43 protein-coding genes are annotated in these 52,364 nt (G+C 43.4%); 18 read left to right on the top strand and 25 right to left on the bottom strand.

Annotated features, from left to right (window positions below):
* Window positions 1-2,260: fibronectin type III domain-containing protein (locus AB4Z45_RS29880; protein WP_441912966.1), on the bottom strand; the 2,260-nt coding region annotated here is incomplete at its 3' end.
* Between the two features lie 182 nt (window positions 2,261-2,442).
* On the opposite strand from AB4Z45_RS29880, the gene AB4Z45_RS29875 reads away from it, so the two are divergent.
* Entirely contained in the window at window positions 2,443-2,874 is a 432-nt protein-coding gene (locus AB4Z45_RS29875) for an NUDIX hydrolase (RefSeq protein ID WP_441912965.1), read from the top strand.
* A gap of 68 nt (window positions 2,875-2,942) precedes the next feature.
* On the opposite strand, the gene AB4Z45_RS29870 is transcribed toward AB4Z45_RS29875, so the two are convergent.
* Window positions 2,943-3,803 (bottom strand): LysR family transcriptional regulator, encoded by an 861-nt coding sequence (locus AB4Z45_RS29870; protein WP_441912964.1) that lies wholly within the window; start codon window positions 3,801-3,803, stop codon window positions 2,943-2,945.
* Window positions 3,804-3,968: 165 nt separating this feature from the next.
* On the opposite strand from AB4Z45_RS29870, the gene AB4Z45_RS29865 reads away from it, so the two are divergent.
* On the top strand, window positions 3,969-4,958 hold the full coding sequence (locus AB4Z45_RS29865) for a DMT family transporter (RefSeq protein ID WP_441912962.1): 990 nt from the start codon (window positions 3,969-3,971) through the stop codon (window positions 4,956-4,958).
* Window positions 4,959-5,061: 103 nt separating this feature from the next.
* Here AB4Z45_RS29865 and AB4Z45_RS29860 read toward each other — a convergent pair whose 3' ends face one another.
* Both AB4Z45_RS29860 and AB4Z45_RS29855 read right to left on the bottom strand, forming a co-directional pair.
* Window positions 5,062-6,147: a DUF418 domain-containing protein gene (locus AB4Z45_RS29860; protein WP_441912960.1), complete on the bottom strand. Its 1,086-nt coding sequence runs from the start codon at window positions 6,145-6,147 to the stop codon at window positions 5,062-5,064.
* Complete coding sequence (locus AB4Z45_RS29855) at window positions 6,134-6,733, bottom strand: TetR/AcrR family transcriptional regulator (protein WP_441912958.1); 600 nt, start codon at window positions 6,731-6,733, stop codon at window positions 6,134-6,136. Before AB4Z45_RS29855 ends, AB4Z45_RS29860 begins: the two co-directional genes overlap by 14 nt.
* Window positions 6,734-6,985: 252 nt before the next feature.
* Between AB4Z45_RS29855 and AB4Z45_RS29850 the strand changes: the two genes are divergently transcribed.
* Together AB4Z45_RS29850 and AB4Z45_RS29845 are read left to right on the top strand one after the other, a co-directional pair.
* Entirely contained in the window at window positions 6,986-7,522 is a 537-nt protein-coding gene (locus AB4Z45_RS29850; protein ID WP_441912956.1) for a PadR family transcriptional regulator, read from the top strand.
* 1 nt (window position 7,523) lies between these two features.
* The gene (locus AB4Z45_RS29845) at window positions 7,524-9,047 is read left to right on the top strand and encodes a DHA2 family efflux MFS transporter permease subunit (RefSeq protein ID WP_441912954.1); all 1,524 of its coding nucleotides are present in this window, start codon (window positions 7,524-7,526) and stop codon (window positions 9,045-9,047) included.
* A 62-nt stretch (window positions 9,048-9,109) separates the two neighbouring features.
* Here the strand turns inward: AB4Z45_RS29845 and AB4Z45_RS29840 are convergent, their stop codons facing one another.
* Window positions 9,110-9,817: a DUF421 domain-containing protein gene (locus AB4Z45_RS29840; protein ID WP_441912952.1), complete on the bottom strand. Its 708-nt coding sequence runs from the start codon at window positions 9,815-9,817 to the stop codon at window positions 9,110-9,112.
* A 171-nt stretch (window positions 9,818-9,988) separates the two neighbouring features.
* Between AB4Z45_RS29840 and pepT the strand changes: the two genes are divergently transcribed.
* Complete coding sequence (gene pepT / locus AB4Z45_RS29835) at window positions 9,989-11,221, top strand: peptidase T (RefSeq protein ID WP_441912972.1); 1,233 nt, start codon at window positions 9,989-9,991, stop codon at window positions 11,219-11,221.
* A gap of 61 nt (window positions 11,222-11,282) precedes the next feature.
* Here the strand turns inward: pepT and AB4Z45_RS29830 are convergent, their stop codons facing one another.
* The gene (locus tag AB4Z45_RS29830; protein ID WP_339205642.1) at window positions 11,283-11,687 is read right to left on the bottom strand and encodes a winged helix-turn-helix transcriptional regulator; all 405 of its coding nucleotides are present in this window, start codon (window positions 11,685-11,687) and stop codon (window positions 11,283-11,285) included.
* A 155-nt stretch (window positions 11,688-11,842) separates the two neighbouring features.
* Between AB4Z45_RS29830 and AB4Z45_RS29825 the strand changes: the two genes are divergently transcribed.
* The 3 genes from AB4Z45_RS29825 to AB4Z45_RS29815 all read left to right on the top strand — a co-directional run bounded on the left by AB4Z45_RS29825 (window position 11,843) and on the right by AB4Z45_RS29815 (window position 15,011).
* Complete coding sequence (locus tag AB4Z45_RS29825) at window positions 11,843-13,048, top strand: MFS transporter (RefSeq protein ID WP_441912950.1); 1,206 nt, start codon at window positions 11,843-11,845, stop codon at window positions 13,046-13,048.
* Complete coding sequence (locus AB4Z45_RS29820) at window positions 13,048-13,890, top strand: aldo/keto reductase (RefSeq protein ID WP_441912970.1); 843 nt, start codon at window positions 13,048-13,050, stop codon at window positions 13,888-13,890. The genes AB4Z45_RS29825 and AB4Z45_RS29820 overlap by 1 nt, the downstream gene beginning before the upstream one ends.
* Before the next feature lie 191 nt (window positions 13,891-14,081).
* Window positions 14,082-15,011: a metallophosphoesterase family protein gene (locus AB4Z45_RS29815; RefSeq protein ID WP_441912948.1), complete on the top strand. Its 930-nt coding sequence runs from the start codon at window positions 14,082-14,084 to the stop codon at window positions 15,009-15,011.
* A 165-nt stretch (window positions 15,012-15,176) separates the two neighbouring features.
* Here the strand turns inward: AB4Z45_RS29815 and AB4Z45_RS29810 are convergent, their stop codons facing one another.
* The 3 genes from AB4Z45_RS29810 to AB4Z45_RS29800 all read right to left on the bottom strand — a co-directional run bounded on the left by AB4Z45_RS29810 (window position 15,177) and on the right by AB4Z45_RS29800 (window position 16,911).
* Complete coding sequence (locus tag AB4Z45_RS29810; RefSeq protein WP_441912946.1) at window positions 15,177-15,707, bottom strand: hypothetical protein; 531 nt, start codon at window positions 15,705-15,707, stop codon at window positions 15,177-15,179.
* A 74-nt stretch (window positions 15,708-15,781) separates the two neighbouring features.
* Window positions 15,782-16,375, bottom strand: a complete 594-nt coding sequence (locus AB4Z45_RS29805) for a DUF1349 domain-containing protein (RefSeq protein WP_441912944.1) — start codon at window positions 16,373-16,375, stop codon at window positions 15,782-15,784.
* Window positions 16,376-16,557: 182 nt separating this feature from the next.
* Window positions 16,558-16,911 carry a VOC family protein gene (locus AB4Z45_RS29800; protein WP_441912942.1) on the bottom strand — a complete coding sequence of 118 codons (354 nt, stop codon included), beginning with the start codon at window positions 16,909-16,911 and terminating at the stop codon, window positions 16,558-16,560.
* 214 nt (window positions 16,912-17,125) lie between these two features.
* On the opposite strand from AB4Z45_RS29800, the gene AB4Z45_RS29795 reads away from it, so the two are divergent.
* Together AB4Z45_RS29795 and AB4Z45_RS29790 are read left to right on the top strand one after the other, a co-directional pair.
* Complete coding sequence (locus AB4Z45_RS29795) at window positions 17,126-18,268, top strand: acyltransferase (protein WP_441912940.1); 1,143 nt, start codon at window positions 17,126-17,128, stop codon at window positions 18,266-18,268.
* Window positions 18,269-18,457: 189 nt separating this feature from the next.
* A complete protein-coding gene (locus tag AB4Z45_RS29790; RefSeq protein WP_441912938.1) occupies window positions 18,458-19,081 on the top strand; it encodes an acetate uptake transporter in 624 nt (207 codons plus the stop codon).
* Between the two features lie 141 nt (window positions 19,082-19,222).
* Here AB4Z45_RS29790 and AB4Z45_RS29785 read toward each other — a convergent pair whose 3' ends face one another.
* The 6 genes from AB4Z45_RS29785 to AB4Z45_RS29760 all read right to left on the bottom strand — a co-directional run bounded on the left by AB4Z45_RS29785 (window position 19,223) and on the right by AB4Z45_RS29760 (window position 23,887).
* Complete coding sequence (locus AB4Z45_RS29785; RefSeq protein WP_441912936.1) at window positions 19,223-20,077, bottom strand: MurR/RpiR family transcriptional regulator; 855 nt, start codon at window positions 20,075-20,077, stop codon at window positions 19,223-19,225.
* 12 nt (window positions 20,078-20,089) lie between these two features.
* Window positions 20,090-20,989: an ROK family protein gene (locus AB4Z45_RS29780; protein ID WP_441912934.1), complete on the bottom strand. Its 900-nt coding sequence runs from the start codon at window positions 20,987-20,989 to the stop codon at window positions 20,090-20,092.
* Between the two features lie 3 nt (window positions 20,990-20,992).
* Window positions 20,993-21,682, bottom strand: a complete 690-nt coding sequence (locus AB4Z45_RS29775) for an N-acetylmannosamine-6-phosphate 2-epimerase (protein WP_441912932.1) — start codon at window positions 21,680-21,682, stop codon at window positions 20,993-20,995.
* Window positions 21,683-21,891: 209 nt separating this feature from the next.
* Window positions 21,892-22,233, bottom strand: a complete 342-nt coding sequence (locus AB4Z45_RS29770; protein WP_054025674.1) for a zinc ribbon domain-containing protein YjdM — start codon at window positions 22,231-22,233, stop codon at window positions 21,892-21,894.
* Between the two features lie 111 nt (window positions 22,234-22,344).
* Window positions 22,345-23,322, bottom strand: coding sequence for a ring-cleaving dioxygenase (locus tag AB4Z45_RS29765; RefSeq protein ID WP_441912931.1), 978 nt, complete (start codon window positions 23,320-23,322; stop codon window positions 22,345-22,347).
* A 208-nt stretch (window positions 23,323-23,530) separates the two neighbouring features.
* A complete protein-coding gene (locus AB4Z45_RS29760) occupies window positions 23,531-23,887 on the bottom strand; it encodes a nucleotide excision repair endonuclease (protein ID WP_076266468.1) in 357 nt (118 codons plus the stop codon).
* A 228-nt stretch (window positions 23,888-24,115) separates the two neighbouring features.
* On the opposite strand from AB4Z45_RS29760, the gene AB4Z45_RS29755 reads away from it, so the two are divergent.
* Together AB4Z45_RS29755 and AB4Z45_RS29750 are read left to right on the top strand one after the other, a co-directional pair.
* Window positions 24,116-24,799, top strand: coding sequence for a response regulator transcription factor (locus AB4Z45_RS29755; protein WP_441912930.1), 684 nt, complete (start codon window positions 24,116-24,118; stop codon window positions 24,797-24,799).
* Between the two features lie 7 nt (window positions 24,800-24,806).
* On the top strand, window positions 24,807-26,471 hold the full coding sequence (locus tag AB4Z45_RS29750; RefSeq protein WP_441912929.1) for a sensor histidine kinase: 1,665 nt from the start codon (window positions 24,807-24,809) through the stop codon (window positions 26,469-26,471).
* 127 nt (window positions 26,472-26,598) lie between these two features.
* Here AB4Z45_RS29750 and AB4Z45_RS29745 read toward each other — a convergent pair whose 3' ends face one another.
* From AB4Z45_RS29745 to AB4Z45_RS29730, 4 genes are all read right to left on the bottom strand, one after another.
* Entirely contained in the window at window positions 26,599-28,413 is a 1,815-nt protein-coding gene (locus tag AB4Z45_RS29745) for an ABC transporter ATP-binding protein/permease (RefSeq protein WP_441912928.1), read from the bottom strand.
* The gene (locus AB4Z45_RS29740) at window positions 28,410-30,362 is read right to left on the bottom strand and encodes an ABC transporter ATP-binding protein/permease (protein ID WP_441912927.1); all 1,953 of its coding nucleotides are present in this window, start codon (window positions 30,360-30,362) and stop codon (window positions 28,410-28,412) included. The genes AB4Z45_RS29745 and AB4Z45_RS29740 overlap by 4 nt, the downstream gene beginning before the upstream one ends.
* Before the next feature lie 429 nt (window positions 30,363-30,791).
* On the bottom strand, window positions 30,792-31,547 hold the full coding sequence (locus tag AB4Z45_RS29735; protein ID WP_441912926.1) for an SDR family NAD(P)-dependent oxidoreductase: 756 nt from the start codon (window positions 31,545-31,547) through the stop codon (window positions 30,792-30,794).
* 59 nt (window positions 31,548-31,606) lie between these two features.
* A complete protein-coding gene (locus tag AB4Z45_RS29730) occupies window positions 31,607-32,350 on the bottom strand; it encodes an SDR family NAD(P)-dependent oxidoreductase (protein WP_441878295.1) in 744 nt (247 codons plus the stop codon).
* 198 nt (window positions 32,351-32,548) lie between these two features.
* On the opposite strand from AB4Z45_RS29730, the gene AB4Z45_RS29725 reads away from it, so the two are divergent.
* The gene (locus AB4Z45_RS29725) at window positions 32,549-33,469 is read left to right on the top strand and encodes a LysR family transcriptional regulator (protein WP_441912925.1); all 921 of its coding nucleotides are present in this window, start codon (window positions 32,549-32,551) and stop codon (window positions 33,467-33,469) included.
* On the opposite strand, the gene AB4Z45_RS29720 is transcribed toward AB4Z45_RS29725, so the two are convergent.
* From AB4Z45_RS29720 to AB4Z45_RS29710, 3 genes are all read right to left on the bottom strand, one after another.
* Entirely contained in the window at window positions 33,453-34,775 is a 1,323-nt protein-coding gene (locus AB4Z45_RS29720; RefSeq protein WP_441912924.1) for a D-arabinono-1,4-lactone oxidase, read from the bottom strand. The two genes, AB4Z45_RS29725 and AB4Z45_RS29720, sit on opposite strands and share 17 nt — an antisense overlap.
* Window positions 34,763-35,983, bottom strand: a complete 1,221-nt coding sequence (locus tag AB4Z45_RS29715; protein WP_441912923.1) for an amino acid deaminase/aldolase — start codon at window positions 35,981-35,983, stop codon at window positions 34,763-34,765. The genes AB4Z45_RS29720 and AB4Z45_RS29715 overlap by 13 nt, the downstream gene beginning before the upstream one ends.
* 181 nt (window positions 35,984-36,164) lie before the next feature.
* Window positions 36,165-37,022, bottom strand: coding sequence for a class II fructose-bisphosphate aldolase (locus AB4Z45_RS29710; protein ID WP_054025684.1), 858 nt, complete (start codon window positions 37,020-37,022; stop codon window positions 36,165-36,167).
* Window positions 37,023-37,430: 408 nt separating this feature from the next.
* Between AB4Z45_RS29710 and AB4Z45_RS29705 the strand changes: the two genes are divergently transcribed.
* Window positions 37,431-42,287, top strand: coding sequence for an S-layer homology domain-containing protein (locus tag AB4Z45_RS29705; protein ID WP_441912922.1), 4,857 nt, complete (start codon window positions 37,431-37,433; stop codon window positions 42,285-42,287).
* 196 nt (window positions 42,288-42,483) lie between these two features.
* On the opposite strand, the gene AB4Z45_RS29700 is transcribed toward AB4Z45_RS29705, so the two are convergent.
* Window positions 42,484-42,783: a hypothetical protein gene (locus tag AB4Z45_RS29700; protein WP_441912921.1), complete on the bottom strand. Its 300-nt coding sequence runs from the start codon at window positions 42,781-42,783 to the stop codon at window positions 42,484-42,486.
* 104 nt (window positions 42,784-42,887) lie between these two features.
* Entirely contained in the window at window positions 42,888-43,760 is an 873-nt protein-coding gene (locus tag AB4Z45_RS29695) for an AraC family transcriptional regulator (protein WP_441912920.1), read from the bottom strand.
* A 245-nt stretch (window positions 43,761-44,005) separates the two neighbouring features.
* Between AB4Z45_RS29695 and AB4Z45_RS29690 the strand changes: the two genes are divergently transcribed.
* The 4 genes from AB4Z45_RS29690 (at window position 44,006) to AB4Z45_RS29675 (ending at window position 50,381) form a co-directional block, all read left to right on the top strand.
* Window positions 44,006-46,159 (top strand): fibronectin type III domain-containing protein, encoded by a 2,154-nt coding sequence (locus AB4Z45_RS29690; RefSeq protein ID WP_441912919.1) that lies wholly within the window; start codon window positions 44,006-44,008, stop codon window positions 46,157-46,159.
* Window positions 46,150-46,614, top strand: coding sequence for a CBM96 family carbohydrate-binding protein (locus AB4Z45_RS29685; RefSeq protein ID WP_441912968.1), 465 nt, complete (start codon window positions 46,150-46,152; stop codon window positions 46,612-46,614). Before AB4Z45_RS29690 ends, AB4Z45_RS29685 begins: the two co-directional genes overlap by 10 nt.
* 45 nt (window positions 46,615-46,659) lie before the next feature.
* Entirely contained in the window at window positions 46,660-48,462 is a 1,803-nt protein-coding gene (locus AB4Z45_RS29680) for a CBM96 family carbohydrate-binding protein (RefSeq protein ID WP_441912918.1), read from the top strand.
* A 272-nt stretch (window positions 48,463-48,734) separates the two neighbouring features.
* Window positions 48,735-50,381, top strand: coding sequence for a glycoside hydrolase family 19 protein (locus AB4Z45_RS29675; RefSeq protein ID WP_441912917.1), 1,647 nt, complete (start codon window positions 48,735-48,737; stop codon window positions 50,379-50,381).
* Between the two features lie 282 nt (window positions 50,382-50,663).
* Here the strand turns inward: AB4Z45_RS29675 and AB4Z45_RS29670 are convergent.
* Window positions 50,664-52,364: cadherin-like beta sandwich domain-containing protein (locus tag AB4Z45_RS29670; RefSeq protein ID WP_441912916.1), on the bottom strand; the 1,701-nt coding region annotated here is incomplete at its 5' end.

Here is a 52,364-nt window from a genome sequence, read left to right as displayed (position 1 = left end):
TGTTCAGTGCCGCGTCGCCCACACGGAAATTGTATGACGTATTTGCCTTCAAGCCCGTTGCTTCTGCCTTATGAACAAGCTCAGAAGGTGAGTTGGATGAAACGGTAGAACGACCTGCAAAATTAATTGCTTTTGTGAAATCTGGCGCTTCGTTCGTCTTCTCTACTACTTGAAGGTCATTGCCTTTAAGAAGCAGTGAAGTGTACCATGCAAAACCTTTGGAGCTTACTGGATCGCCGTTAAAAGTTACCGTAACCTTGCTTACTTTTTCTTTGCTGTAGTCCGGCTTTTCTTCTTTTAGAATACCGAATTGATCTACGATGAACGGTTTTCCGCCATCAATATTACCGTCAATTTCGTAAACAACAGCGGTTAACTTGCCGCCATCAATGTTAACGCCAACGAAGTTCTGTACCTTTCCACGTGCTGCACTTGTCGTGTCGCCATACTTGCGAGCATGATTTTCATCCGCTTTATCGAAGAGATTGTAATACGCATCGCCAAGCCGTGCATCTTGGTTCTTGAAATAAACTTTCGCACCAGCTGTAGCTGGAATCATATAAATCGTGCCGTCAGGCTTTACTGCGTATTCAATTGTTTGTCCATTTAGAGATTCTGTAATTTTTTCAACCGATTCTGCAGTGCCATCCTTTTTAATTGGTTTGGTACGAGCAAAGATATGGTCATGTCCTTGAAGCACAAAATCAATGCCTAGTTCATTCATGAGTGGAGCGATTTTGTTTCTTACGCCGTTAGCGCCCATAATATCGCTGTCCGTCGCATGGTTTGAAGTTGTATATGGACCTTTATGAATATTAACGATGATCCACTCTGCGCCTGCTGCTTTCGCTGCTGCTGCATCTTTCTTCAACCATTCTACCTGGTCTACTGAGAAATTCGCATACTCAGTTGAGTTCTCGTTCGAATTCAGCACGATAAAATGAGCATTGCTGTAATCGTACGAATAATAAGCACCTGTTACTGTTGCTGAATTTTCAGCTTGCTTCACATTAAAATGATCATAAAATGCGTAGTTTTTATCCTCATGGTTACCAGCTGAAGGTACAATCGTTGTATTCAGCAAACTTGGTTGTGAATGTCCAAGCAGCCAATTCCACTCCTGCTCGGATGTCCCATTCTCAACTACATCGCCATTATGAACGACGAATTTTGCATCTGGCACAGTTTCTAGCGCCTTAGCTATGGTTGAGCCCGAGATTTGCGCCTCGTCCTCTTCCTTCGCTTGTGTATCCGTTAAATCAATAAAGGAGAACGCTCCGCCTGTTGGTGCGGTTTGGAATGTGCCTGTCTCACTCCACAAATTCAACGACTGATCGCCTACACGGAAGTAATACGTTGTGTTTGCTTTCAAGCCCGTCGCTTCAGCTTTATGAACAAGCTCTGCTAAGGAGTTCTTGGCAACGGTTGAACGACCCTTAAATGCCGTTGCGTTCGTAAAATCTGCTGCAGCACCTGTTTTTTCTACCACTTGCAAATCGCTTTGACTTGCGTCAAACGGCGTGTACCATGTAAATCCTTTTGAACTGACGGGATCACCATTGAAAGTGACCGTCACTTTACTTACTTCTACCTTAGGTGCCTCTTGCAGAGCAATCAGCTTCATATCAAAGAAGAGGTCGGAGCTGCCGGCGCTTTGCTGATGAACCTCAACAGCAAGCTCATTGTTACCGTCTTTTAAGGCAGCCTTTAATGGTATTGTTAGGTCTACATCTGGATAAACGACTGGAAGATCCTTATTCGAAGCCGCAAGCGTTTCATAAGAAACTTCGCCTGTCGGCATGCCCAGACGGACAACCTCTACTCCATTTACATAAACCACTGCACCATCATCAATGGCAAATGTAGCTAGCAGCTGTCCATAATGGTCAACGCTGTTCTTATCTACATTCAGATTCGTCCGAAAATATGTCGTCGGAGGTTTTTTACTTTTATTCGTTCCATAATCTACAATTGTTTTCAATGCGCCAAAACCAGTTGCACTGATTATTGCGCCGGAATCCTTATAACCAAGCGGGGCACTGCCCGAGCTCCACGCCGAATCGTCATAAGTAGACCTCCATACTGTGCCTTGATTTATACCTTTATCGTAATATTTCCAAACCGAATTTCCCGGCAGTAACGTCACCGGCTCAGTCGCAGAAGCAGCAGCGACCGGGGATGGTGCGGCTGCTCCGAGCAAACCAAGCAATAATGCCAAGGATAACAGAATAGATAATACCTTTTTGTTGACGTAGTTCATAATAATCTCCTTTGTAAACAATTTTGACAATCCGCATAAACATGACTGCCTCATCATAACAAGAAGATATCATTGCTCTATTATCTCAGGGTGAAGGTATTGTAAATATCGCTGCAACTTTTTTCCATATGGTTCCGTATAGAGAATGCCATTATTCATACAGATAAATAGGAGGACTTTAATTGTCAAACAAACCGGTTGGTGCGGCTGCTATTATCGTTGATTCTGAAAATCGTGTTCTGCTGGTGAAACATAACTATGGAAAATACAATTGGGAAATACCCGGCGGGTTATCCGAACAAAACGAGTCTGCGCAGGAAACGGCGAGAAGAGAAGTATTAGAAGAAACAGGTCTCGAGGTAACCGTAGATCGCTTAACGGGTGTATACTACGAGCCGCATTATGATATGCACCACTTTGTTTTCATTTGCAAAACCGTAAACAATCAAGCCCCTCAGCCTTGTTATAAAGAAATTACAGCCTGCCAGTACTGCCATATTGATGATCTGCCTAGACCATTGAGTGACTTTACTTATAAACGAATCCAAGATGCTTTGAATCCAGATCAGACGGAGAGCTTCCACACGATAGGGCCGAGACAGTGGTTCGAATAAGGAAAGGCTATGAAAAAAGTCGGTGCAGGCGTAATCCCTGCACCGATTTTTTTTCATATCACATTCGACTACACTCCGCTCGTCCGAGCAATAATTTCATCAATAAAGCATTGTAATGTACTCGTTAAATAGGAATCCTTGCGCCGAATAAAAATTGTCGTAATATCACGATATGGCTCAGGTACACTATGACAGTAAACGGTGCCGTTAGCAGCCAAATCAATAATCGAGGATTCGGGAATAATCGTTATGCCTACCCCCGCTGCGACACTGCCAATAATCGTCCCAAAAGTGCCAAACTCCATAATTTGTTTTGGAATTATGCCCTCTACCTTCATCCAGCTTTCCAGTCTCCCGCGGTAACCGCAGCCTTTGTTGTAGAGCAAGAGCGGTTTTGTCGTAATGTCGTCCATCGAGAACGCATCACCCTTTGTCACCAGCACTAGCTTTTCTTGAATAACCTCTACCTGCTCGATTAAGGGATGCCTAATAGGTCCGGTAACAAAAGCGCCATCCAGCTTCATATCCAGAACTTCTTGCAGCAGCTGATCCGTCACTCCGGCTTTCAGCGATAATTCTACATTCGGATACTTGCTGTAATACGACGATAAAATATGAGGAAGCGCGATAACGGTTTCCACAATTCCGATTTCCAGGACACCGGAAGGATTTGTTTTATTGTGAAAGGTACGCTTCATTTCTTCCATTTTGGACAAGATCTCTTTCGAATGCTCGAGCAGACGTTTGCCTTCCGTATTTAAAATCATTCCGCGCTTATGGCGATAAAATAACGGCGTATCCAGTTCTTTTTCCAGCAGCTTAATTCTTGCTGTTACATTGGATTGCACGTAATTCAGCTCGAGCGCTGCTTTGCTGATACTGCCGTGTGCAGCAACGGTTTGAAAAATTTTCAAATCCTTAAATTCCAAGCGCACCCCTCCACTGCCATTCGATTCAGATGATCTTATATGTTAGATATCATTATAAATGATGATAAACTTTATTTTCAATCGTTTTACTATCGTCTTGCTACCCCCTATCATTGGAAATAGACAATAACTCGGCATAATTTCTATTAGGGAGAGAGACCACTCGTGCTTAAAAAACAAGTCATTATCGGCTCTATACTTTGCCTCGTTGCAAGTATGTCGTGGGGAGCCATGTTTCCTGTAGCCCACGTTGCTTTACAGCAAATTGATCCATTTTATTTCTCGTTTATTCGCTATTTTGTCGTTGCAATCATTCTGAGCGTGCTCTTGCTAGTGAAAGAGGGTAAATCTGCATTCCGCTTAGAGGGCAGAGGTAAATCTTTATTGTTCTATGGGACAATGGCCTTTACAGTCTACAATATGGCCGTATTCCTTGGACAGCATATGATGGGGGAATCCGGCACCGTCGCTGCTTCCATAATGGAAGTGCTTATGCCGATGATATCTATTATGGTATTGTGGGTCACTAAAAAAACCGCGCCCAAAAAATATATGCTGACGAGTGTAGCCATCGCCCTTGTAGGCGCCTTACTCGTCATTACAAACGGAAAATTAGCTTTTTTCATAATGGCTGGTCAACATATGTTCCCGCTCCTGCTCATCTTTACAGGAGTTGTTGGATGGGTGATCTACTCCATGGGCGGTACGCAGTTTAAACAATGGTCCATACTCCGCTATTCCACGTTAACCTGTTTGCTCGGCAGCGCCGTATCTTTTGTTATCGTTACACTTGCATCCACCTTTGGCGTGCTGCCTGTACCCACTTGGGAAACGATACTTTCAATCAAATATGAAATGTCCTTTATGATTCTATTGCCTGGATTAGCTGCTTTGTTATGCTGGAATGCAGGCATCAAATTATTATCGCCGCTAAATGGCATATTGTTCATTAATTTCGTTCCGATTACTACTTTCGTCATTATGGCTTTTCAAGGCTACCACATTAGCGCTTATGAGTTTTTCGGCACCTTGCTCGTCATCTTCGCGCTTGTTCGAAACAATGTGCAGCAGAGAAAAGCAATGAGCAAAGCTAATCCGAGCACTTATGCTGCTCCTCGTCATCCCAATGGTCAGGCTGTCAAAGCTACCCCTTAACCAAACTATAAGATAAATATAAAACAACAACACCACTCCTGATGGAGTGGTGTTGTTTTTAACTTCGTTATTGTAAAGAGAGCGGATGGATAAGCTTGCCGCTTTATCCCGTAATTTTCCTCATCAGCAGTTCAATCGGCCCTCTTGAAAATCTCTTACGCCAAAGCACACTACATAGAATGCTAAATAAGAAAAAACAAAATGAGTATATAGAGGCGAATATCAACGATTGGTTTTCCAATCGATTTAGTGCAATGAGAACACCGATACCAATTACCACATGGCTCACATAATGAGTCAACGTTAACTGGCCTGTTTGTACGATAACGTTTATAAACCAGCTTTTATCGTATTTTTCAGTCAAGAACAGACTTAGAATTAAGAAGGCAATAGCCGAACCCGATGCAGATAATATGTACAAAACATTCGGCAGAATCGGACCCGTGCTGAACAAAAACTTAACACTTTCGCTACCCATGCTCGGGATGAACAAAACAGTTAGCATTTTTGACAGCAGCTCCATGGTAATCGTGACACTTGCTCCAATGATCAGCAGCTTCATTCGAAGCGCCTTGTTATGAAAATCTATTCTTCCTATTAAGAGTCCGATGATGAAGAAACAAAACCATGGAAATATAGGATGATAGCCATTAAAAAATAAATTGCGAACAAAACCTTCCAACGTCCAAAAATCCACATAATGCATAAACGGTACAGGACCGCCCCATCCTTTAAAGGTATCGAATACAAGCTGAAGGCATTGTGCTGTTATTAATATAGCTGCGCCCAGTCCATACAATATCCTGTCTCTTACCGTAATTAGCACTGCAGCCATGAACAGATAAACACCATAATAATGTAAAATATCACCTGTCCATTCCATAACATATAGCAGTAATCCGATTACAAACAAGAACAGCGATCTTTTCCAAATCATTTGGCGAACAACCCTAATCTTTGTTTTATCGTGACTAGCAACAGCTTTCCGAGACATGAGCGAAATGCCTATGCCAGCAAGTAAGACGAATAAAGCCGAGGCTCGTCCTTGAAATAACGAAGTAACAGTAATCAACCACGCAGGGCCATTATGCTCAGCATTTGTAATTACAATAAAGTTTACGATGAGCATGCCGAACAGTGCCCATGCACGGGCAAAATCCAGCCCAATCAATCGTTTACTTACTTCCACTAGCATCACTTCCTTTGAAAACGCCGCTTACAGCCTCTACCCAGATCTGTTTATAATCAATATGTTCAACCAGCATCATAAAGTTGCCAATGTTATCAAGCACTAAGGCAAGCATATGTGCTTTGGCAGCACTCGCCTGATCTGAAACAAGTCCAAAATGTTTAGCTTTCTCCATCAGCATCTCAAAGCCGTGCAAATACCCTTTTTGGATCATAAGCAGCTTCTCGTGATAAAAGGGATACCTTGTTGCCATTAACATATATTCCTGCAATACGCGATTATAATAAGGGTCCTTAGCCTGCTCATCAATCATATGGAGTCCGAGCTTAACTAGCTTCTCCTCAAAATTGTCTTTTGTAAAAGTATCCATTTCAAAAAATGTCGAGAACTGAATCGCGCTGCACAAGTCCTCAAAAATTGCCGCTATGAGATCTTCTTTCGATTTAAAGTAATAATAAATGGACGGCTTAGCTATTCCAACGGCTTTAGCAATCATCGAATAAGTCGTTTTCGTAATGCCCACCTCTGCAAATAGTTGATAGCTCACTTCTTTGATGGATGCCAATGTTTCCTCGCTTTTACTCATTGCAACTCCTCCTATACCTTGAATTTGTTTTAGAATATCACTCTTATTATTATTTTTCAACCTATCGTTAGGTAGAATTTTATGAAAAGTGAGTGATTTACTCATTCTTTTTTATTTACCAATTGTTTTATTTCTAAATATTGACACCACCTATATCGGAGTGATATATTATGGATCGTAATATAAATATGGATATTTATTACACTTACACCCATTCTATCCTAAGTAAAATGACAAGGAGGCACATTTGCTTTGAACAGTCAGGACGTTATTTTAGGCATGCTTATGAAACGATCATTGTCCGGTTATGAAATCAAGCAATTGTTTGAGGATATTTTCTCTTATTTCTATAGCTCAAGCTATGGAACGATTTATCCGATGCTGCATCGGATGGAAAAAGAGGCTTTGATCACGAAGGAAAATGTGCAGCAAGAGGGCAAGCCGAATAAAAATGTGTTCACTATCACAGAGGCTGGGAAAAGCAGATTTTACGAATATCTGCACAGCCCGATGGAAACGGATACGGTCAAATCAGATTTCCTGATGCGGCTTTATTTTGGCCAGCTGGTAGGCAATGACATGGTAGTTATGTGGTTGAAGCAGGCACAAGAGTATACACAGACACAGCTCGATCAGCTGCGCGATAAATACGCCCTATATAAAAGCACCATGCAGCCTGGACATATCATATGCATTGAAATCGGAATTAAGGAATATAGTGCTAAGCTGGAAGCGATCCAAGAGGGGCTGGATCGTATGGATAAATTAGAACAGGAAAAGAGGGTTTAGGATGGAAAAATCACGTTCAAACAATAACCTCATCATTCTTGCCATGGCACTAGGGTTATTAATGGCATCTTTGGACAATACGATTGTCGCCTCCTGCATTAACAAGCTCAGTCAGGACTTTAACATTTTCGATAAAGTCAGCTGGGTATTTACCGCCTACATGCTGGCAGCAACAAGCACGATGCTCGTGTTCGGCAAGATGTCCGACCTATTCGGCAGAAAAATGTTTTATATGATTGGTATTGGCTTGTTCTTGATCGGCTCCGCCTTATGCGGTATCGCTCAGAGTGCTGATCAGCTCATCTGGTTCCGCGTCATTCAAGGAATTGGCTCCGGCGCCTTGTTCCCAATCAGCTTTACGATTATTTATACGATATTTAAAGACCCGAAGGATGCAGCAAAAATGTCTGGCGTATTCGGCGCGATTTTCGGCCTCTCCTCCGTTGCAGGCCCGCAGCTCGGCAGCTTCATTGCTGAACACTTTGGTTGGAGATGGAACTTCTATATCAACATTCCCATCGGTTTGGCATCCATGATTGTTCTGATGATTGCGCTCAAAGAAACACGTTCCGAGCAAAAACCAAAAATCGATTATTTGGGAACATTGTTTTTGATCGTTACTACGGTCTCCTTAATGCTGGCGCTCGAATGGGGCGGCAAAAACTACGCATGGAGCTCCTGGCAGGAAATTAGCTTATTCACGATCTCAGCTGTAATCGGCGCTTTATTTATTTTCGTCGAGCTGCGAGCTCCTGAACCCGTCCTTCCACTAAGTATCTTTAAAAATAAGATGGTCTTGGGCACAAGTATTCTTTGCTTCTGCCAGGGCGTCATTATGTTCTCCGCCATTACGTATCTACCTAGCTTTACGGTAGGGGTGTTAGGACATAGCAACTCAAACGGCGTATTGACGCCTATGATGGCCTCGTTAATCGGGGGTGCTATTCTATTTGGTTTCCTGCAGTCCAAATTCGCCTTCCGTACACTCATGCTGTTCACTATGCTAATGACTATTATTGTAGCTACGCTGCTTTCTACAGTTAGCGCTCATGCTTCCAGCGGCTATATGATTGTACTTATGATTCTGCTTGGCTTTGGTGCCGTTGGCCCTCTAATGAGTGTCGCACAGAGCTCGATTGCTGCAAACGTTGATCCTAAATATATGGGCGTCAGCTCATCTATCGTCGGCTTCTGGCGCAACATTGGCGGCATATTGGGTGCATCCATTATGGCGACGATTGTGAACAACAACTTGCATCGGTTAATTACGGCAGGTGCAGATAAAGCTGGCATTCCTTCTGACAAAATCAATACACTTGCCAATCCGGAACTGCTCATGCGAGCAGGTGGTCAGCTAGATCCGCAAATACGCAAGTTTCTGCAAGAGGCGCTGGCAACAGCGATCAATCACGGCTTTATACTCAGCATTTGTGTGGGCAGCATTGGCTTAATCACCGCTATGTTTGTTGGTGCAAGCAGACTCGGAGCCACAAAAAAAACAACCACCAGCGCTACACATATATAGAGGTAAACGGACATGTAACGGTAATCTGTGATCTGCGATGCAAATTACCGTTGCGTGCATCCTTATTCTTTATCCGTAGGTTTATGTATACCGTCTTCATAAAAGTCAAAGATGAGCTGCTTCTTTGTCCCTCTTACCGCGTAGAAAACGTCAGATATTTTCTTCCCTTTCTTTCTCAGTTCGTTTTCCAGCCATTCCTTCGTCAGCCCATTCTCTTTCATTTCTTTTTCCAAAAGTAAACCATCCATAATCAATTCAATTGGAAACTCCAGCTTGTTTAATTGAAGTTTCATGTCCTTTTTCGTGACAAGCTGATACTCGTCTTTTTTTAATACAGACACCATTCCATTATCCTCAAGAACTGCATATTCAACCTCATCCATATTAAAAATCCCATTTTCTCTTAAAGCTTGATCCAAAGAATCCAAAGTATATCTAACCTTCTTCATATTATTCTCAAGGATTTTTCCGCCTTCAATGAGTACCGTGGGGGAGCCTGAAATCCAGCTTCTTAATTTACGGCTCTTTAAGGCAACGACAGATAACAGATAAGACGTAACCGTCATAACCGCGAGTGACAAAGTAATATGCGACCATTTCAATGTTTCATTGAATGCCAAATTGGCTGCAAGTGCCCCTATCGTAATGCCGGTCACAAAATCATGAAATGTCATGTTGGAAATCGTCTGTTTCCCCAATATTCTAGCTACTAGTAGAAGCAGTAAAATAGCAACAATCGTACGTATTAAAATATCCATATAGGTATGCATGCTGTGATTCCACCTCTACTCTTATTGTTACCCAAGCGATTTGAAAAAAATCATGGAACAGCGTATCATCTTTAAAGTGAACAGATTAGAGACCACTTCTAGTGACGATGAAGATACGTCGCTTTTGTATTGTATTTTGCTATATGACTATTTGTATTGGAGCTGAGAATGATGAAAACCGAGATTATAAACAGATTTATCACTTACGCGCAGGTGGACACACAGTCCGATGAAAGCAGCGAAACCTGCCCTTCCACGCCCGGACAACTGACGTTAGCTAATATGCTAGTAGAGGAATTGAAAGCCATCGGCATGCAAGAGGTTACGATGGATGTTAACGGCTATGTCATGGCTACCCTTCCAGCCAATACGGATAAAGAGATCCCAACCATCGGTTTCCTTGCGCATATCGATACAGCAACTGACTTTACTGGCACTAACGTCAAGCCGCAAATTATTGAACAATATGACGGGAACGACATTATCTTAAATGAAGCACAGCGCATCATTATGTCACCGAACGACTTCCCAGAGCTGCACGGCTATAAAGGTCATACGTTGATTACAACAGACGGCACGACACTGCTTGGTGCAGACGATAAAGCAGGCATAACTGAGATCATGACAGCGATGGCTCATCTCATTAATCATCCTGAGTTGAAGCACGGTAAAATAAGAGTAGCCTTCACACCTGATGAAGAAATCGGCCGAGGTCCGCATAAGTTTGATGTACAAGCCTTTGATGCGGTCTATGCCTATACAATGGATGGAGGTCCGCTGGGCGAGCTTCAATACGAAAGCTTTAATGCCGCTGGCGCTGTCATTATATGCAAAGGCAAAAACGTGCATCCCGGAACGGCCAAAGGCAAAATGATCAATGCCGCCAAAATGGCGATGGAGCTCCACGCAAAACTGCCGGCTAACGAAACACCTGAGCAGACAGAAGGCCATGAAGGCTTCTACCACCTGTCATCCATTCAAGGCGACGTCGAGCAAACGGAGCTTCATTATTTGATACGTGATCATGACCGCATCCGATTTAATGAAAGAAAGCTGGAGCTAACTCGTATCGTAGAGGAACTGAAAGCGAAGCACGGAGAAGAACGTATTGTGCTTGAAATAAAAGATCAATACTACAATATGAAGGAGAAAATCGAGCCGGTGATCCAAGTCGTAGACATCGCAGAGCAAGCGATGATCAACCTTGGCATTACCCCGCTAATCGAGCCGATTCGCGGCGGCACAGACGGCTCGCAGCTTTCCTACATGGGATTGCCGACTCCGAATATTTTTACCGGCGGAGAAAATTATCATGGCCGATTTGAATATGTATCGGTTAACAATATGGTACAAGCCGTCAATACGATTATTGAAATCGTTAAGCTGTACGAACAAAAAGCTTAATAATCGTCATAAACAAACAGGCTGTCGTCCACATGACGACAGCTGTTTGTTATTTGATGGTTTAGCAAAGCACATCTTCTTCCTGTTCGACGATATCCATCTCAAGATTATTTAGGCCATTGTCTTCCAATACGGCAGCCTTATTGCCGTATTCTTTAATAATATGAATCTCGCCCCATGAGCAGAGGGAGTCCAATATCGATTTTAAGCTCCATCCGTATTCACTGAGCTCATATTCAACCCGCGGCGGGACCTCATTGTAGCTTATTCGATTCACGATGCCATCCTGCTCAAGCTCTCTCAGCTGCTGCGTTAACATCTTTTGTGTTATGGAGGGCATAATACGTTTGAGATCACTCGTTCTTTTTTTGCCATGCGTTAAGTGACAAAGGATTACGCATTTCCATTTTCCTCCAATAACCTCCAAGGTCGCTTCCACTGAAATATTGTATTTTTTCTTAATCATGAATTGTCCTCCCCAATCGAGCTAAAGCCTGCTGCTTATGCATTTATTACTTTTTAGTACCTATAGCACTTCAAAGTACGTACTGTTCATTACTGCCTAAACCCATCATAATAGCACTTACCGGCCGGCAATACCATACAAAAGGGGTTATACAAATGGCTTTAGATAAAAAAAGAAGTACCCTTGCGCTTCTAGCGTTAGCCATAAGCGCCTTTGCGATTGGGACAACAGAGTTCATCAGTGTAGGGCTGCTCCCGCTTATATCTGAAGACTTGAATATATCGGTTACAACATCGGCATTAACCGTTACGTTGTATGCTCTTGGGGTTACTTTTGGAGCTCCAATATTAACATCTATAACATCTACGATTCCGAGAAAAACTTTATTGTTTTGGATCATGATTGTTTTTATTGCTGGGAACAGCCTTGCAGCATCGGCAAGCGGCGTTGGTATTTTACTTACCGCACGCGTCATCTCAGCACTGGCTCATGGCGTATTTATGTCAATTGGCGCTACCATTGCAGCCGATCTCGTTCCCGAGAACCGCAGAGCTAGCGCAATCGCAATTATGTTCTCAGGACTCACTGTAGCTACCGTTACAGGCGTACCGTTAGGCACTTGGATTGGACAGCATATGGGCTGGCGTGCTGCTTTTGTTGGCATAGTTCTTATTGGCGTTATCGCTTTTATTGCCAATATGGTGTTGATTCCTTCCGATCTGCGCAAAGGAAATCGAGTACCGCTGCGCGAGCAGATAAAACTAGTTACGAATGGACGATTGCTGCTTGCATTCGCGATTACTGCTATTGGGTACGGGGGTACGTTTGTTGTCTTTACTTATTTATCCCCGTTGCTTCACGATATAACCGGATTTAAGGAAAGTACGGTAGCGGCCATTCTTTTGGTATACGGCATCGCCATCGCCATCGGCAATGTCATTGGTGGGAAAGCTGCCAACAAAAAGCCGATTACCGCCTTGTTTTACATGTTTATTTTACAGGCTATCATACTCTTTGTTCTTACCTTCACCGCGCCGTTTAAAGTGGTTGGTTTAATTACGATTATCTTGATGGGACTATTTGCATTCATGAACGTACCTGGCTTGCAAGTGCATGTCGTGATGCTCGCTGAACGTTATGCGCCGAAGGCCGTAGATGTCGCTTCGGCTGTCAACATCGCTGCGTTTAACGCAGGTATCGCCATTGGCGCGTATTTGGGCGGTGTCGTTACGGACTCGATGGGACTTATTCATACGGCATGGGTTGGCGGATTGATGGTTCTCGGAGCAGTTATTTTGACTGGCTGGGCAAAAGCATTAGAAAAAAAAGATGAAACAAAACAAAAGAGGGTCTCACTATGATCGCAAAACATTTACAGGATACAACTACACTTCACAACGGTGTTCAAATGCCTTGGTTTGGTCTTGGCGTCTTTAAAGTTGAGGATGGCGCGGAGCTGGTCGAGTCCGTCAAAGCAGCGATTAAAAACGGTTACCGCAGTATTGATACTGCAGCTATTTATGGCAATGAAACAGGTGTCGGTCAAGGCATTCGTGAAGCTTTGGCTGAGTATAACGTGACTAGAGGAGAGCTTTTTGTCACATCAAAGGTTTGGAATGCTGATCTCGGATATGAATCTACACTGGCGGCTTACGAAGCTACGCTAAATAAACTCGGTTTAGACTATCTTGACCTGTACCTGATTCATTGGCCTGTAGAAGGCAAATTCCAAGAGGCGTGGAGAGCTTTGGAGACCCTTTACAAGGATGGCCGAGTCAAAGCGATCGGCGTGAGCAATTTCCAGATTCATCATTTGGAGACGTTAATGAAAGATGCTGCCGTTAAACCGATGATCAATCAAGTGGAGCTCCATCCGCAGCTAACGCAGAAAGAGTTAATCGACTATTGCAAGAAACAAGGCATTCAAATCGAAGCATGGTCTCCGCTTATGCAAGGTCAGCTGTTAGATCATCCCGTTCTTAAAGAGATTGCTGAAAAGCATAACAAATCCATTGCTCAAGTCATTCTGCGCTGGGATTTACAGCATGGCATTGTAACGATTCCGAAGTCAACGAAAGAGCATCGCATTATCGAGAACTGTAATGTATTTGATTTTGAACTATCTGAGAGTGAGCTGTCCCGGATAGACGCTCTGAACCAAAATCTTCGGGTGGGTCCAGATCCCGATAACTTTGATTTTTAATATCATAGCGGAACAACAATAGGGCTGTCCCAAACGCAGATATATCTACGTTTGGGACAGCCCTTATTTAATCGTGCCTTATTGCAGGATAATGCGGAATGATATCGAAATGAATGTACGTAAACCATTGGGTAAACCATTGTCTACATATTTTTGGCGGAAATTCGAATGAGATTCAAGTGGAGGGTACTATGGCGAACTTAAACTTTCGAGTAGATGGCACATTCAAAATTGTTCAATTTACCGATCTGCACTGGCAAAACGGGCAGCAGGAGGATTTACAAACCTATTCGCTAATGAAGAACGTCCTGCAAGAAGAATCACCGGATTTGGTGATCTTTACTGGTGACGTTATTTATAGTGAGCATTGTACTGATAGACAAGAGTCCTTTAAAAATGCTGCCAAAGCAGCGGAAGAATTTAATATCCCATGGGCAGCTGTATTTGGCAATCATGATACCGAGGTTGGCACCACCAGAGAAGAGCTTATTCGCTTGCAGCAGGAAAGACCGCTCAGCTTAACAGAAATGGGCCCAAGCCTGGGGGATCGTGCGGGAAATTATGTGCTAGAAATTCATTCTAAAAATAATAGCAGCCCCGCTGCCGCATTATATTTATTGGATTCAGGCGAGTATGCCGATCAACCAGTTGGCGGCTATGCCTGGGTAACTCATAGCCAGATTGGCTGGTACAAGGAGCAATCTGCTCGTTTGACGAAACAAAACAATGATGTGCCACTGCCCTCGCTTGCGTTTTTCCATATCCCTGTGCCCGAATATAACGAGGTATGGAACGAGCATACCTGCTATGGGCAGAAGCACGAGGGCGTAGCGAGCCCAAAAATCAATTCCGGACTTTTCACAGCTTTTCTTGAAATGAAAGATGTCCGCGGTACGTTCGTAGGCCATGATCATATCAATGATTACTGGGGTGAGCTTCACGGCATCCGTCTATGTTATGGAAGAGCTACGGGCTATAACACCTATGGAAAAGAGGGTTTTCCGCGTGGTGCAAGGATCATACAATTGACCGAAGGGGAAGCTGACTTCCAAACATGGCTGAGACTAGATGATGGATCTGTTGTCGTCAATCAGCCAGAACATCTTCCTGAGAAAGTTTAATTGCAACCATTAGGACGATACTAATACGAACCGCCAATGAGAAGACATAACTGATGTAATAATGGTGGAATCTCAACGACGTAGATATTTTTTATATAAAGTGACACTGTATATCTTAATAGAGCATCCCTGTTGTCGATGGGGGTGCTTCAGATTTTTGCCGATTTAGTTCGCTTTTAACTCTGCGTTAATTCTCATGGCTTCCTCGTAATTTTTAGCAGGTGCCGATATTCTTAGGTCCTTCCCTATCAATTGGTTATCATTCATATTTTCATTCACATATATGTTCATTTGGGCAAAATTATCCGAGATCATTAGATAACCTAAAGGCTTGTGAACAGATGTTCCATTTTCATTCTGATGATAAAATAATAAATCTTGATAAAAATCTATATCCCGTAATTGATAATTTTTTGTGTAATCATATTTATTAATAATGAATTGTCCATGAAAGGATGGATCACGGAACAAGGGTTTATATATAGTTCCCTTAACTTTGATTGTTGTTACTTCTCCACTTTCAGGTTTGCCTACGCGATATTCCAAAGCTGGATACTCAAGATCAATCTTTTTTGGGAAATTATATATGAACAGGAATGCAGAAACGGCTACAAGTGGTAATGCTGCACACAACATAATTACTTTTAACCTTCCTTTTGGTGGTTCCATAATACCTCTTCCCGCTTTATGAGCCATGAATTTGAATATCCTTCTCTTACCAATTATCCATTCGATCATTTATATTTATCTATTAGTTAAACTGAAATTTGTTACTTGTGTTCTTTCCATTCGCATTCAGTAAATTTCATTTCTGTGAAAACAGCATTAAATGAAGATTCTTCTGGACTGCAAGCATAAATACCAATCTGAATATTGTCTGCTCCTTCAAAAAGGTGTGCAATACGCATTTGATTATAGTGAATACCATCATAAGAATTTTCAATACAATAATCGCTTTCACGCCGGCTTAGTCTGTAATACATAAATTTCTTTGTTGCAGGAATATCCGTAGTTGCCCAATCAGAATAGCCTAAGTTCGTTACAACACTTCCTAATCTCTGGTATTCTTCATTTTCATATTCAATAGAAGCCTTTATCCAGTTATCACTATTTTGATAGATAATTACGCCGCACTGGTCGAAGCGTTGTTTACTGTCAAATTCCGTTTTTACTAAAAACGAAAAATATTTCTCATTGGTTTTCATTAACAAAGCAGGAGCATTATTGTTTTGAAAACCATAATAGGTTCTTTGCCAAAAATCTGTTCCAGCTTCTGTTTTAATCACAATTTCTCCATCAGTAATCGTATATTCTTTAGGCTCATGTACCCAGAATAAGTGATCTCTTTGAAATATTGCTTCCATTTTGATTCCTCCATAAATTCTAATTTATCTATTAGCTGAATTAGCAGCAGTATCCTATTTAGGCAAATCGAAATGTAACTAACCTATTTTTCTTATTCGATATTGTATTCTAACTGCCCATTACTTAAACGAGGCTACCGATTCATGCCGGCAGCCTCTCCATAGTGATTGTTAAGTTATAGTTACCCGTTTTTCTCCCAAAGCTCGATCAATCGTCCTTCTGGATCTTCAATCCATATAAACTTCCCAAATTCACTAACCTCTAAGTTCTTTGCAAGTGGTATATCCATATGTTCAAGATGCTTAATAGTCTCGTCTACATTATGTACTTGGAAATTTAACATCACTTGTTGTTCTAATGGAAAATAACTGTCATTCTCACTAAAAAAAGAAAAAATAGTCTCATTTCCGGATTCTGGTCTTATCATCGTCCCATTCCAATTCCCTATTTCAAGCTTCAACACTTCACTGTACCATTTTGTTATCATTTCAAGATTTTTGGTTCTCCAAAATATTCCGCCAAAACCTTTTATCATTGTATGTAACTCCTGTCTGTCATTAGATTTTTAGCTATCCGATTACATTAGATATTCGAGATTTAAATTTAAGTTCCTTTTTCAATTTTCCTGCTAGCACACAATTTCTCCACAAACTACTACATTATATTTTTCCACTTTTGTGCTATACTAGCTTGTCAGCATTTTAGCAACAAATATTGTTAAATTATCAACTTACTCACGAGGTGCATAAATGTCTCAACCGCCAGCTAAGAAGGCGCTTTTGACTGAGCTTGAGAGCCTACGCGCATTTGGCATACTTGCTGTCATTATGATTCACGCGACATCCTCTTCAGTAGTCAATACCGATCCTAACTCCACACTGTTTTTGATTCTTGTCCTATTTAATACGTTATCCAAATTCGCCGTACCTCTCTTCATTCTGATCAGCGGCATATCTCTTTTCTACAATTACAATGATAAACCATTAAACAAACAAACAGCTACGATGTTCTACAAGAAACGCATCACTAAAATTATGCTGCCGTTTCTCCTATTTTCGTTTATGTATTATGCCACTATCATCTATTTCAGATACGGATTTATTAATTTCGAGCAGTTTATCTCTTATTTTCAAACTTGGGATTTTCTCGTTAAATTGCTGATTGGAAAAACCTATGCTCATTTGTATTTTATCTTTATTATTATCCAGTGTTATTTGCTCTTCCCTGTACTTTGGTATGTGATGAGAAAATGGCCGCGTCTCGTCAATTGGCTGATCACAGGCGGACTTCTCATTCAGTGGGCTTATATGCTGAACGCTAAGGAAATGGGAATCAAATACGTCACCAGCGGTTTTTTCGCATACAGCTTGTACTTTTGTATCGGGGCTTATATAGGAATCAACTATACGAAGTTTTATGCCTTCTGGGAGCGCAAACGCAGCAGCATTGCTTTACGCAGCACATTAATTGTAGTAGTAGCCATTTCCGGTACGCTCAACGTGATCTACTTCTTGCGCGAGGCGCAGGGAAAACTACTATTTAACGATAGCTTCTTGGTGCAAATAAAAAATGAAATTTATATTACTTCGGCATGTTTGCTGCTTATTCATCTAGCCCTTCGGATTAAGGCATCCCGCATGGAATATTTGAAATCGGTGCTTATTCATCTCAGCCATGCATCATTTGGCATGTACTTGCTGCATCCGATGTTCCTCAGATATTACCGTATGATGGATGTGAATGGGAGTCCGCTCGTTTACGGAGCATGGATTGCAGGAGGCTTCTTCCTTGCTTTAATTGGCTCATGGATCATCGTTGCTTGGGCTGGAAAAGTGAAAGGACATTGGATTTTATTCGGACCTATCCCCAAACAGAAATCGCTCGGACAGTAGCCGCAAAGGCTGAATTTAAAACATTTATGTGACGCCCCTCTGCTGAAACAAGGCAAAAGGGGCGTTTTCAATAATTTCCCCCTATGCGCGCCAGGTCTTTTCCGTTAAACTAGAAATTCTGGTATCGGCAGAATCAACTATACTATTGCAGGTTTACCCCTGAAAACTATTGGAGGTTTCTTTTCTAACATGCATAATGAACATCATTCCAATGTCAAAATTGTAACAGCCGACCCAAGCGCCATCGGCTTATTTGGGCTGGCTATCGTTACGCTCGTAGCTTCCTCACAGAAGCTCGGCTTAACTGACGGGCTAAGCCTCGTTATTCCATGGGCGGTTTTTCTAGGCGCCTTTGCTCAGCTCTTTGCTTCTATTCAAGATGCAAAACATAACAATACATTCGGTATGACCGCCTTTGGCGCTTATGCTTTCTTCTGGATGGCGATGGCCGGCAGTTGGCTGATCAAGCTCGGTGTGTTCGGCGCTGGGCTGGCTGCAATCGCAGACAGCAAGCAGCTTGGTTTTGCTTTTGTCGGTTATCTCATTTTCTCGCTGCTGATGACTATCGGAGCAGCGGAGACCAATAAAGTATTATTCTTCATCTTCGTTCTAATTGATCTGCTTTTCCTTGGACTGAGCTTCGATGCATTCGGAGTAGCACCCGACGTGTTCCACGCACTAGCTGCCTATGCTGAAATGGGTATTGCTCTCCTATCGCTATATGCCGCAGGCGCAGCTGTACTGAATACGCATTTTGGACGTGTGTTTCTGCCAATCGGTCGGCCTTTTGGCATCTTCAAGCCTCGTTCATAATCGGAATCTCATCATTATACAATGTTAAAGCCAGCCGCTCTTCGTGCCGATCCGCGATAGAGCGGCTTTTTCTATGAAAATCAAAAAAAGAGGCAGAGTGCTTAACGACCGCACTCTGCCTCTTTTTGTTCACCGTAAGCTTTATAGCAACTTCACAGCTACCGACGCAGCCGTGCTTTCCTTATTCCTTATTGAATCTTCATAGGTTCTTTTAAAATATTCCACATACAAAACATCGAGCAAATAAAGCTGTGAAATCTTCGCAGATAAGGAACCGCCCTGCAGAGGTCCTTCATTCGCTCCGCACAGCAGCGTCAGATCAGAGTAAGAGGTCAGCGGCGACTTAACGAACCTCGTAATCGAAATGACGGTAGCACCGCTTTCTTTGGCCCTTTTCGCTACTTCAATTGTATCCTTTGTAGAACCGGAATAAGAAATAACGACAGCGACATCCCGGTTCGTCATCAAAGCCGCTGACATCATCTGCAGATGCGAATCGATGCTGCATTCCGTTTTGTTTGTGATGCGCATAAATTTGATTTTCGCTTCCATTGCCGTCATTAAGGAGGATCCAACGCCAAAAAATATGACCCGTTCCGCTTGGAGCAAATGCTCAATCGCCTGATCCATTTTTTCGTTATCGATTAAGTTATAGGTCTCGTTCAATGCACTTATGTTGGATGACAGCACCTTAGAGGACACTTGATCCATCGTATCATTCATCAGAACCTTGTCCGTGAGCTGCGGTATTTCGTTTTCAGCGGTGATGCTGTGTGCAAGGGCGATTTTAAAATCCTGATACCCTTTATAGCTTAACGACCTGCAAAACCGGAATACGCTGGACTCGCCCACTCCACAGTGATCTGCAAGATCAGTAATCGACATGTAGACGACACCTTCCGAGTTATCCAGAATGTAGTCTGCTACTTTCCTTTCGGTATTTGTCAGGTTGTTGTATTTCGAATGAATCGTTGTAAAAATATTGATAGTGCGCAATCGATCACCTCCCTAAATCCTGTCCATTCCGCGTAGAAATAATGATGCCGCACCTAATAAGCCAGCTTTATTTCCAAGAGAAGCCTTTACGATGTTCACACCCGCAAAGCTCTCCATAATTAAGGCTTTGGTTTGTTTCTCAACCATTCGAACAAGCTCATCCTGCTCCATCACTCCGCCTCCTACAATAATAGCAGGTGGATTGAAAATATGAATGAGTGAAGCCAGACCCGCGGATACTTCGGTCGTCCATGTATGCAATATTTGTTGTAATGGTTCGTTTCCTACCTGTATTTTATCAAAAAAACCTTTTCCGTCTACAATTTCAGGATCAGCTTCTTGAGCCATTCGAATTAAGGCTGTCGTTGAGGCATAAGTTTCATAAAATGATATGCGCGTGCCGCCATTCGTTTGCGACAATGGACGGGTAAACATATGACCGAATTCAGCAGCTGAGCCGCTCATACCACGATAGATCTGACGATTTATGACGATGGCTCCGCCAATCCCCGTCCCAAACGTTAAGCATAAGAAATCTGCAAACGACTTTGCCGCTCCAAAACACGCCTCGCCTAAAGCTGCTGCATTCACATCATTTTCAACCTTCACAGCCTTATGGAAACGATTTTCTACGATCTCTCTGACCTTCATGCCTGTATAGCTTGGGATATTCTCGTTGGCATACAAGATGCAGCCCTCATCCGCGTTCACTTGTCCGGCCGTACTAATAGCGACAGCATCAAAATGCTGATATGACTCCATTTGGGACAGCAATTTTTCCATGAGATGTTTGCCGCCCATATGAGCTTCAGTCGCATACTCCTTGAACTGAGTGATACGGCCTCGTTCATCGCAAATGCCTATCTTTGTATGAGTACCGCCAATATCTGCCGCTAAAATGTTCATTCCCATGGGCTATTCAACAGCCTTTACGAATTTTTTGGTTATTTCCATCGGTCTTGTAATGGAAGAACCCACTACAGCCGAATAAATCCCTTGGTCAAATAATCGTTTTAGTTCCTCAGGTGTAGAGATTCCGCCCTCCGCAATAATCGGAACAGATATCGTATTCACGAGCTTCTCTATCAACTGAAAATCCGGCAAAACATTATCTTTTGTTGCTTCCGTATAGCCGCTAAGAGTCGTCCCAATAATGTCAAACCCTAGCGCTGCAGCTTCGATAGCTTCAGCATAGGTCGAGCAATCCGCCATAAAGAGCTGATCTTTATACTTATCTCGTAGTAAAGGAAATAATTCCGATATCGTTGAACCGTCCGGCCTCACACGATTTGTTGCATCCATTGCGATGATATCCACGCCTTCGCGGCAAAGTTCATCCACTTCCTTCATCGTAGGGGTGATGAATACGGAAGAGCCCTCATAATCCTTTTTTATAATACCGATGATCGGTAGATCTACCTGCTGCTTAATTTCCCTAATATCCTCTACGCTGTTGGCACGAATTCCTGAAGCACCGCCCAAAAATGCTGCATATGCCATTCTCCCCATAATAAATGGACTATGAAGCGGTTCATCCGGCAAGGCTTGGCAGGAAACGACCAACTTTCTTCTTATCCTATCAAGTACATTTCTATTTGTATTCATTGGACTCCACTCCGCTGCTGTTTGTATTTACTCACTGACTGCCGCTGCCATCTAGGCAAAATCAACATATCATAATACCCTCATTTTGTAAATTAATTTCACCATTATTTAATTTATGAAAATTATTTTCTTCTAAACATCAATAAAAAGACCCGATAAGCTCTAAAGAGCTAATCGGGCCTCATCTATACTTGAATTAAAAACAAATACTAAATCTTCTTCACAAATTCCGACTTCAATTTCATAGCGCCAAAGCTATCAATTTTGCAATCAATATCATGATCGCCTTCAATCAAACGGATGTTTTTTACTTTTGTGCCTATTTTGATAACGAGCGAGCTTCCTTTAACTTTAAGGTCCTTAATGACCGTTACAGAATCGCCATCGTTCAGCACATTTCCATTCGCATCTTTAATTATTCTTTTATCTTCATCATTATCGGATTCTGATTGTAAGCTCCATTCATGACTGCATTCTGGACAGATTAGCAGACTGCCATCCTCATACGTGTATTCAGAATTACATTCCGGGCAATTTGGCAAACTAGACATAAATTCATGTCCCCCATTCCTTATTGTACATTCAAGTTCTCCTTGAAGTTGCCTTACAAGTATAGGGGATATTGTCCAATCAATCCACTGCCTCTGTCTATTTCTAAAGCATTACTCTTTAATAAACTCCTTCGTACTGCGAACCGTATCGATTGGACGGACTAATTTTTCGATTTCTTCACGCTTAGGCTCTAGGAAAGGAGGCAGCGATAATTTTTCACCAAGCGTCTCATAAGGCTCATCACCCATAAACCCTGGACCATCCGTTGCAAATTCGAATAAAATTTGCGGAGCCACTCTAGCGTACAACGATTCGAAAAAGTGACGGTTTACATAGCCTGATGACGGTAATCGGAAGCTCTCTAGGCGCTCGATCCATTCATTCAATACGCCGCGGTCTTCTACACGGAATGCTACGTGGTGAACGGTGCCGAAGCCTTGATGCGCTTGTGGAAGTACAGCATTGTATTCTACGATAACTTGAGCTCCGTTTCCGCCTTCACCAACCTCAAATAGATGGAATGAACCGTCTTGGTCAATTTCTTTGAACAACAGCACTTTCTCCAGCATCGTTTTGAAGTTCTCGAAATTAGAAATACGAATGAAGATTGGCCCTAGACCCGTAATCGCGTGCTCTAACGGGATTGGTCCTTTTTCCCAAGGAACTCCTGAAGCTACCCCTTTATTATTTTCATCCGAAATCAATTGATACTGTTGGTCATCAAAGTCAACGAACGAAAGTGATTTCTTGCCAAACATTTCTTGAATACCGGTATGCTTCACATCTAGACGGTTGAAGCGCTCTACCCAGTATTGCAGGGCCGCATCATTCGGAATTCGGAATGACGTTTTTGAAATTTCGTTCGTTCCATGCACGCCTTTCGGAATATGTGGAAAATCGAAAAATGTCATGTCAGTGCCTGCGTTGCCTTTATCATCTGCAAAAAACAAGTGATACGTTTGAATATCGTCTTGGTTCACCGTTTTTTTCACTAATCGCATGCCTAACACATTTGTAAAAAAGTCATAGTTGCGCTCTGCACTGCTTGTAATTGCCGTAACGTGATGGATACCTTTTAATTGATTCATTATATATTCCTCCATTCAATTTTAGCTTTCCCGTGGTTCATGAATACAAATCATCTTTTAAAAACAATCTTTAATTTAATTATCTTTAATTTAAGATAAATATAACAGGTTTACTTTTCGATGTCAACAAGCCGCCATCTCGCCAAACAAAAAAACAATAAGCCTCGTCCTAATGACTGCGCTCATTGCTTTGTGTTTGTCGATCTATTTATTTAAAGAACACTTTTTCTACATTGTATTTCGCTCTAAATTTGTTTATAAGGTATGTTTCGTAAATCTCGCGATCAACCGAATCCTCATTAACATAAACCTCGATTTTAGTAACCTCATTGCGATGATTTTTCATGACGGATACGGAATCCTCAAAATGTTTTTTGATACGGGGTCTTAGCTTCCGTGCCTTGCCGACAAACAGCAGCTCGTCCTTATCGTTGTAAAACATAAAGAAACCGCCGTGCTCCCTTGTAATCAGGTGAAAATCAGTAAAGCCATAAATATTGCTCAGCTGTGGATTAACCTGCTTGGTTATGGTTACGTCCGGCGCCGGAATCGTTATGTTGATCATAATGGTTCACTTCCTTCTTAGCGTATAGGTCTATATACTATCATAAAACGACAAATGAAAACCATTGGCAATGCAAATTAGGGACGAATGAGCCGGTATATAGGGCAGCATTGCGTTTACAGGATCATTTCCTCCATAATGGTGGTAATTAGTGAGCTTCAACAATATGAATCATAATGCCCCTATGACAGTGGAATAACAAGGGCTAAAGAGGAGATTGAATCCAATATGGTGAAACAGCCCTTAATACTCATCGTTGAGGATGAGCCTCGAATGCGGGAGCTTGTTGCAGATTATTTGGAAGAAGAGGGCTACCGCATCATACAAGCAGCAAATGGCTATGAAGCGTTGGAGCATGCTCGCCATACGCCGCCTGATCTCGTTGTGCTTGATATTATGATGCCCGGTATAGATGGTTTTGAAGTATGCAAGCAGCTTCGCAGTCACTCCCAGACTATAATTGTTATGCTAACGGCTAGGTCGGAGGAAGAAGATAAGTTATATGGCTACGAATTGGGTGCAGACGATTATGTAACTAAGCCATTTAGCCCCAAAGTATTGATCGCAAAAATTAAAGCCTTATTAAGCCGATGGCATGTTCATGATGGGGCCGCAGAGCTGAAGAAGCATCATGATTTGGAAATTAATGAGCAAGCCCATGAAGTTTATCTTTACGGCAAGCTTCTCGAATTGTCGCCAAAAGAATACGAACTGCTGCTGTTCTTCTACCAGCATCCAAATATCGTATTAACAAGAGATACTCTTCTTGATCGCTTATGGGGGATCGATTATTTCGGCGATGCCCGTACAGTCGATACGCAGATTAAACGTCTACGCAAAAAACTAGGAGACAAGGCTGATTACATCCAAACCGTGCGCAACAATGGCTATAAATTTCAAAACAAAACATGAGGTATTTATGAAGAGAGAGCGATTGGATTTCAAAATATTTTGGGTGACCTTGGTCGCTTTGATGTTATTTATCATCTTATGGATGGTGCTCCAGACTAAATTTTTCGGAACGTTTTATATTGAGCAGAAGTCGAATGAGCTATCTCAGCAGATGGAAAGCATTTATCATAAGTATGCATCCGGTGTTTATGATCTAAACGTCAAGCCAGAAGAGGTCGTCAGCTTTGAACAACGCTTTTACGGTGTAACAGCCACGTTGTACAAGCAAGGAAACAAAATCGACGTATATGCTGGGGGCTACAAAGCCATTCCTGCTATACCTGTGACGCCCTCCATCATCCTTAATAATGATTACGATATATCGATTCAACTCGATCCCGAACCTTACGTCCAGCCTCATCTGGATGATAAGAACATTAGAAGCCAACCCCTTGTACCTGCAGCTTATGTTAATCCCTACAGTAATCGGCTGTCAGACGCCATGAGCATTTGGCTGCAAAATAACGACCGATTCAGCACACTATCCCAAACAGGACATGTGAGCGTGACGAAAATTTCATCCTTTAATGCTGATAACGAAAACATGCTGATTGCCGCAGTGAAGCTGCCGAATACAGTGAACCATAGAGGCGGAGATGCGTATTTGATTGCGCTGGCTACACTCCAGCCCGTCGGCGATGCCGTTCAAGTTATGAGCCGATTTTATATGTATTTTTACGCGCTTGCTGCCATTCCTATCTTACTGTTTGCTTATTTCCTTTCACGCACCATTACATTGCCGCTGATGCAGCTGAACAAAGTAGCAAAGCGTCTGGCCAAGCTCGATTTCACTGCATTCGTACGTATGAACCGGAAGGATGAAATCGGCCAGCTCGCGGGAACGATGAATAGCCTTGCCCTTAATCTGCAGCAAACGATGGCCGAATTGCAGGAAGCGAATATGAAATTGCTTGATGATATCGAGAAAGAAAAGCAGCTAGAACGCATGCGCAGGCAATTTGTTGCAAGCGTATCACATGAATTAAAAACACCGGTCAGTCTAATCCAAGGTTATGCAGAAGCGCTCCAAGACAATGTAGCAAACGGACTGAAACGCGATAAATATACGGCCGTGATTATCGAGGAATCGGAGAGGATGGCCCGTCTTGTCGCCGATTTGCTGGATCTATCCCAATTAGAGAGCGGCCGGTTTGCACTGCAATGGTCAACGGTCCCGCTTTATGAAACGGTCCAATCGGTACTCACGAAGATGGCTCCACTCTTGCATGAGAAATCCATTCGTCCTCAGCTGATTGGACTAGATGCCGAAGAAATATGGGTGCGATCAGATCGGCAGCGGCTGGAGCAAGTGCTGATCAACCTGCTTGGCAACGCTATACGCCATACCCCCGTTCAAGGACGTCTTGAAATACGTATAAAGACCGAACAGCCATCCTCCGTACGGGTAGAGCTTAAAAATGAGGGCACGCCTATTCCCGAAGAGGATCTGCCTTATATTTGGGACACTTTCTATAGAGCCGACCAATCAGGCAGCCGTGAGCTTGGAGGAACCGGCATCGGCTTGTCTATCGTAAAAGCGATTTTACAACGACATGAAAGTGAGTACGGCGTGTTTAATGAAGAGGATGGTGTAACGTTTTATTTGACCCTTCCTCTACTGGATCATAATTAACTAAGGTCAATTAGCTGAAAATATAACAAAAAAACAGTCTAAACCCCTATCATTCAGGAGTATAGACTGTTTTCGTTTGCAACACGATATCGCCTTTAAACATCACTAAGTATTACTTGACAATCCTTTATTTCCGAAGAGCATCCGCTGGCTCAGCAGCAATTAGTTTCCGACTAACTATCGTACTCATTAAAAGAATAATGATAAATGTTGAAATGATGGTAATCGCCATTTGCAGGGCTTGTATGATCATTCCGCCCCCTAGCAAAAGGCTATATACATAACTGATGACGAAGAACATTCCGATACTGAGAATCGTTGATGTACTAGCTAAAAGGATGTTTTCAGCAGCTAATATCCCCCTGATCCATCCCTTGTTGTAGCCGAGAGCTGCTAAAATTCCGATCTCACGATATCTAGCGTTTGTTTGTTTAGCAAGCAGTACAATGCTAATAAATAGTGCGATGGATAAAATAAGAATGGACACAGCAAGAAAAAGCTTCTTTACGCTGTTAAAGGTTTTCTCCAGAGCAGCGACTTGCTCCACAGCCGTTTTGGTCGTTATGTTTTGTTTTTCCAAATCCTCTGTTACCGGCACAATATCCGAAAAGCTTGTCACATCATAAGAAACTGAGAATGGCTGCTCTCCTCTCTCATGCCCATACAGTGATTGCTCCACATCGGAGCTGATGAAAAAATCATCATAACCTGCGTTATAGATACCGCTGATTGTGAGAGGGAAACTGTGTCCGTTATATTTTAGTGTTATTCTTTGACCTATGAGCTCACGAATATTATCGGTAAGTTTTCTCCCTACACTTGGCGTAATTGAAATCTCGTTCTCCCCATATCTCGGCATGATGCCATATGACATATTTTCAGTGGCTCTTGGTATGGGTATTTTCTCTTTAAAGCTAACGATCCCTACACTTAGGGTAAGTTCTACGTCCTTGAGTACATATTGATAATAGACATTTTCAATTCTATGATCCTGGCTTAATAGCTTGAATGGATCTTGTTTCTCATTTAACGCGATGTATCCATTATTGAACGCTGTGTTTTTGTCTTTAAAATCAGTAATAGACTGACTCATGATGTTGCTGGATGAGAGTGAGACAACAAACAGCGCAATTCCTATTGCAATGACCAAGCTAACTGCCATATAACGAAATAGCCGCACTCTAAAGTTTTTAAAAGCACGTTTCCAAATGGATACCTGGGCACGGTTACTCGTATGCTTTGCTTTGATTTGCTTTTGGACTATCGTTTGTTCTGCTGATGTTACTTGAGATGAAATAACATTTATCTTCCCATTTTGGGTAGACAAAACTTCATCAGCCCACGAACATATCTTTTTATCATGGGTAATGACAACGACCAGCCGATCCCTTGCCACTTCCTTCAAGATATCCATAATTTGATTAGCTAACTCACGATCAAGTGCTCCAGTAGGCTCATCTGCGAATAATATTTGTGGATCATTCACAAGTGCTCTCGCAATCGCTACGCGTTGCTTTTGCCCCCCTGATAGATTTTCCACTTTTTCTTCTGCCTTCGTTTCGATGCCCAACTCTTTGATTAATGCAAATACCTTATCACGGTTTTCTTGCGCTGATTTCCCGTTCAACTCAGCTGCGATTAAAATATTTTCCATAACAGTATAACCGCTTATTAAATTGTAACTTTGAAAAATAAACCCGATATGGTTTTGTCGGAATTGGCAAAGCTCTGCTGGAGTCATTTCTGTAATTTTCTCATCGCATACCGTAATGTTTCCTTTGTAATTCATATCAAACCCTGCGAGCAGGTTCAATAATGTACTTTTCCCACTGCCTGATGCGCCAAGAATACAGGTAATCCCTGTATCCCGAAACGTATAGCCTATATGGTTTAAAATAGTTTGGTCACCATATTTTTTTGTTACCTCTTCTAAAATAATCATGATCTGTCACCTGACTTCAACGATTTGAATGTATTTACAGTCCCAATCACCATCGTTGTTATCAAGCTGCAAAACCAAGCAATGAGGATTATCAGGCCCGCTTCTATAGCATATGATTTGGCTTCCAAAACACCCGGCGAGCCAGCAATTGAATTCATAGCCATGTTGATGAGTGGAGAGGCCAACACAAATAATACAAATGCTGCTAAGCTAACAAACAAGTATTCCACGAACGTCATTTTTGTTAGATCGCTATTCCTATAGCCGTTTATTTTGAAAATCGCATATTCTCTTTTTCGCATAGCCGCTGTCATGAACGAAATGGCAAACGAAACGATTAGAGACAGAATGCTAATGACAATGACAGCTGAGCCTGATTGTTCTTTCGCCTGAGCATTTAATCGAACCATATCTTCGACCAGTTCAAACCTGCCATTCGGCACAATTCCCATCGCCAGCAGCTCGTCTTTCAATGAAATCATGTCTTCAGCGCTATTTGCTCTCATCGAGAAATTAGACGTTTTGGATTTCATGTTCGCCTGTTCACGCATTTCCATAACTGATGATTTACTGAAAAAGAATGAGTCGTTTACTGGAAACTCCTTAATCTCACCATTAATCTCTACCACAGCTGTTGTATCCGCTACACCAACAATTTTGACAGTTGTACCAACTGGCATTTCAACTGGTTCTCCGGAATCCCAATTAAATAACGTCCCGCGGAGGTCAATCGTTTTGCCGATGAGATCATTATTGGAAACGCCTAAAACATCTGCCAAGCTGTTTGAGACAACCACTTCATTATGATCACCCGAGGGCATTTTACCAGCTATTAGCTTTTTGAATACAGGAACATTGTTTGAGCCCTCAATCTTGTGCTCCTTGCCATCTAAGACTACCGTAATATTATTCACTGCCTGAGCAAATACCACGTGCTTCACACGTTCATCATTTAAGTATTTTTCATAAAGGCCTGCAATGTCCTGATCCACATCGACATTCGGCTTTTGCTCTTGATCAGATTCGCTTGAACTGCCTGCGCTTATAAATTTAGACGCAATTTCAATATCAAAAAGGCCCTCGCCAATCGCAGCGTACAATTCATCAAAGCTGTTTTGACTCGTGTTTTGTATACGGCCTGTTGTATTCATTAATAGAAAGCTTGTCGATACCAATATGGCAATCACCAACACCGCGTATCTGCTTATTTTACTCTTTATATTGGTCATTGAGATTGACATGGTCCGCTTCACAGATAATGCAGGTTTTGCTGTCATCGGAGATGATTTTGGCTTAGCTTGTTCGACTTTCGTTTCCGACACGAGCTCACCTTTATCAAACTCAAAAACACTGCTCTTATCGTCAAGCATCGAGCTATCATGCGTGACGATAATGACTGTACGCGTTTTGGCAATTTGCTTCAATATATTAATAATTACACTGGCTGATTTCGGGTCAAGCGCAGCTGTGGGCTCATCCGCAATAAGGACCTCAGGATTTTTCATAAGCTCTCTTGCTATAGCTACCCGCTGCTTTTGGCCGCCAGATAGATTTCTGACCTTCTGCTTTGCGAGCTCATTAATTTTAAGCTGCTTCATGAGCTGAGTTATTCGTTCACCTGAAATGGTATCTTTTAAATAGAGAGGCATTTTTATGTTATCCAATACCGATAAATCGTCGATCAAGTTAAATTCCTGCCATACGATCCCGATTTTTTTATTGTGATACTCACTCTTATCCTTTTGGCTGAGCGTTTTTAGATTTTGCTTTTTGTAATAAGCCTCACCTTTAAAATCCTGGTCCAAGCCTGCTAATATTTTGAGGAGGGTTGTTTTCCCGCTTCCTGATGCACCTACGATAAAGTTAAGCCCACCCTTGATTTCAAGAGATATATTTTTAAGTGCATATTCCTGGCCAAATAATCTGGATACATTATGAATTTCATACATGTTTATTTCTCCTATCTTTCCTTTATTATTGATGGCGGTTTCTATACTATAAGGGGTCAATGTGTCATTCAGGTGGCGGTACGACAATAAAAAGAGCGTCAGAAGATAACCTATGTTTCACCATAGGTTATCTTCTGACGCTCAACTGTTTATAATGACTTATATATAATCGATCAAATAAAATAATTGCACGAGGTTATCGTTCACTTTGGCAGACGAATTATATCCCCTATAGGCAAATACCTACACCACAGAAAACGCTCTTCACATTTTTATTTTATAAGTACACGCGGACGCAGCATCCGCTCCACAATACGAAGCATTCAGACTTTCTTTCGGCGCGCTAGTTGATTAAAATAATTCCTTTCTCTATTTAAAGCTAGACAAAAAGTAAGGGCACCCGCGCTTGGGTGCCCTTACTTTTTTTATTTATCTCGCAGTAGCCCCGCCATCGAGAATGAATTCTGCACCCGTTGAGAAGGATGATTCATCGGATGCCAGGAAAACAACTAAATTCGCGACTTCCTCTACCGTACCAAAACGTCCTAATGGCGCCACAATTTCGGCTAATTCAGACTCAGGTATTTTAGCTGTGCTAACAGCGTAGGCTCCCATCGCCGTATTAATGTAGGCCGGATGAATCGAATTGACGCGGACATTAGCCGGAGCGTACTCAACGGCAGCATCCTTGGTCATAATTCGTACAGCGCCCTTGCTGGCACCATATGCAATATGACCTGCAGCCCCTTTTAGACCTGCAACGGAGGAGGCATTGATGACCGACCCGCCGCCTTTCTTCGCCATCAGCGGCATAACATGCTTCATCCCAAGAAATACGCTGGTGACATTGATGCTCATCATGCGATTAAACTCGTCCAACGTCATTTCTGCGAGAGGCTTAATGAAATAGATTCCTGCATTATTAAATAAAATATCAATTTGTCCATATGCGGATAAGGATGCGTCAACGACCTGAGTCCAGCTATCCTCATGACTGACATCATGGTGTAAAGCTAGCGCTTCACCGCCGGACTGTTGAATCTCGTCCGCTGTTTTTTTAACATTTTCAAGATTGATATCCGTTACGACAACTTTGGCTCCCTCTTTAGCAAACCGAAGCGCTGTTGTTTTTCCTATACCTGTACCTGCGCCTGTAATAACAGCAATTTTGCCTTGTAATCTCATCGTTGATCCTTCCTTTCGGATTTGTCTTCCTTACGAGATCCGAGTTACTGAAATGCGAATTAGACCGCTGTGTAGCCACCATCAACAAGCAGGCTGGCACCTGTTATAAAAGAAGCATCATCGCTGGCAAGGAACAAAACGGCTTTACCGACTTCTTCAGGCTTGCCAAGACGTTTCATTGGATGCAAATCGATAAGATGCTGCGTAATCGCTTCATTCCGTCCTGCGATGAGCGGTGTATCAATGTATCCTGGGCATATTGCATTGACGCGAATGCCTTTAGTTGCATAGTCAGCACTCAGCGACTGTGTCAAAAGCTTAACGCCGCCTTTCGCAGAAGCATAAGCGGTAACATTTGCTTTGCCAACGTGGCTATGGATGGAGCCGCAATTTACGATGGAACCGCCTGTGCCTTGTGCAAGCATTTGCTTGATTGCATATTTATCACAGAGAAATACGCCTGTTAGATTGATATCAATGGTTCTATTCCAGGCATCTAAGCTTAATAGATCAGCAGGCCCGTCCTTAGCTATACCTGCGTTTGCAAACAGAACATCCAGCTTGCCATATTTGTTCACCGTCTGGGATACCATATGAATGACGTCGTCCTCGTTGGACACGTCCGTTTTTACAAACAAGGTATCAAAGCCTTCAGTATTCAACTGATCGGAAACGCCCTGCCCATGATCAGAAAAATCCGCAATGACCACTTTCGCCCCTTCTTCGGCAAATAAGCGGACGGTTACTTCGCCAATACCGCTTGCACCGCCAGTAACAATAACAACTTTATCTTGGAATCTCATGTTATCAACACTCCTTCTTATGATTCGAGTCCATAAACGGTCTCGATTACGTTGTCCAAAATCCGCCAATTTCACTCTTACTTTATAAGTACGAGTATCTGTACCTTGATTTCATCTTATCACTGTTATAAGTTAAGATAAATTTAAACAAATTGAATTATACTTAAGAAAAACTAAAACAAGGGAGATAGGTCATTCATGAATATCGAAAAGCTGGAGTATCTTGTTGAAGTTGTAAAAACGGGGTCGATCTCGGCTGCTGCTCAAAATCTTCATGTCACCGTATCGGCTATTAGCCAGGCGATTTCAAGCCTAGAAACAGAATGGGGGGTTGTCATCCTCAAGCGATCTCGGTCAGGAGCAGTACCAACAGCCGAAGGAATTGTCATTATAAAAAAGGTGTATGAAGTTCTTAACAAGTATAAAGAGCTAGTTGAGACCACACAGGGCTATTCTAATTCTGTACAAGGCCATTTGCGATTCGCCACCATTCCCGGCCACGCTTTTCTGATTGAGAATGCCGTCATGGATTTTAAAAAGGATTATCCGCAAATACGAATGGAAATTTTCGAGAAGGGCTCTCAGGAAATTATCGACGACATTCTGCATAATCGAGCCGACTTGGGTTTTATTATATTGTTTGAGAATCGCCTTGTTGAAAATATCGGACTGTCCATTGAACGCTTGATGAGTGTAAAGATGGTTGCTGCAGTAAGCACACAGTCTCCATTGGCGCTTAACAAAACGATTACGCCAGAGGAAATTATGCAGCAAACGATCGTCTTGTATAATGATGATTATGTGAAATGGTTTATGGATGACTTTCAAGCCAAATATGGCGCGGTGGATATTTTGTTTACGACAAACAACCCGAATTCGATTGGCAGGGCACTCCTAAATCATCATGCCGTAACCATCGGCCTTGATTATTCTTTTGTGAGTGATTTGTCCATTATTCGGGATCAATCGGTCATTTTGGAGCTCGATTTAACTGGCCAAGGTGCTGTTTATTTAGGCCTTATTCAGCCTGAAGGACATCACTCTACTCCGATCTCAAAGAGCTTTATTACCCGGCTTAAACATGATCTAGCGGATGTAAAAGCTAATTTTGAGTCGTAAACAACTCCCGCAAATAAGGACTCATGAACAAATCATGTGGGTCCATTTGCTTTCTTATTTCGGCAAATTCCTGCCACATCGGATAGCGCTTAATTAAATTGGCAGCTTTGAGCGTATGCATTTTCCCCCAGTGGGGTCTGCCTTCATACCGAAGAAAGATTTGCTCCATCACTTCAAAATAACGTTTGTACGGCATGCCTTTATACATATGGATTGCTATATAGGCAGAATCGCGGCCATACGCAGGACTAAGCCAGATTTCATCAGCCGCCACATATCGGCACTCAATAGGGAAATGAACATGGAATCGCTCACGTTCCATTGCCTCTCGCATTTCACGAATGACCGACGTCATGGCTTCTTTCGGCAAGCTGTATTCCATTTCATAAAAACGGACGGTTCTTTCTGTCGCAAATATGCGGTGGCTATAGTTCGCTTTTGTCGCAACGGGTACACTTGATGCACTTAACCTGCTTATGGCAGCACTTGCAGTGGGGATCATCTTACAAAGCCCTGATAGTAAGCCAAACAATGTGTTTTCAATTAGCTTTTCATTTACATATTCAATCCATTTGTTCGTAGGTATGGGCGCATCCGTCTCATTCATCAGTTTGACCTGACAAGTCTCCGCATATGGAAACCAAAAAAACTCAAAATGCCGGTTATCCTCTACAAGATTCGGCAATTGCGTCAAGCAGTCCGTCAAAGCCATACGTTTGCTCTCATAGGAAAGTACATAAGAGCTCCTTAAACGGAGCTTTACCTGAACAATAATGCCTAATGTGCCTAATGAAACCTGCAATGCTCGAAATACAGCCGGATGTGACTGAAGCGTATATTCCAGCACTTCTCCTAAGCCGTTTACGACCGTTATGCCAATCACCTGTGTAGCTATACTTCCTAAGCGCAGCCCTGATCCGTGAGTTCCTGTACTGATCGCACCTGCAATCGACTGAACATCTATATCGCCTAGATTTTCCTGCGCCAGTCCTTCTTCATGCAACAGCTCGCCTAACCGCTTCAGCTTCGTTCCTGCCCAGATGACAGCCGTCTGCTCGTCAGCATCCACACTCACCACTCCTTGCAGCTCGTCGAGCGATACAAGCACCTGATCAGAAGCAGCAACCGCCGTAAAAGAGTGCGCTGATCCTACAACGCGCAAATATTTCCCTTTATTCAAACACTCATGACGAACGATTGCCACTACTTCATCTATCGTCTTCGGATGCCGAATAAGCTCAGGAGCGGCAGTGACTGACCCCGACCAATTTGTCCAGCTTTTCCGATTCGCTTTCATAGGAAGCATTCCCCTTCTCCGCGGTAGGTTAAGTACTCATCAACAATGCCTTCCCCAGTTATCGCATACAGCATCGGAAACCGTTCACATAATTCCCCAGCCTTCGCATGCCGGAAAAAGATTGGATCTCCCAGCTCGAGAGCCAAACCGCTCGGACAACGAAGCGGCGTCTGCACCTCACCCGCGCCTTCTAACGAAATCAACCTTAAGCCTTCAGGCAAATGCGGCTGCGGCGCTTTTTCCGCGCTAACAGCACCTGAAGCGGTGTAACCCCCGCCCAAGCAGGTTACCATATCTAATCTAGGCTTCCGCACGACCTCCACCGCATATCCAGCAGCAGGCAAATACTGAAAACCAGCATAATGATCGAACAGCGTAGGACAATAAAAACCAGAGCCCACGGTGATCTCCGTTACTCCCTGCTCCAGTTTAGAGCTGCTTATACTCCCAGTACCTCCAGCGTTTACAAAGCGCAGTTCCCCTCCTAACGCATGAATACCTTGCAGCACTTCCTCACGCCTTTCAGCTACTTCTCGAATTGAACGCCGCTTCATCTGGCGGATGACTGAATTTTTTAACCACTGTCCTGAGACTTGATCCCCTAACCCAGCAATTTGCGCCTCGTACCCCATTACACCGTCCAGCCTTACCCATTTGGATTGCATAATCCTATCGGCAATCGGCTTAGCCAGCGGCCATGTGGTTACCGGAGATCTCCATATGCCAAAATGCAGTCCTGGATAGTTTGCAGACATATCGATATCCAGACAAAGCGCTGCCTGTACGCCAGTGGCTGCTGCAAGCCGCTCGATATGCTCCACATGCTGAATGGAATCAACCATAAATACAACCGTTCGGCCACTAGCTGCAGCTTCTAACAGAATTGATATTTCGCCCGGCTCCCAAACGGGATAACCAAGCAGCAAATCATCAAAGCCATGCTTCAGCAGAAAAGCCGCCTCTCTTGCCGTATAACACATGACGCCTTGATACACTTTGTCTGAATGAAGAATACGTCGAAGAACCTCCACAGACCTTATTGATTTGCTTGCGATACGAATTTTCTTGTCACCCGCCGCAGCCGCAATGGATCTACTATTCGCATCCAATAAATCAAGATTTACATAAGCAAAAGGCTTCGCTGTCTGCGCAAAAATCCTTTTATATTGCTCATAGTGAGGGAGCTCGATAGGCCATTCTCCATTCTGTTTAAGCATGTTTATTTTTACATTATATTCCTCACTTCTAGTTGAAATCCTTTTTATTTGCTGGCGCTTAGCTTGGCGGGAATGTGAGCAGCCTTGCGTTTGCCGCAAATCCGATAACAAAAAAAGAGCTGCCCTTCTCCCGCCAGCGGCGTTTGAAAGACAGCTCTTTTTTGTATATTCGAAAATGATCTTACGCTTTGTTTGATGAACCAAACTCACGCATTTTGCCCATAACGGTTTGTTTGATTCCTTCGCGACCTGGAGCAAGGAATTTACGCGGATCGAAAGCTTCGGAATCTGCGCTCAACACTTCACGAACGATTTTTGTGAATGTGATTTGGTTTTCTGTATTTACGTTGATTTTCGCTGTTCCTAGCGAAATGGATCTTTTGATGTGCTCAGTTGGGATACCTGTGCCGCCATGCAATACTAGTGGCAATTTGATTGTTTGGCAAATTTCTTCCATTTCTTTGAAGCCTAGGTTTGGTTCACCTTTGTAAGGACCGTGAACGGAACCAAGTGCAGGAGCAAGGCAGTCAATACCAGTACGTTGTACTAGCTCGAAGCACTCCTTAGGATCTGCATAAATAACGCCTTCAGCTATTACATCGTCTTCTTGTCCGCCAACTGTACCTAGCTCAGCTTCAACAGAAACGCCGCGCTCGTGCGCGTATGCAACAACCTCTTGAGTCGTTTTTACGTTTTCTTCAAATGGTGAGTGTGAAGCATCGATCATAACGGATGTAAATCCAGCATCGATCGCAGCTTTACATTTTTCAAAGCTGGAACCGTGATCCAAGTGGATCGCAACAGGAACTGTAATTTTCATTTCTTCAATTAGTGATTTCACGATTGCAGTTACAACTGTGAAACCTCCCATGTAACGAGCTGCGCCTTCAGAAACGCCAAGGATAACCGGGGATTGCTCTTCTTGAGCAGCGCCTAGAATGGCTTGTGTCCACTCCAAGTTGTTGATGTTGTATTGACCAACTGCATAGCCTTCTTTTAACGCTTTGTTCAACATTTCTTTCATTGATACCAATGCCATATTAAAATCCTCCTTAGAGTTTAACTAACTATTTTTAATCATGTAAATGCCTGATTATATTGTGACAATTATCACTAATGCATAGTCAGGACCATTAACATTCTGAATACCCGATACTTCTTTATCAATCACCCAACTATTGTACATCTTTATCCTTTAATAAATCAACTTATTTTGCCCCTAAATAACGAACACTTCCCAGCTGCAATCGCTTACACATAGGTTTTTCATCATTTTTTTCTCGAAAATAATAAAGTGAAGCAATAAAGTAATTTTATTCATGATTTACAAATGCTGATCAACATATCAAGGGATGTTTAGAGTTTGTACAGAGCAGGATGGTATAATTAGGAATGTGCTAATTAGCATATTTTTACAAATCGATGACCACAACCAGGAGGAAAAATCATGCATGTTGATCATCTACACAAAGATTCATTTTTTAGAAGGATTTTATTAGTTGTTACTTCCTTTATTTTGGTACTCTCAGCGGCGCCGATAACGCCTGTGCTGGCGAGCTCCGAGCCGGACTCGCTGCCAATCTATGTCGGCTGGCAAAATTTTAATCATACCGGTCCTACTGCAGTTGTATCTAATGATGCGACCAGAGTGCTGAGTTTCCCGGCTATTCCGGGCCGAAATAACACCGCCACAACAGCGAACGGACGATTAAGAGTAGTGCCGGTTACGAATGATTCAAGCGGCATCGTCGTTCGTACAAATAAAATTAAGCTTGACGGCGGTTTTAGTACTTATTTTGTCATGCATTTGAATGGAAGCACTTCGTTAAATAATTTAAACTTTCCGGGACCCGCTGATGGTCTAACCTTTATTATTCAGGATAATCCGACTCCTGTTCTAGGCGGGGTAGGCGAAGGCGTAGGCTATGCCGGTATTCCAAACTCCGTAGGTGTAGAGTTCGATACGTGGAAAAACCTCGGACCACATAAGGGAATTCAATACAATGATCCCAACACCCCTTTTAATCGCTTAAATCAATATCATCCGATAACGAATCCAACCGGTCCTACTGCAGACCATGTCGCTATTGTAATGAATGGCAACAACCATCATCAACAGGGCAGCGGCGACGTTATTGATAATTTGCAAGGCGCTAATTTCCGTTTGTACGATTACGGCGCAAGCAATGCTTACGTTCATGTTTGGGTTGATTATGACGAGAATGGCAATCTTACCACTACCTATGGTTTAAGTAATAATCGAACGAATGCGGATAACAGATCACTGACTCGCAATGTCGGCAAATCCCTTATGAACAAAGAGGTATATGTAGGCTTTGGCGCAAGTACAGGGGGAGCCAACTCCCATCATGATATTCTGGCATGGTATTTCAAAAACTCCTACGTTGAAGGAGGACTAAAATCCGACGGAAATTACAAGCAAGGACCAAGTGCAGTTACAATCAATAAAGTATTCTCCACAGGTGTTGGAGCACAGACGGGTATTGATATCAAGGTCAACGGCATTAGCAAAAGTGATAACTTGCCTAATGAAAAGGTTGATATCTATGTTAACAATCAATTAGTAGACGGCGAGTACAGTACAAATAGTGATGGCGTGCTTGTTTATACCTTTGATGATTCGAGTCATCTGCAGGCCGGTACCAACAATATTACCGTAGTCACCCGTAACGGAGGCACTTCTGCGAGCAGCTCAGCGATTATGACTGAGGCGCCTGTAGCAGATAACATCGTATTGTCCTATACGGCTAAAGGTAATGTGACGATTACAGGAGTTCCGAATGGAGTAGCCGTAACCCTATACGACGACAATCATGAAGTCATTGCAACTTCATCAATTGCAACGAACGGAACGGCTCTCTTGACATTGACCGAAGAAGGCAAGGATATACTGGCTGGCGCCAGCCAAATTGATATTTCATATGCAAAAAGTGGTGAAGTAGCCAGCGACGTAACTGCAGTAACTCCAATTTTACGGAGCAGTGCGCCTGAAAAAGAGAAAATTACTACAAATGTACCCAAAAACACAGTAACCGTTAAAGACGTACCGCCGGGCTCAACGGTTAACGTGTATGGCGACGATGATGAGCTCATCGGTACGGGAACCAACAACGGCGATAAAGAATCAGAAGTTGTAGTTACTATTAATTCGCCAACCAAGCTTCATGAAGGTGACATCATTGAAGTTACAATTACAGAAGAAGACGGGAAGCCTGAAAGCGAACGAGTAACAAGCATTGCGAAGCTGGAGAGCGACCCGTTGGACGAGAAAAAAATTACAACAAACGCAACGAACAATACGGTAACGATTAAAGACGTACCGCCAGGTACAACTATCAACGTTTATGACAAGAACGGCGAGGTTATTGGAACAGCTACTAACACTGGCACGGAAGCAGATATTGTAGTTGAAATTAAAGAACCGCATACGCTTGAGGCAGGCGACAACATTAAAGTTACAGTTACAGAGACAGGCAAGCTCGAAAGCGAGCCAGTGTCTAGCGAAGCGAAGCTCGGCAGCGTGCTTGACACAAATAACGTTAAAACGAACGCAACAAACAATACCGTAACCGTCAAGGATGTACCGCCGGGTGCAACCATTCTAGTATACGACGAGAACGGTGATGTTATCGGTAAGGCTACAAATACAGGCACATCAAAAACAGCCGTTGTCGTTACTATTGAACCTACAAACGCGCTTGCTGAAGGCGATATTGTAAAAGTTACGATCACAGAAGACGGTCATCTGGAAAGTAAACCGATATCGAGCGAAGCAAAAACGGAAAGCGCTCCGCTTGAGAGCAACAATGTGGAAACAAACGCAACGAAAAACGCAGTAACCGTTAAAGATGTACCACCAGGTGCAACTATCAACGTATATGACAAGAACGGCGATGTTATTGGTACAGTTACAAACACGGATACGTCCATAGCTACCGTTGTAGTTAACCTTGAAGCCCCGCATGTACTTGGTGAGGGAGACTTGGTTAAGGTTGCAATTGCAGAAGTTGGAAAGCTGGAAAGCCCATCCACTTCTAGCACAGCAAAAATAGATAGTGGCTCACCGGAAAGTTCAAAGGTTAAAGCAAGTGTATCGACTGGCAGCGTTAAGGTAGTAGAGGTGCCTGCTGGGGCGACCATTATTGTATACGACGAGAATGGTACAGAGTTGAAACGTGCGGTAAATGCCGGAGAAGAGACGGGAACCGTTGTCATCGAAGGACTTGACCTTGAGCCTGGAACCAAAATTCAAGTGACATTAACGGAAAAAGACAGATATGAAAGCAAGCCCTTGCTTATAACGGTCGAATTCACGACAGACGAAGCCATTGATGATGCACTGAGGGCCCTGCAAATTGGTTACCAAGCAAACGATACATGGGAGAGTGTTACGCTTCCTGTACTCATTGTAACAACAGGGGCCAATGAAACGATGATCGATTGGACTTCCAACAAGCCAAGTGCAATTGAAATTTCATTGCCTGAGAATGGATCAATCAAGACACTTGTTCATCGTCATGCAAAGGATGAGAGTGTTATACTCACCGCTTCCGTTTCTAAAAATGGTGTAACGAAAACCCGCACATTCCTGTTAATTGTCAAAGCCGAGAACCTAACAAAGACAACAATCGAGAATTATCGACAAGTCCCTGTTGTTGGCGGCTCAGACAACGAGGTGAGTGAGCCGGTTGGCATTAATCGTGTTATGTTGTCAAATGGAATAAAAATTGACAAAGCCATTTTTGATCCGGCAGCAGCAGCAAGGTTTATTAATGATCTTAGAACAAAAAACGGAGTATCAACTGTATTTGTTGATGAGGTTGCAGGAGACGAGCCAGGTGAGATTGCTGTCGAAATTCCTGGACAATCTATAAGACTGTTAAACACAAACCAAAATACGTTGGATATACGTACAGAATATGCAACGATATCCATTGCTGCAAATGTTATTGACCGAATGGCAGATCGTTATCTTGACTTGTTTTTCCGCTTAATTCCAGTAAAAGATGCTGGTCATCAAACGGAATTAAATACCAGCATTGTGAATGAGACAGTTGTCAGAGCAGCAGCTGGAAGCCGAAATGTTGCAGTAATCGGCTCATCGTTGGAAATTGAAACAAACTATCGCGATTACACAACAACACTGTTCTTACCATTTGCAAAGAACGGAATCACCGTGCCTTCAAGCAACTACGACAGCTTTTTAGATTCGCTGCGAGTTTTTGTAGAGCATAGCGATGGAGAAAAAGTGGTAATGAAACCTGCCGTTGTGTACAGCGGTGATACTGCAATTGGGCTAGAGATTGAAATTGACAAGTTCAGCATTTTCTCCGTTATTCAGTTAACAGAACGGTCGACAGGTGAAAGTACCGTCATACCCGCTCAGCCTGTGACGGAGCAAGTGAAGAAGACCACCATCGATCCAAAAGTGGGAACCATTGTTCTTGATCTAGTTGATGGCAGCGGTAAGGTGGACACATCAGGCTTTATAGTAAAAATTAGTGGCAAGGCAGTGGAAATAAAAGACGTTAAAATGGATGGCAATCAAGTTATTATTCAGCTGAAGAATCCTATTCCCGTTGGTTTTGAAGCAACCGTGTCTTATAAGCCGGGCAGCGGCTTCACAGGCACTTTGAAGTCTTTCACTGACCTGAACATTGCAAACCCTGGCCATCATAATGCTTATATTAAAGGCTTCCCTGATGGCACATTCCGCCCGAATAACACGATCACGAGAGCGGAGATGTCGGCTTTACTAGCACGCAACAAAAATTTACCTAATGTTTATGAATACCAAAAGCTCTACCCGGATGTTGCAAAAGGCTTCTGGGCCGCAGCTAACATCGAGCAGCTACAAGATATTGGATTAATGATTGGCGATAAGCAGGGCAACTTCCGGCCAAATGACCGCATAACGAGAGCCGAAATGGCAATGATTGCGGCCAAATGGTTAAATGCTGATCTTAAAGGACCATTCACGAACACATTTGAGGACGTATCTGATCAGCACTGGGCTGCAGCAGCTATTGCCGCTGTAAGCAAAGCAGGGGTTATGATCGGTTTTGAAGATGGCTCGTTCGGTCTGAAGGAATATGTAACACGTGCGCAAGCAGTTACCATTATGAACCGTTTGCTAGGAAGAGGACCGCTTACAGGTGTGACAACACCATCTTGGCCGGATGCGACTTCTGCTCACTGGGCATTCGAGCATATTGAAGAAGCTTCAAAAGATCACTATTATACGTATCTTTCGGATGGTAAAGAGCTATTATTTAAGCAATAGCACCATCCGCCGCTATTGAAGTGGATTCAAGCTCGACAATTCATTCATACTCAAAAGCCAAGAAAATGCTGGGTTATAACTAGCATATTTCTTGGCTTTTCTCTTACTGCGCAATCAACATGAAGGACTGTAAAGCCGTGTCAAAGTCAAGATCCCAGCGTTCTACACGAAGCTGAGATCGGTCTTTTATGACGGATTATCCTATAAGGTTATCCTTTTCTACAACCGATACTTCAAGACCGCCAAACTTTGTCGCTAGCTTACTATAGATGAAGGCACTTAACATCCCAATCAAGCCATAAACAAAAATTAGTATAACGGGCATTATAATATAAGGAATTCCTGCTGACAGTAAGCCTGGTTTGCCAATAGCGAGTCCAATAATCGCGACTAAAAAGCCTAAAGCAACCATAATGGATAATGGAATAATAGCAAAATATAATGTCGCTTTAAAAGCACTCTTCGGCCCTATTTTTATGATTTCTAATTTTTTCATAACACTTTCCCCCTTCTATTAATTACAGTTTTGATATATTTCCCACAATAACATAATGTTACATTATTTTCTTTGTACTTTTTATTAAATTCTTGCAAATTTTCTTAAAGCTGCCCCTCTCCAAACACCTCAGACCGATACTTCTTAGGCGTTACGCCCAAAGCTCCTTTAAACACCCTGCAAAAATAAGAGGAGTTTTGAAATCCAACCTCGCTTGCTATTTCACTAACACTTTTCGATGTCGTCTCCAGTAGATGACATGCCTCTCTTAGTCGCCTAGAACAAATGAACTTCGTCAGGCTGCTGCCTGTTTTTTCACTGAAAGTGTGGGACAAATAAAAGGTAGATAGATGAAGCTCGTCCGACAGGCTCTCCAGCATAAACTTATCTCTAAAGTTTGCATCCACCCAGTTGATAATCAGCTTGATCGTCAACGAGGATTTTGGCTCAGGTGCTGGGGTCTTTATCGGCGTCAGCTGCTTTTCGAAGTGGCGGAGCTGCTGCAGAAAGGAAATAACGAATAATAGATATTCCTCATGCCATTTGGAGGGAGGGACATTTTTCAACCTTATACTCAGCATCTCATAGAGGTTTATAAATTCATTTTGGGCTGGTGGCATATATAGAACAGGATGAGTTAGCGTGGACTTCCATAGAACAGAAAAAAACTTATGAAGCGATGGAAAGATCGCGAGTGCCGAAGACACAGGAAATGGATCAAACATAAACACGGTCCGTACAAAACGCTCGCTCACCTCCAGCCGGTGCAGCTGGAAAGGCTGGAAAAGCAGCAGCGTACCCGGTTTAATTGGAAATTGGCAACCATGGATGTGGGCGATGCCTTCGCCTTCATACACATATAGGAATTCCATGCTTTGGTGAGCGTGGAACACCTCCCAGCTGCGCTGATTGCTTGTCTTAAAATAGTTGAGATGGAAAGGCTCCTTGTTCAAATTCACGTTCGTGCTAAGCTTCATACGATCCCTCCTGCATCATGAAATCTATAATGAAAGCGCTTCTAATAATTGTAGCAAAAGACAGCAACAAAATATCATTTTCTAGCAATGAAATGAAAATTGCAGCGCTTACATTTTGTTATGCTGGAAGTATGTCAGACATTTAAAGGAAGTCATCATTCTTTTCATAAAAGGTGGTGAAGCCCTGCCCTGCATACTGCTTCAAGAGACCGAATGTAGAACGATCAATTAAAGGAGGAATGAGGATGTTTCATTTAAATTCAGCTATAAAAGATTTAAAAACCAAACATTTTTGTACAGCTATACTCTCTTCGTTAATCATTTTCTCATCTCTTGGCCTTTCTTCCGTTGAAGCTGCTGTTGATCCCTCTTTGCCAAACTGGACCACCGCAGGCTACAAAGGCGGGCAAGCGCTGCCAACCGGCGGTACAATTATTGATCTAACGACAAAGGGCATTTTGGCTAACGACGGTGTTGACGATTCAAATGCGCTCCAGCAAGTCATTAACGATATTCGTAGCGGTACGCTGAAAGTAAATGGTCAAGCAGTTAGTGATTCCAACCGGGCTATTCTAAAATTGCCTGCCGGCCAAATCGATTTAAATAAACAGGTTCGTGTGGACGCGAGCTACGTTACGATCCGGGGTGCAGGCAATAACACTGCGACTGGAACAAGGATTGTTTTCAAGCCATCAGCTACTTACTCCGAAGACCCTGCAAACCCTGGAGCCCCGTTAATTGACGGGAAGCTGTGGCCTGGTTATGCCGCATTTCGAGTCGAAGACCGCACCAAGCACGCTAACGATTCTACTTATGAAGGAAGCATTAATTTTCACTGGCTGAGCGGAGAAAGAGTCGCTTCCAGCGGTGGCGGCACCAAAGGCAGTACACAAATAAAGGTAGCTTCCGGCAAAGGCAGCTCGTTTCAGGCAGGCAGCACCGTTTATGTGGGAGCTGCGAACACGGTCGCCTTTTATGATCAAATGCAAGGTCCCGAGCAGTATCGCTACAACGGCCATATGCGGACACAAATGTTTACGGTAGCCAGCGTCAGCGGGGATACGCTAACGCTCGATAAGCCGCTTGAATTTGATGTTCCATTCAGCAACGGCGGGCTGCTGCCTGCAGATCCTGGCGGATCCAATGCGACCTATTACAGTAAAGTAATGAAAGTAACGACGGTAAAAGGCGTTGGATTCGAAGATTTCTACTTTACGCAAGACATTTCCTATACACCTTATGCCTCAACGATAAATGCCAACGATTATGATGCAGCATCAAATCCCGGCGGAGTCGGGCTGAAGTACAAAAATGGGGCATTGGAGTACGCCCTGCACGGCATTTTGTTCAAATGGGCGCAAGACGGCTGGGTAAAGGGCATTCAGACTTATATGACAGGCTCTCATCCGATCGTAACCGAATTCGCCAAAAATATGGAGATTCGCAATAATATTATTTTCGGCTCATGGAATAAAGGCAAGGGCGGTCATGGCTACGTCCGGGGCTCCAAGCTGTATGACAGCAAAATAATCGGAAACAAAATCGACCGTGTGCGCCATCTCACGCTTCAATGGTCAGCAACAGGCAATGTTGTTCAAAATAATGCGCTCACAACAGATATGAACTTGCATGGCGGCTGGGAACGCAGAAATCTGATTGAACAAAATACGATTAATATCCCTTTTGAACACAGCTCATGGGGTGAAGGAGAAGGCGGTCAGGATGTACTTGAGGGCACTTGGTACCCGATTTGGTACGGTGCTGGCCCGCACGCTACAAAGTGGTCGGGATCGACAGGTGAACAAAACGTTTTTTTCAACAACACCATGGCGAAACAAGAGACAAAAGGCGGCCCTTATGTCAGCTACGCGCCTTACAACCAACTCAATAAAATCTATCAGCTTGGATGGGATGGCATGGCTTGGGCTCATTTGCAAAAACCAACAGGCACGTTCATCAGCACATGGGGCGGCAACGAAAAAGTAGATTTCACTTCTTCTTTCAATAAAGGCGTATATGCATGCTTGTCATTCACGGGTGCATCCTTGCTTGGCAGCGGCACAGCGACCAATACGTGCACAAGCCCAGAAACCCCAGATACGCAGGCGCCAACCGTGCCGACAGACTTAACAGCAGCTGCGGTATCAAGCTCACAAATTAATTTAAGCTGGACTGCAGCCTCAGACAACGTAGGCGTCACCGGATATGATGTATACCGCAACAGTTCACTAATTGGCAGTGTAACCGGCACTTCATATAGCAATACGGGACTCCTAGCGAGTACAGCTTACAGCTATACCGTAAGAGCGAAAGACGCGGCTGGAAATACGTCTGCTCCGAGCAATATAGCAAGCGCAAAACACAAGCTGGCGGGGGCGGCGGTACTAACATTATTCTAAGCCCGTCAGACGACTCCTATGTACATGAAAGCAATGGAGCAAAAAACTACGGGGACGCCGCATCCATGTATGTGAAGACGGACGCCTCGCAAACTCGTTATTCCCTTCTTAAATTCAATCTCAGCTCGATAACCGGAACAGTAACGAATGCCAAGCTTCGCGTTTATGGAAGCGCATCTGCCACAACTACTTTAACGGCATCACAGACAACGGACTCTTGGGCGGAAGCCGCAGTGACTTGGGCTAATAAGCCTCCAATAGGCACAGCTGTTGGTTCTGTAGTAATGAATACAACCGCTGCATATTACGAGATTGATGTAACGGCCTACGTGCTGGCTCAAGCAGCCGGGGATGCTGTTGTTTCTTTTGTACTCAGTGAATCTGCTGGGAAGTATACCACGCTCAACACCAGCGAGAACTCGTCCAATAAGCCAGAGCTCATTGTTACAAATTAATTTGTTCATCCGCAAAACCAGGTTTATTTTGAAGGAGATGAAGACGTGACTAAGTCTTTTAAGTCCATTGGTCTGTTAATGAGTATTTTTATGATGATATCGATGCTGAATGTTGGCGCCGTGTTTGGTGCCACCTCTACACTCAGTCCTACTGATGACTCTTATGTTTATGAAAGCAATGCAGCTACAAATTATGGTTCTGCTACTTCCATGTTCGTTAAAAATACTAGTGGATCAGAGCGGCTCACGTTTCTGAAATTTAGTTTGAATGGCCTTTCTGGCATTACAAGCGCTAAGCTTCGGGTCTATGCGAAAGCATCATCAACCTCTACCTTAACCGCTTCTCAAACGGCAGACAGCTGGACACAAACAGCACTTACATGGAGTAGCAAACCTGCAACCGGCAGCCATATCAATAGTGCAGCTCTAACAACCAGCTTTCAATATGTAGAAATTGATGTAACGGCCTACGTGCAAGGGCAAGCGAGCGGCGATGGTGCTGCTTCCTTTGTATTATCAGAAACGGCTGGGAAATATACAGAAATAAATAGTAAGGAGAATACCACCAATAAACCAGAGCTGGTTGTCGTCTCCAGCATCGGCGGAGGGGGAGGAGATACAATCGCACCGACTGCACCAACTGGTTTGGGCGCCTCCGTTGCTTCGAGCAGTCAAATTAACTTGAGCTGGAACGCTTCCTCGGATAATGTGGGCGTGACTGGATATGACATCTACCGCGGCGGCGGTTTTCTCAAATCGGTAGCCACAACTACAGCCAGTGATACTGGCTTGTCCGGGTCGACAACCTACAGCTATTACGTAAAAGCAAAGGATGCGGCAGGCAATCAGTCCGTTTCGAGCAATACCGTCAGCGCTACTACACAGTCCGGCGGGATAGCAGCTTGTTCCGGCGCATTAACCTCCGCAGCTGCTATTCAAGCTGCGATGATCAATGCGAGCGCAGGTACGATAATCACGATTGCGCCAGGAACCTACTCGGGTATTCGAGCTGCAAGCGGTGATCCTAGATTGGATGCTAACGGCGTTCCAACCGGAGTTTTCTATTCTGGCGCCAGCGGCACTTCCGGCAGCCGCATCGTGTTGAAGGGTTGTGACCCAGCTAATCCCCCTATATTGCAAGGACCCGCCACCAATGATGGTTCTTATGGCATTCATCTTACAGGCGACTATTGGGACATTCGCGATATTAAAGTAACAAGAGCACAAAAGGGGATCATGATTGACAATGGAAACTACAACTTCATCTACAAGGCCGAAATATACAATGTGGGCGACGAAGGCGTTCATTTCAGAGACGGCAGCTCCTACAATACACTGGATAACGCCAACATTTATGATACTGGAAAATATCAAGCGGGATACGGTGAAGGCGCTTATGTAGGATCGGATGAAAGTGCTGCTTACGAGCACACCGTCATTGGCAATACTATAAGATACACCACTTTCGGCCCTGGAATAACAGCTGAGCATATCGATATTAAAGAGGGTGCTGACGGAACTCTCGTGGAATTTTGCACATTTAACGGCACTGGAATTTCCGGGGCAAACTCAGCGGACAGCTTTATTGACGTGAAGGGGGTTAACTCCAAGATCTACAACAATACTGGCAGCCGCAATGGCAACAGCAGCGTAGTCGATGCGTTCCAGAATCGCACACACGGCTCAAGCTATCCAACTGGCACCAATAATGATTTCAAAAACAACAATGTCCACTTGGACGGGGTCGGGTACATCGTAAACGCAGTAGGCGGTTCAGCTAAAGTGAAAGACAACACAAGATTCGACGGCTCTTCTAATCTGTATAAAGGAAAGTTTACCCTATATTAATAGCTTATAAAAAATAGCAGCCCCTTTGTCGCTTTAATAAGTAGACACCGAATAAATCGATCAAAGCCCCAGTACAATTGCACTGGGGTATTTTTGTATTATTTTACATAAAAATATTAATATCTCATAAATTTATCCCTAAAAATAGTTCAAATGTTGTAACAATCGACACAAACAAACAAAATAATATAGTTATTACCGTCTATATATTAAATTTTTGGAAGATTATATACTTGTTGTTGAAATTAACAAAATAGTTTAGGAGGATGTCTATGAAACGCAAACTGATAAGCAGAAAGCTCATCCGCATAACCGTCATTGTATTATCCACTTTGTTATTATTGGCTCAATTGGAAGCGGTGTCAAAAACCGTGTCCGCCAATGCTCCTCAGCAGCAAGCTGCATTAACGGCCTCATCGTGGGTGTCCACCCAAGTGTATTTAACCGGCGATGAAGTGAGCTACAATAACAACAACTATCGAGCCAAATGGTGGACACAAGGCGATATACCCGGTGCTGGCGCTCCATCGAGCTCACCATGGATGCTGCTTGAGCCAGGTACGGGCGGGGGCAACCAAGACCCAACTCCACCTACAGCTCCAACGAATCTTGCCTCGCCAGGAAAAACCGCTAATTCAGTCACATTAACTTGGAATGCTGCAACAGACAACATTGCTGTTACCGGTTACGATATTTACCGCGGCGCTACAAAAGTTGGTTCCACAAACGCCTCCACATTAACTTACACCGATACTGGCTTGCAGCCAGACACTTCGTATATCTACTCTGTATCCTCAAAAGACAGCTCCAACAACACAACAGCAAGTACGCCCATCACCGTAAAAACCTCTCTTGCCGAACTGAATGTCGGACAAAGCCGCGTTCTAACCGATGAACAAATTACAGCACAATGGGGTGGAATTGATCCTCAATATTCACCAGCAAACGCAGCGGCAGCCGTACAAGCCGCACTGCCAAAAACAGAATATGAAGCACTGTTCCCGATGCGTATCGGCACACCTGCATGGCACACTTTCGCTGCTAGCAAAACGTATTATAAACCTGGTCAAGTCGACTATTATTCTTATGACAACCTAATCGCTGCAGTAACAGACGTTGCAAACATTAAGTACAAGCTTGAATACCGCCAAGGTGCTACATGGAACAACCGTGTATTCCGCTTGAACAAAACAACGAAAACAGAAACACTCATTTCTCAAAATGCAGATTTCAACGCTTCATGGAATTTGACAGTACCGGTCATCTCTAAAACGGTTGATTTTGGCACATTTATTAAAGAAGGTTCCGCTGTAAACCGCAAGCGCGAGCTGGCAGCTTTCCTCGCGAATATTGCGCATGAAACAGGCGGAGGCTGGGCGACAGCACCTGGCGGCGAGCTGAGCTGGGGACTATTTTGGAATGAAGAAGTCGCTTATATTAATTCCACAAACACAGGGTACATTCAAAGCCATGCTGAATTCCCTCCAGTTCCAGGCAAGTCGTATCACGGACGTGGACCAATTCAGCTTAGCTGGAACTACAATTACGGACTTATTAGCGGAATTATTTATGGCACTCAGAACACATTGCTCCAACAACCTGAATTAATCGTAAACGACGGCAAGCTAGGTTTTATGACAGCTATCTTATTTTGGATGACTCCACAACCGCCGAAACCTTCTGCACATGATGTAATGGTCGGCAACTGGACACCATCTGCGTCAGACATTGCCAAAGGGTTAACGCCTGCTGGGTTTGGTGTAACCATTATGATTATTAACGGCAACTTTGAAGGAAACAAAGACGAGACGGACTACAGAGTCGGTCGCCGTGTTGGTCATTACCGTGACATTACGACGAGAATGGGCATCAGTATAACTGGCGAGAAAGTCAATACAATCGGGATGAGCCCGTTCTAACAAAGTAAAAACCAGCCAATCGATGCAGCTGAAAAGACTAAAACAGCAGCCCCTATTTGTTAAGGGCTGCTGTTTTAAGTGAAATGCAGGTATCTATCCTGCTCGGATGACTCGGCGTCTTTTCGCGTTCCAGAACTTGATCCATACGTCCCTATCGTCATCGCGATATAGACGAATACCTATGATTTTAAAAGGTGTCCAAATTTCATTAAAATAGTAGTGAGGCATATAACTCCATCCTTTAATAAAAATTCCAAGTTTCAGACTCTAGGATGAACTTATTCACTTATTCCGACTTGCCAGTATGTTCAGCAAAACGGTTACAGCTTCAGCTCTTGTGGCATGGTCTTGAGGGGCGAATTCATTATTGCCCTTCCCTTTTACAATGCCCGCTTGTTTTACGTAAGCAACGCTAGCTCTCGCCCACGCAGGAATATCATTATCATCCGCGAAGCTTGTTGCAGCAATGGCTTCCGTAGAATGACCCAAAGCTTTAGCTAGTATAACTGCCATTTCTGCGCGTGTAATCTCTGCATTCGGCCGGAAAGTGCCGTCCTCATAGCCATTAATAATACCTTCCTGTACCGCTTGTGCGATTGCTTTCTGCGCCCAAGCTGGAATCTTTGTTGTATCTGTGAATGACAGTTCCGCTCCCGCTTCTTGCGGCTTCAACAAATTCATCAGCATGACTGCAAATTCTCCGCGTGTCACGGTATGGTTAGGTCTAAATGTACCGTCCGGATAACCTGTCACGATTCCATTGCTAATCGCTTGCTTGATGTTATCTTCAGCCCAGTGTCTGGAGATATCAACTAAGCTAATCGTTGGTGTTGGTGACGGTGTCGGTTTTGGCGTAGGTACCGGAGTTGGTGTTGGCGCTGGTGTAGGTACCGGCAAACCACCTCCACCAGATACAACCTCTTTTGCACGTGTAACAATGATATTGTATTGCTTCTTTGTAACACCGTCTTCGGCTGTTACGTGAACGATGAATGTGTTCTCTCCTACTGAAAGCTGTTTGAAACCTAAATCTGTTTCATTAATCGTAGCTGTTGCATCACTCTTAGTAGCTGTAATCGTTGTACTCGTCACGTTATAGGCTACATTTCCGGTATAAGCGAATGTACCATTTACAAACTTCGGACTGAGTGTGACGCCGTTTAATGTCAGTTCGCTGAGCGTTGCATCTGCGCTTTGCGCACGTGTTACGATGACGGTGTATTTTTTTGTACTGCCGTCCTCTGCTGTGACTTGCACAGTAATGGTATTTTCACCTACTGAAAGCTGTTTCGGACCTAGATCATCAGCTGCAATGGCAGCCGCATCATTATTCTTAGCTGCTTCAACTATCGTGCTCGTCACGTCGTTAGCTGCATTTGCCGTATACTCCAAAGTTTCGCTGTCAAACGTTGGACTAAGTGTCACGCTGCTTAGAGTCAATGAGCTTAACGTTGCGTCTGTGCTTACTGCTCGCGTTACGGTAACCGTATAGTTTTGTGTGCTGCCGTCTTCTGCTGTTACATGTACGGTAATCACATTCGTTCCTACCGATAGCTTTTTCAAACCTAGATCGGCCGCTGTAATCGCAGCTGTTGCATCACTTTTGATTGCCGCAACTGTCGTGCTCGTCACATCGTTAGCTACTTCTGCTGTATACTCCAAAGTTTCGCTGTCAAACGTTGGGCTAAATGTAACGCCGCTTAGTGTCAATGAGCTTAACATTGCATCTGAGCTTGCTGCACGTGTTACGGTGACCGTATAATTTTTTGTACTGCCGTCTTCCGCTGTTACATGAACGGTGATCACATTCTCTCCTACCGTCAGCTGTTTCAGCCCTAGATCGGCTGCTGTAATCGCAGCTGTTGCAGTACTCTTGCTTGCCGCAACTGTCGTGCTCGTCACGTCGTTAGCTACATTTGCGGTGTACGTTAATGTGCCGCTGGCAAATGCCGGACTGAGTGTCACGCCGCTTAACGTCAATGC

This window comes from Paenibacillus sp. MCAF9 (genome assembly GCF_052114265.1).
GTDB lineage: Bacteria > Bacillota > Bacilli > Paenibacillales > Paenibacillaceae > Pristimantibacillus.
The sequence above is the reverse complement of the archived record's forward strand: the minus strand, read 5'-3'. Positions and strand labels throughout refer to the sequence as shown.

What these genes read in the sequence shown, in the direction of transcription:
- AB4Z45_RS29855 (WP_441912958.1), bottom strand. Translation starts at nt 6,733, where the DNA reads ATGAGTAAAAGCGAGGAAACATTGGCATCCATCAAAGAAGTGAGCTAT.
- AB4Z45_RS29845 (WP_441912954.1), top strand. Translation starts at nt 7,524, where the DNA reads ATGGAAAAATCACGTTCAAACAATAACCTCATCATTCTTGCCATGGCA.
- AB4Z45_RS29840 (WP_441912952.1), bottom strand. Translation starts at nt 9,817, where the DNA reads ATGCATACCTATATGGATATTTTAATACGTACGATTGTTGCTATTTTA.
- pepT (WP_441912972.1), top strand. Translation starts at nt 9,989, where the DNA reads ATGAAAACCGAGATTATAAACAGATTTATCACTTACGCGCAGGTGGAC.
- AB4Z45_RS29830 (WP_339205642.1), bottom strand. Translation starts at nt 11,687, where the DNA reads ATGATTAAGAAAAAATACAATATTTCAGTGGAAGCGACCTTGGAGGTT.
- AB4Z45_RS29825 (WP_441912950.1), top strand. Translation starts at nt 11,843, where the DNA reads ATGGCTTTAGATAAAAAAAGAAGTACCCTTGCGCTTCTAGCGTTAGCC.
- AB4Z45_RS29815 (WP_441912948.1), top strand. Translation starts at nt 14,082, where the DNA reads ATGGCGAACTTAAACTTTCGAGTAGATGGCACATTCAAAATTGTTCAA.
- AB4Z45_RS29810 (WP_441912946.1), bottom strand. Translation starts at nt 15,707, where the DNA reads ATGGCTCATAAAGCGGGAAGAGGTATTATGGAACCACCAAAAGGAAGG.
- AB4Z45_RS29805 (WP_441912944.1), bottom strand. Translation starts at nt 16,375, where the DNA reads ATGGAAGCAATATTTCAAAGAGATCACTTATTCTGGGTACATGAGCCT.
- AB4Z45_RS29800 (WP_441912942.1), bottom strand. Translation starts at nt 16,911, where the DNA reads ATGATAAAAGGTTTTGGCGGAATATTTTGGAGAACCAAAAATCTTGAA.
- AB4Z45_RS29795 (WP_441912940.1), top strand. Translation starts at nt 17,126, where the DNA reads ATGTCTCAACCGCCAGCTAAGAAGGCGCTTTTGACTGAGCTTGAGAGC.
- AB4Z45_RS29790 (WP_441912938.1), top strand. Translation starts at nt 18,458, where the DNA reads ATGCATAATGAACATCATTCCAATGTCAAAATTGTAACAGCCGACCCA.
- AB4Z45_RS29780 (WP_441912934.1), bottom strand. Translation starts at nt 20,989, where the DNA reads ATGGGAATGAACATTTTAGCGGCAGATATTGGCGGTACTCATACAAAG.
- AB4Z45_RS29775 (WP_441912932.1), bottom strand. Translation starts at nt 21,682, where the DNA reads ATGAATACAAATAGAAATGTACTTGATAGGATAAGAAGAAAGTTGGTC.
- AB4Z45_RS29770 (WP_054025674.1), bottom strand. Translation starts at nt 22,233, where the DNA reads ATGTCTAGTTTGCCAAATTGCCCGGAATGTAATTCTGAATACACGTAT.
- AB4Z45_RS29765 (WP_441912931.1), bottom strand. Translation starts at nt 23,322, where the DNA reads ATGAATCAATTAAAAGGTATCCATCACGTTACGGCAATTACAAGCAGT.
- AB4Z45_RS29760 (WP_076266468.1), bottom strand. Translation starts at nt 23,887, where the DNA reads ATGATCAACATAACGATTCCGGCGCCGGACGTAACCATAACCAAGCAG.
- AB4Z45_RS29755 (WP_441912930.1), top strand. Translation starts at nt 24,116, where the DNA reads ATGGTGAAACAGCCCTTAATACTCATCGTTGAGGATGAGCCTCGAATG.
- AB4Z45_RS29750 (WP_441912929.1), top strand. Translation starts at nt 24,807, where the DNA reads ATGAAGAGAGAGCGATTGGATTTCAAAATATTTTGGGTGACCTTGGTC.
- AB4Z45_RS29745 (WP_441912928.1), bottom strand. Translation starts at nt 28,413, where the DNA reads ATGATTATTTTAGAAGAGGTAACAAAAAAATATGGTGACCAAACTATT.
- AB4Z45_RS29740 (WP_441912927.1), bottom strand. Translation starts at nt 30,362, where the DNA reads ATGTATGAAATTCATAATGTATCCAGATTATTTGGCCAGGAATATGCA.
- AB4Z45_RS29735 (WP_441912926.1), bottom strand. Translation starts at nt 31,547, where the DNA reads ATGAGATTACAAGGCAAAATTGCTGTTATTACAGGCGCAGGTACAGGT.
- AB4Z45_RS29730 (WP_441878295.1), bottom strand. Translation starts at nt 32,350, where the DNA reads ATGAGATTCCAAGATAAAGTTGTTATTGTTACTGGCGGTGCAAGCGGT.
- AB4Z45_RS29725 (WP_441912925.1), top strand. Translation starts at nt 32,549, where the DNA reads ATGAATATCGAAAAGCTGGAGTATCTTGTTGAAGTTGTAAAAACGGGG.
- AB4Z45_RS29720 (WP_441912924.1), bottom strand. Translation starts at nt 34,775, where the DNA reads ATGCTTCCTATGAAAGCGAATCGGAAAAGCTGGACAAATTGGTCGGGG.
- AB4Z45_RS29715 (WP_441912923.1), bottom strand. Translation starts at nt 35,983, where the DNA reads ATGCTTAAACAGAATGGAGAATGGCCTATCGAGCTCCCTCACTATGAG.
- AB4Z45_RS29710 (WP_054025684.1), bottom strand. Translation starts at nt 37,022, where the DNA reads ATGGCATTGGTATCAATGAAAGAAATGTTGAACAAAGCGTTAAAAGAA.
- AB4Z45_RS29705 (WP_441912922.1), top strand. Translation starts at nt 37,431, where the DNA reads ATGCATGTTGATCATCTACACAAAGATTCATTTTTTAGAAGGATTTTA.
- AB4Z45_RS29700 (WP_441912921.1), bottom strand. Translation starts at nt 42,783, where the DNA reads ATGAAAAAATTAGAAATCATAAAAATAGGGCCGAAGAGTGCTTTTAAA.
- AB4Z45_RS29695 (WP_441912920.1), bottom strand. Translation starts at nt 43,760, where the DNA reads ATGAAGCTTAGCACGAACGTGAATTTGAACAAGGAGCCTTTCCATCTC.
- AB4Z45_RS29690 (WP_441912919.1), top strand. Translation starts at nt 44,006, where the DNA reads ATGTTTCATTTAAATTCAGCTATAAAAGATTTAAAAACCAAACATTTT.
- AB4Z45_RS29675 (WP_441912917.1), top strand. Translation starts at nt 48,735, where the DNA reads ATGAAACGCAAACTGATAAGCAGAAAGCTCATCCGCATAACCGTCATT.